The 56,146-nt window shown below is 68.1% G+C and carries 54 protein-coding genes, 1 tRNA gene and 1 pseudogene (2 of these 56 cut by a window edge); 32 read left to right on the top strand and 24 right to left on the bottom strand.

What is annotated here, in order from left to right; genetic code table 11:
* Both ABIE51_RS13430 and cysS read right to left on the bottom strand, forming a co-directional pair.
* On the bottom strand, positions 1-222 hold the start of the coding sequence (locus ABIE51_RS13430; RefSeq protein WP_115844569.1) for a SufE family protein. 231 nt of this gene lie to the left of the window's left edge; only the first 222 of its 453 coding nucleotides appear in the window; the start codon lies at positions 220-222; its stop codon lies off the left edge, out of view.
* A gap of 80 nt (positions 223-302) precedes the next feature.
* Positions 303-1,670 carry a cysteine--tRNA ligase gene (gene cysS / locus ABIE51_RS13425; protein ID WP_192631111.1) on the bottom strand — a complete coding sequence of 456 codons (1,368 nt, stop codon included), beginning with the start codon at positions 1,668-1,670 and terminating at the stop codon, positions 303-305.
* Between the two features lie 201 nt (positions 1,671-1,871).
* Between cysS and ABIE51_RS13420 the strand changes: the two genes are divergently transcribed.
* On the top strand, positions 1,872-2,327 hold the full coding sequence (locus ABIE51_RS13420) for a hypothetical protein (protein ID WP_232338419.1): 456 nt from the start codon (positions 1,872-1,874) through the stop codon (positions 2,325-2,327).
* A gap of 70 nt (positions 2,328-2,397) precedes the next feature.
* On the opposite strand, the gene ABIE51_RS13415 is transcribed toward ABIE51_RS13420, so the two are convergent.
* Positions 2,398-2,601: a hypothetical protein gene (locus ABIE51_RS13415; protein ID WP_157030610.1), complete on the bottom strand. Its 204-nt coding sequence runs from the start codon at positions 2,599-2,601 to the stop codon at positions 2,398-2,400.
* A 13-nt stretch (positions 2,602-2,614) separates the two neighbouring features.
* On the opposite strand from ABIE51_RS13415, the gene ABIE51_RS13410 reads away from it, so the two are divergent.
* The 10 genes from ABIE51_RS13410 to ABIE51_RS13365 all read left to right on the top strand — a co-directional run bounded on the left by ABIE51_RS13410 (position 2,615) and on the right by ABIE51_RS13365 (position 14,094).
* Entirely contained in the window at positions 2,615-3,625 is a 1,011-nt protein-coding gene (locus tag ABIE51_RS13410; RefSeq protein ID WP_192631110.1) for an N-acetylornithine carbamoyltransferase, read from the top strand.
* Positions 3,626-3,652: 27 nt separating this feature from the next.
* Positions 3,653-4,849 carry an argininosuccinate synthase gene (locus ABIE51_RS13405; RefSeq protein WP_192631109.1) on the top strand — a complete coding sequence of 399 codons (1,197 nt, stop codon included), beginning with the start codon at positions 3,653-3,655 and terminating at the stop codon, positions 4,847-4,849.
* 82 nt (positions 4,850-4,931) lie between these two features.
* Entirely contained in the window at positions 4,932-6,020 is a 1,089-nt protein-coding gene (locus ABIE51_RS13400) for an acetylornithine deacetylase (RefSeq protein ID WP_192631108.1), read from the top strand.
* 161 nt (positions 6,021-6,181) lie between these two features.
* Positions 6,182-7,504: an acetylglutamate kinase gene (locus ABIE51_RS13395; RefSeq protein ID WP_192631107.1), complete on the top strand. Its 1,323-nt coding sequence runs from the start codon at positions 6,182-6,184 to the stop codon at positions 7,502-7,504.
* A 7-nt stretch (positions 7,505-7,511) separates the two neighbouring features.
* Complete coding sequence (locus ABIE51_RS13390) at positions 7,512-8,135, top strand: GNAT family N-acetyltransferase (RefSeq protein ID WP_192631106.1); 624 nt, start codon at positions 7,512-7,514, stop codon at positions 8,133-8,135.
* Positions 8,132-9,100, top strand: coding sequence for an N-acetyl-gamma-glutamyl-phosphate reductase (gene argC, locus ABIE51_RS13385; protein ID WP_192631105.1), 969 nt, complete (start codon positions 8,132-8,134; stop codon positions 9,098-9,100). Before ABIE51_RS13390 ends, argC begins: the two co-directional genes overlap by 4 nt.
* A gap of 58 nt (positions 9,101-9,158) precedes the next feature.
* Positions 9,159-10,451 (top strand): argininosuccinate lyase, encoded by a 1,293-nt coding sequence (argH, locus tag ABIE51_RS13380; protein ID WP_192631104.1) that lies wholly within the window; start codon positions 9,159-9,161, stop codon positions 10,449-10,451.
* A 105-nt stretch (positions 10,452-10,556) separates the two neighbouring features.
* A complete protein-coding gene (locus ABIE51_RS13375; protein ID WP_192631103.1) occupies positions 10,557-11,693 on the top strand; it encodes a serine hydrolase domain-containing protein in 1,137 nt (378 codons plus the stop codon).
* Positions 11,690-12,832, top strand: coding sequence for a glutamate 5-kinase (gene proB / locus ABIE51_RS13370; protein ID WP_192631102.1), 1,143 nt, complete (start codon positions 11,690-11,692; stop codon positions 12,830-12,832). The genes ABIE51_RS13375 and proB overlap by 4 nt, the downstream gene beginning before the upstream one ends.
* The gene (locus ABIE51_RS13365) at positions 12,829-14,094 is read left to right on the top strand and encodes a glutamate-5-semialdehyde dehydrogenase (RefSeq protein ID WP_192631101.1); all 1,266 of its coding nucleotides are present in this window, start codon (positions 12,829-12,831) and stop codon (positions 14,092-14,094) included. Before proB ends, ABIE51_RS13365 begins: the two co-directional genes overlap by 4 nt.
* A 3-nt stretch (positions 14,095-14,097) precedes the next feature.
* On the opposite strand, the gene ABIE51_RS13360 is transcribed toward ABIE51_RS13365, so the two are convergent.
* Positions 14,098-14,946 carry a D-hexose-6-phosphate mutarotase gene (locus ABIE51_RS13360; RefSeq protein WP_192631100.1) on the bottom strand — a complete coding sequence of 283 codons (849 nt, stop codon included), beginning with the start codon at positions 14,944-14,946 and terminating at the stop codon, positions 14,098-14,100.
* Positions 14,947-15,081: 135 nt separating this feature from the next.
* A tRNA-Pro gene (locus ABIE51_RS13355) sits at positions 15,082-15,158 on the bottom strand.
* A 183-nt stretch (positions 15,159-15,341) separates the two neighbouring features.
* On the opposite strand from ABIE51_RS13355, the gene hisS reads away from it, so the two are divergent.
* Together hisS and ABIE51_RS13345 are read left to right on the top strand one after the other, a co-directional pair.
* Entirely contained in the window at positions 15,342-16,736 is a 1,395-nt protein-coding gene (gene hisS, locus ABIE51_RS13350) for a histidine--tRNA ligase (protein WP_192631099.1), read from the top strand.
* Positions 16,737-16,791: 55 nt separating this feature from the next.
* Positions 16,792-18,678 carry an HAL/PAL/TAL family ammonia-lyase gene (locus ABIE51_RS13345; protein ID WP_192631098.1) on the top strand — a complete coding sequence of 629 codons (1,887 nt, stop codon included), beginning with the start codon at positions 16,792-16,794 and terminating at the stop codon, positions 18,676-18,678.
* A gap of 54 nt (positions 18,679-18,732) precedes the next feature.
* On the opposite strand, the gene ABIE51_RS13340 is transcribed toward ABIE51_RS13345, so the two are convergent.
* Positions 18,733-20,565: a sensor domain-containing diguanylate cyclase gene (locus tag ABIE51_RS13340; protein WP_192631097.1), complete on the bottom strand. Its 1,833-nt coding sequence runs from the start codon at positions 20,563-20,565 to the stop codon at positions 18,733-18,735.
* Positions 20,566-20,803: 238 nt separating this feature from the next.
* On the opposite strand from ABIE51_RS13340, the gene ABIE51_RS13335 reads away from it, so the two are divergent.
* From ABIE51_RS13335 to ABIE51_RS13285, 11 genes are all read left to right on the top strand, one after another.
* The gene (locus ABIE51_RS13335) at positions 20,804-21,130 is read left to right on the top strand and encodes a YerC/YecD family TrpR-related protein (RefSeq protein ID WP_115844612.1); all 327 of its coding nucleotides are present in this window, start codon (positions 20,804-20,806) and stop codon (positions 21,128-21,130) included.
* Positions 21,131-21,155: 25 nt separating this feature from the next.
* Positions 21,156-22,070, top strand: coding sequence for an ATP phosphoribosyltransferase (hisG, locus tag ABIE51_RS13330; RefSeq protein ID WP_192631096.1), 915 nt, complete (start codon positions 21,156-21,158; stop codon positions 22,068-22,070).
* Between the two features lie 26 nt (positions 22,071-22,096).
* Positions 22,097-23,398 (top strand): histidinol dehydrogenase, encoded by a 1,302-nt coding sequence (gene hisD / locus ABIE51_RS13325; protein ID WP_192631701.1) that lies wholly within the window; start codon positions 22,097-22,099, stop codon positions 23,396-23,398.
* Entirely contained in the window at positions 23,395-24,495 is a 1,101-nt protein-coding gene (gene hisC / locus ABIE51_RS13320) for a histidinol-phosphate transaminase (RefSeq protein WP_354504256.1), read from the top strand. The genes hisD and hisC overlap by 4 nt, the downstream gene beginning before the upstream one ends.
* Entirely contained in the window at positions 24,492-25,568 is a 1,077-nt protein-coding gene (hisB, locus tag ABIE51_RS13315) for a bifunctional histidinol-phosphatase/imidazoleglycerol-phosphate dehydratase HisB (protein WP_192631094.1), read from the top strand. The genes hisC and hisB overlap by 4 nt, the downstream gene beginning before the upstream one ends.
* Positions 25,565-26,167, top strand: coding sequence for an imidazole glycerol phosphate synthase subunit HisH (gene hisH, locus ABIE51_RS13310; protein ID WP_192631093.1), 603 nt, complete (start codon positions 25,565-25,567; stop codon positions 26,165-26,167). The genes hisB and hisH overlap by 4 nt, the downstream gene beginning before the upstream one ends.
* Positions 26,164-26,940, top strand: a complete 777-nt coding sequence (gene hisA / locus ABIE51_RS13305; protein ID WP_192631092.1) for a 1-(5-phosphoribosyl)-5-[(5-phosphoribosylamino)methylideneamino]imidazole-4-carboxamide isomerase — start codon at positions 26,164-26,166, stop codon at positions 26,938-26,940. The genes hisH and hisA overlap by 4 nt, the downstream gene beginning before the upstream one ends.
* On the top strand, positions 26,934-27,710 hold the full coding sequence (hisF, locus tag ABIE51_RS13300; RefSeq protein ID WP_192631091.1) for an imidazole glycerol phosphate synthase subunit HisF: 777 nt from the start codon (positions 26,934-26,936) through the stop codon (positions 27,708-27,710). The genes hisA and hisF overlap by 7 nt, the downstream gene beginning before the upstream one ends.
* Entirely contained in the window at positions 27,700-28,326 is a 627-nt protein-coding gene (gene hisIE / locus ABIE51_RS13295; RefSeq protein WP_192631090.1) for a bifunctional phosphoribosyl-AMP cyclohydrolase/phosphoribosyl-ATP diphosphatase HisIE, read from the top strand. The genes hisF and hisIE overlap by 11 nt, the downstream gene beginning before the upstream one ends.
* 71 nt (positions 28,327-28,397) lie before the next feature.
* The gene (locus ABIE51_RS13290) at positions 28,398-29,984 is read left to right on the top strand and encodes a calcineurin-like phosphoesterase C-terminal domain-containing protein (protein WP_192631089.1); all 1,587 of its coding nucleotides are present in this window, start codon (positions 28,398-28,400) and stop codon (positions 29,982-29,984) included.
* A gap of 5 nt (positions 29,985-29,989) precedes the next feature.
* Positions 29,990-30,574 (top strand): YdeI/OmpD-associated family protein, encoded by a 585-nt coding sequence (locus ABIE51_RS13285; protein WP_192631088.1) that lies wholly within the window; start codon positions 29,990-29,992, stop codon positions 30,572-30,574.
* Positions 30,575-30,709: 135 nt separating this feature from the next.
* Here ABIE51_RS13285 and mtnC read toward each other — a convergent pair whose 3' ends face one another.
* From mtnC to ABIE51_RS13255, 6 genes are all read right to left on the bottom strand, one after another.
* Positions 30,710-31,408, bottom strand: a complete 699-nt coding sequence (gene mtnC, locus ABIE51_RS13280) for an acireductone synthase (RefSeq protein WP_192631087.1) — start codon at positions 31,406-31,408, stop codon at positions 30,710-30,712.
* 103 nt (positions 31,409-31,511) lie between these two features.
* Entirely contained in the window at positions 31,512-32,069 is a 558-nt protein-coding gene (locus ABIE51_RS13275) for a 1,2-dihydroxy-3-keto-5-methylthiopentene dioxygenase (protein WP_192631086.1), read from the bottom strand.
* Positions 32,066-32,704: a methylthioribulose 1-phosphate dehydratase gene (locus ABIE51_RS13270; RefSeq protein WP_157030584.1), complete on the bottom strand. Its 639-nt coding sequence runs from the start codon at positions 32,702-32,704 to the stop codon at positions 32,066-32,068. Before ABIE51_RS13270 ends, ABIE51_RS13275 begins: the two co-directional genes overlap by 4 nt.
* Positions 32,705-32,868: 164 nt before the next feature.
* Entirely contained in the window at positions 32,869-34,296 is a 1,428-nt protein-coding gene (locus ABIE51_RS13265) for an amino acid permease (RefSeq protein ID WP_192631085.1), read from the bottom strand.
* A gap of 100 nt (positions 34,297-34,396) precedes the next feature.
* Positions 34,397-35,869 (bottom strand): amino acid permease, encoded by a 1,473-nt coding sequence (locus ABIE51_RS13260; RefSeq protein WP_192631084.1) that lies wholly within the window; start codon positions 35,867-35,869, stop codon positions 34,397-34,399.
* A gap of 176 nt (positions 35,870-36,045) precedes the next feature.
* Entirely contained in the window at positions 36,046-37,053 is a 1,008-nt protein-coding gene (locus tag ABIE51_RS13255) for a hypothetical protein (RefSeq protein WP_192631083.1), read from the bottom strand.
* 182 nt (positions 37,054-37,235) lie between these two features.
* Here ABIE51_RS13255 and ABIE51_RS13250 point away from each other — a divergent pair, with 182 nt between their 5' ends.
* Positions 37,236-37,802, top strand: a complete 567-nt coding sequence (locus ABIE51_RS13250; protein ID WP_502913299.1) for an NUDIX hydrolase — start codon at positions 37,236-37,238, stop codon at positions 37,800-37,802.
* 191 nt (positions 37,803-37,993) lie between these two features.
* On the opposite strand, the gene serA is transcribed toward ABIE51_RS13250, so the two are convergent.
* Positions 37,994-39,232 (bottom strand): phosphoglycerate dehydrogenase, encoded by a 1,239-nt coding sequence (gene serA / locus ABIE51_RS13245; RefSeq protein ID WP_192631081.1) that lies wholly within the window; start codon positions 39,230-39,232, stop codon positions 37,994-37,996.
* A 134-nt stretch (positions 39,233-39,366) separates the two neighbouring features.
* On the opposite strand from serA, the gene ABIE51_RS13240 reads away from it, so the two are divergent.
* The 4 genes and pseudogenes from ABIE51_RS13240 to ABIE51_RS13230 all read left to right on the top strand — a co-directional run bounded on the left by ABIE51_RS13240 (position 39,367) and on the right by ABIE51_RS13230 (position 43,190).
* Positions 39,367-40,770: a D-2-hydroxyglutarate dehydrogenase gene (locus ABIE51_RS13240; RefSeq protein WP_192631080.1), complete on the top strand. Its 1,404-nt coding sequence runs from the start codon at positions 39,367-39,369 to the stop codon at positions 40,768-40,770.
* Positions 40,771-41,048: 278 nt separating this feature from the next.
* Positions 41,049-41,369, top strand: a complete 321-nt coding sequence (locus tag ABIE51_RS13235) for a DUF2388 domain-containing protein (protein ID WP_192631079.1) — start codon at positions 41,049-41,051, stop codon at positions 41,367-41,369.
* Positions 41,366-41,929 (top strand): annotated as a pseudogene (locus tag ABIE51_RS19360) (DUF7844 domain-containing protein); the annotation flags it as partial. The gene ABIE51_RS13235 and the pseudogene ABIE51_RS19360, both read left to right, overlap by 4 nt.
* 307 nt (positions 41,930-42,236) lie before the next feature.
* On the top strand, positions 42,237-43,190 hold the full coding sequence (locus tag ABIE51_RS13230; RefSeq protein ID WP_502913298.1) for a lipoprotein N-acyltransferase Lnb domain-containing protein: 954 nt from the start codon (positions 42,237-42,239) through the stop codon (positions 43,188-43,190).
* A gap of 14 nt (positions 43,191-43,204) precedes the next feature.
* Here the strand turns inward: ABIE51_RS13230 and ABIE51_RS13225 are convergent, their stop codons facing one another.
* From ABIE51_RS13225 to ABIE51_RS13190, 8 genes are all read right to left on the bottom strand, one after another.
* Positions 43,205-43,651, bottom strand: a complete 447-nt coding sequence (locus tag ABIE51_RS13225; protein ID WP_192631078.1) for a GNAT family N-acetyltransferase — start codon at positions 43,649-43,651, stop codon at positions 43,205-43,207.
* A gap of 49 nt (positions 43,652-43,700) precedes the next feature.
* Positions 43,701-44,267 (bottom strand): elongation factor P-like protein YeiP, encoded by a 567-nt coding sequence (yeiP, locus tag ABIE51_RS13220; protein WP_115841783.1) that lies wholly within the window; start codon positions 44,265-44,267, stop codon positions 43,701-43,703.
* 105 nt (positions 44,268-44,372) lie between these two features.
* Positions 44,373-45,143 (bottom strand): SDR family NAD(P)-dependent oxidoreductase, encoded by a 771-nt coding sequence (locus tag ABIE51_RS13215; RefSeq protein WP_192631077.1) that lies wholly within the window; start codon positions 45,141-45,143, stop codon positions 44,373-44,375.
* 157 nt (positions 45,144-45,300) lie between these two features.
* A complete protein-coding gene (locus ABIE51_RS13210; RefSeq protein WP_192631076.1) occupies positions 45,301-47,868 on the bottom strand; it encodes an EAL domain-containing protein in 2,568 nt (855 codons plus the stop codon).
* Positions 47,869-47,879: 11 nt separating this feature from the next.
* Positions 47,880-48,773, bottom strand: a complete 894-nt coding sequence (locus tag ABIE51_RS13205; RefSeq protein ID WP_157030576.1) for a hydroxymethylglutaryl-CoA lyase — start codon at positions 48,771-48,773, stop codon at positions 47,880-47,882.
* Between the two features lie 7 nt (positions 48,774-48,780).
* Complete coding sequence (locus ABIE51_RS13200; RefSeq protein ID WP_192631075.1) at positions 48,781-50,814, bottom strand: acetyl/propionyl/methylcrotonyl-CoA carboxylase subunit alpha; 2,034 nt, start codon at positions 50,812-50,814, stop codon at positions 48,781-48,783.
* Between the two features lie 4 nt (positions 50,815-50,818).
* Positions 50,819-51,205, bottom strand: coding sequence for a VOC family protein (locus ABIE51_RS13195; RefSeq protein ID WP_115841779.1), 387 nt, complete (start codon positions 51,203-51,205; stop codon positions 50,819-50,821).
* A gap of 20 nt (positions 51,206-51,225) precedes the next feature.
* Entirely contained in the window at positions 51,226-52,008 is a 783-nt protein-coding gene (locus ABIE51_RS13190) for an enoyl-CoA hydratase-related protein (RefSeq protein WP_115841778.1), read from the bottom strand.
* A gap of 158 nt (positions 52,009-52,166) precedes the next feature.
* Between ABIE51_RS13190 and ABIE51_RS13185 the strand changes: the two genes are divergently transcribed.
* The 3 genes from ABIE51_RS13185 to ABIE51_RS13175 are packed head-to-tail and all read left to right on the top strand — an operon-like array spanning position 52,167 to position 54,606.
* A complete protein-coding gene (locus ABIE51_RS13185) occupies positions 52,167-52,433 on the top strand; it encodes a FeoA family protein (protein WP_115841777.1) in 267 nt (88 codons plus the stop codon).
* 26 nt (positions 52,434-52,459) lie between these two features.
* Positions 52,460-54,349 carry a ferrous iron transport protein B gene (feoB, locus tag ABIE51_RS13180; protein ID WP_502913333.1) on the top strand — a complete coding sequence of 630 codons (1,890 nt, stop codon included), beginning with the start codon at positions 52,460-52,462 and terminating at the stop codon, positions 54,347-54,349.
* 2 nt (positions 54,350-54,351) lie between these two features.
* Positions 54,352-54,606 carry a DUF6587 family protein gene (locus tag ABIE51_RS13175; RefSeq protein WP_192631074.1) on the top strand — a complete coding sequence of 85 codons (255 nt, stop codon included), beginning with the start codon at positions 54,352-54,354 and terminating at the stop codon, positions 54,604-54,606.
* Positions 54,607-54,703: 97 nt separating this feature from the next.
* On the opposite strand, the gene ABIE51_RS13170 is transcribed toward ABIE51_RS13175, so the two are convergent.
* From ABIE51_RS13170 to ABIE51_RS13160, 3 genes are all read right to left on the bottom strand, one after another.
* Complete coding sequence (locus ABIE51_RS13170; protein ID WP_115841775.1) at positions 54,704-55,066, bottom strand: hypothetical protein; 363 nt, start codon at positions 55,064-55,066, stop codon at positions 54,704-54,706.
* Positions 55,063-55,665 (bottom strand): bactofilin family protein, encoded by a 603-nt coding sequence (locus ABIE51_RS13165; protein WP_192631073.1) that lies wholly within the window; start codon positions 55,663-55,665, stop codon positions 55,063-55,065. Before ABIE51_RS13165 ends, ABIE51_RS13170 begins: the two co-directional genes overlap by 4 nt.
* A gap of 195 nt (positions 55,666-55,860) precedes the next feature.
* A protein-coding gene (locus ABIE51_RS13160) for a carboxyl transferase domain-containing protein (RefSeq protein WP_192631072.1) crosses the window boundary here: on the bottom strand, positions 55,861-56,146 show its final stretch. Its footprint extends 1,340 nt past the window's final position; 286 of the gene's 1,626 nt are visible here — the last part of the coding sequence; its start codon lies off the right edge, out of view; it ends in the stop codon at positions 55,861-55,863.

Raw genomic sequence — 56,146 nt, 5'->3', positions numbered from 1 at the left:
CTCGGCGACGATCCACACCATCGACTGGCAGCCGTGCAGGCGGTGTTCCTCGGTCTTCCACTCCGGCGGCAGGTCCGGCAGCTTGCGGCCGAGGTCGATCAGGTACTGGTAGCGCTCCGACCAGTCGCCGAAGAAGGCGAACTCATCGCGGATCGCCTGCTGCGCGTCGCGCGCGCTGGCTTCGAGCGGGAAGGGGCTGGTGGGGGCAGCGATGGCGTTCATTGCAGTGGGATTTTACGCGGCGTGCGGCAAGGCACGGTGAGTCGGTCGCCACCCCGGCGGGCCGGGATGGCGACGGTGGATCAGGCGCGCTTCCAGCGCACACCCTGCGGCGTGTCCTCGAGCAGGATGCCTTCGCCGGCGAGCTGGTCGCGGATCGCGTCGGCACGGGCGAAATCGCGCGCCTTCTTCGCGGCGAGGCGCTCGTCGATCAGGGCCTGGATGCGCGCATCGTCGCCTTCCTCTGTGCCGCGCGCGAACCACGCCGCCGGATCCTGCTGCAGCAGGCCGAGTGCGAGGCCGGCACCGAGCAGTTCGGACTTCAGGCGCGCCTTCTCGTCGGCCGATACGGCCTTGCGCGCATCGCCGGCGATGCGGGCGATCTCCGCCATCACCTGCGGCGTGTTGAGGTCGTCGTCCAGCGCGGCTTCGACCGTAGCGGGGATCGCGGGCTCGGCATCGACGTCGGCCAGGTCGCGCAGGGTGCCGTACAGCCGGTCCAGCGTGCGCACACTTTGCTCGATCAGGCCGTCCGACCATTCCAGCGGCTGGCGGTAATGCGCCGACAGCAGCGAGAAGCGCAGCGCCTCCGGCGGGTACTGCTGCACCAGATCGTGCACGCGCTGGATGTTGCCGACCGACTTGGCCATCTTGGCGCCGCCGAAATTCAGCATGCCGTTGTGCAGCCAGTAGCGGGCGAAGATCCTGCCGCCGTGCGCGCACTCGCTCTGCGCGATCTCGTTCTCGTGGTGCGGGAACTGCAGGTCGACGCCGCCGGCGTGGATGTCGATGGTTTCGCCCAGGTGCGCGGCGGCCATCGCCGAGCATTCGATGTGCCAGCCCGGACGGCCGCGACCCCAAGGGGATTCCCAGCCGGGGAGGTCGTCGGTCGAAGGCTTCCACAGCACGAAATCGCCCGCGTCGCGCTTGTACGGCGCCACGTCGATGCGCGCGCCGGCAAGCAGTTCCTCCGGATCGCGGCGCGACAGCTTGCCGTAGCCGGCGAAGGTGCCGACGGCGAACAGCACGTGGCCTTCGGCCTCGTAGGCGTGGCCGGCGTCGATCAGGCGCTGGATCATCTCGATGATCTGCGGCACATGCGCCGTCGCTTCGGGCTGGATGTTCTGCGGCTTCACGCCCAGCGCGGCCATGTCGTCCAGGTACGCGGCGGTGAAGCGGGCGGTGATCTCGCCGATCGGCACGCCGCGCTCACGGGCGGCATTGTTGATCTTGTCGTCGATGTCGGTGATGTTGCGGGCGTAGTCGAGGCTGCCGTAACGGCGACGCAGGACGTCGGCCAGCACGCCGAATACCACCGGCCCGCGGGCATTGCCGACGTGGACGAAGTTGTAGACCGTCGGCCCGCACAGGTACATCGTCGGGCGGTCGGGATTCAGGGGCGCGAACGGCTCGACCCGTCGCGTCAGGCTGTTGAAAAGGTGCAGGCTCATGGGGTTACCGCCGGAAGTGCCGGCCATTCTAGCGGCAGCACCGGGCGCCGCGTCCCGACCCCTCGGGCCGCCGCATGCCGGCAAGCTAAAGGCGAGGTTCAGACCTACGGCGCCGTATCCGCTTACACTTTCTGAACATTTCCCTACCTTGCGAGCGTGATGGCCCGTCCAGTTCCGTCCCTGCCGGCGAAAGCAGCCCCGATGTCCGGGCGCGTCGCCGCGATGGCCGTGGCGGTCCTCTGGGCCGCGGCGGCGCAGGCGCAACAGCAGGCTCCGACGCAGACCACGGTCATCCAGGCGGAGAACGTCCGCTTCGACTACGCGCAGGTGCTGCGCGTGACGCCGGTCTACCAGACGCTGAAGGCCAGCTCGGTCGAGGAACAGTGCGAGGAGGCCAAGGGCGATTCCAAGCTGTCGCGTGCCCTGGGCGCGGTGAAGGAAGCGCTGGGTCGCGAGGAGAAGCAGGACAAGCCCGCCGCCACGCCCGACTGCAAGCCGGTCACCGTCGAACGCGAGTTCCGCCGGCCCATCGCCTACGACGTGGACTACACCTACAAGGGCGCCAAGTACCGCTCGCGCCTGGCAGACGACCCGGGCAACCGGCTGCGGATCCGAGTTTCCGTGACGCCGGTCGTGCAGCCGCCGCGGAGTCGCTGACCTTCCGGGTCACAAATCGGTTGCGCCCGCCCCGGTCGCATGCGAGCATTCGCCCCCTCATGAACGCCCTTTACGCCGACGCCGACGTGCTCACCTCCGCCTGGATGGCGGCGGGGATGACCTCGCGCGCGCGCCGACCGTACACCCGCCAATCCGCTGGGTAGACGGTCGCACGCGCCATTCGCAACAGGCGAAGTGACACACGAAAAGCCCAGCCTACGCGCTGGGCTTTTTGCTTTTCGGCCCAGCGAACCTCCTTCGAGATCTTCTTCACGGGAACGCAGTCGATGACCCCCAAGCACTTCCTCAACACCCAGGACTGGTCGCGCGACGGCCTCGACGCACTGCTCGCGCAGGCGGCGGAGTTCAAGCGCAGCAAGCTGGGCGACCAGCTGAAGGGCAAGTCGATCGCCCTGGTGTTCTTCAATCCGTCGATGCGCACGCGCACCAGCTTCGAACTGGGCGCCTTCCAGCTCGGCGGCCATGCCGTGGTGCTGCAGCCGGGCAAGGACGCGTGGCCGATCGAGTTCAACCTCGGCACCGTCATGGACGGCGACACCGAAGAGCACATCGCCGAAGTCGCGCGGGTGCTGGGCCGTTACGTCGACCTGATCGGCGTGCGCGCGTTCCCGAAGTTCGTCGACTGGCAGTACGACCGCCAGGACATCGTGCTCAACAGCTTCGCGAAGTACTCGCCGGTGCCGGTGATCAACATGGAGACGATCACGCATCCCTGCCAGGAGCTCGCGCACATCCTCGCGCTGCAGGAGCACTTCGGCACGTCCGACCTGCGCGGCAAGAAGTACGTGCTCACCTGGACCTATCACCCCAAGCCGCTCAACACCGCGGTGGCGAACTCCGCGCTGACGATCGCCACGCGCATGGGCATGGACGTCACGCTCCTGTGCCCGACGCCGCAGTACGTGCTCGATGAGCGCTACATCGGCTGGGCCGAACAGAACGTCGCCGAAAGCGGCGGTTCGTTCCGCGTGAGCCACGACATCGAAAGCGCATACCGCGGTGCCGACGTCGTCTACGCCAAGAGCTGGGGCGCGCTGCCGTTCTTCGGCAACTGGGAGCCGGAAAAGCCCATCCGCGACCAGTACAAGCACTTCATCGTCGACGAGCAGAAGATGGCGCTGACCAACAACGGCGTCTTCAGCCACTGCCTGCCGCTGCGCCGCAACGTGAAGGCCACCGACGCGGTGATGGATTCGCCGCAGTGCATCGCCATAGACGAAGCCGAAAACCGCCTGCACGTGCAGAAGGCCATCATGGCCGCGCTCGCCCGCAACTGATTCGAAGAACCCCACAGAGATCCCCACATGAGCAAAGACATCGTCCTCGCCTTCTCCGGCGGCCTCGACACCAGCTTCTGCGTTCCCTACCTGAAGGAGCGCGGCTGGAACGTGCACACCGTGTTCGCCGACACCGGCGGCGTGGATGCGGAGGAACGCGCCTTCATCGAACAGCGCGCCGCCGAGCTGGGCGTCGCCTCGCACGTCACCGTCGATGGCGGTCCGGCTATCTGGGAAGGCTTCGTCAAGCCGTTCGTGTGGGCGGGCGAGGGCTACCAGTCGCAGTACCCGCTGCTGGTGTCGGATCGCTACCTCATCGTCGATGCCGCGCTGAAGCGTTGCGACGAACTGGGCACGAAGGCCATCGCGCACGGCTGCACCGGCATGGGCAACGACCAGGTGCGTTTCGACCTGGCCGTGAAGGCGCTGGGCGATTACGAGATCGTGGCGCCGATCCGCGAGATCCAGAAGGAACACACCGAAGTCCGCGCCTACGAGCAGAAGTACCTGGAAGACCGCGGCTTCGGCGTGCGCGCCAAGCAGAAGGCGTACACGATCAACGAAAACCTGCTCGGCCTGACGATGTCCGGCGGCGAGATCGACCGCTGGCAGGCGCCGGGCGAAGGCGCCGTGGGCTGGTGCAAGCCGCGTAGCGAGTGGCCGGCGCAGGCGCTGCGCGTGAAGATCGGCTTCGTCAACGGCGAAGCGGTGACGCTCGACGGCGAGAAGATCGAAGGCCACACCATGCTGGCCAGGCTCAACGGCCTGTTCGCGCAGTACGGCGTGGGCCGCGGCCTCTACACCGGCGACACGACGATCGGCCTGAAGGGCCGCATCATCTTCGAAGCACCGGGCCTGACCGCGCTGCTCGCCGCGCATCGCGCGCTGGAGGAAGCCGTGCTGAGCAAGCAGCAGAACCGCTTCAAGCCCGAGGTCGCGCGCAAGTGGGTGGAGCTGGTGTACGAAGGCTTCTTCCACGACCCGCTGAAGACCGACCTCGAAGCGTTCCTGCAGTCGAGCCAGTCCACCGTGAACGGCGAAGTCACGCTGGAAACCAACGGCGGCACCGTGACGGCGGTGGCCATCGAGTCGAAGCACATCCTCAACGCCAAGGGCGCGACCTACGCGCAGGCGGCCGACTGGGGCGTGGCCGAGGCCGAAGGCTTCATCAAGCTGTTCGGCATGAGCAGCACGCTGTGGGCCGAGGTCAACCGGAAGGGTTGAGAAGCGGGCAACTGCAGAAGTGAGAAGTGAGCGAAGCGATGCTCACTCCTCACTACTCTCCACTCACTCCGGCGTAAACGACATGCTCGACCAGACCCTCCAACACCTCGAAGCGCTGGTGTCCTTCGATACCCGCAATCCGCCGCGCGACATCGGCACCGGCGGCATCTTCGACTACCTGCGCGGGAAGCTGCACGGCTTCCGCATCGACGTGATCGACCACGGTGCCGGTGCCGTGTCGATGCTCGCCGTGCGCGGCAATCCGACACGCCTGTTCAACGTGCACCTGGACACGGTGCCGTCGTCGGAAGCGTGGAGTGCCGATCCGCACGTGTTGCGCGTTACCGGCGATCGCGCGATCGGCCTGGGCGCATGCGACATCAAAGGCGCGGCCGCGGGACTGGTCACCGCCGCGTCGCGCACGACCGGCGATGCCGCGTTCCTGTTCTCCACCGACGAGGAGGCCAACGACGCGCGCTGCATCGCGGCGTTCCTCGCCAGCGGCCATTCGTTCCAGGACGTCATCGTCGCCGAGCCGACGAAGTGCGAAGCCGTGCTCGCGCATCGCGGCATCAGCTCGGTGCTGATGCGCTTTCGCGGCGTCGCCGGCCATGCGTCGGGGGCGAACGCGATGCAGGCGAGCGCGCTGCACCAGGCGATCCGCTGGGGCGGCCATGCGCTGGATTTCGTCGAAAGCCAGGCGCACCAGCGTTTCGGTGGCCTGACCGGCCTGCGCTTCAACATCGGCCGGGTGGAAGGCGGTATCAAGGCGAACATGATCGCGCCGAGTGCCGAGCTGCGCTTCGGTTTCCGTCCGCTGCCGTCGATGTCGATCGACGCGCTGCACGAACGCTTCGGCACGCTGGTCGAAGCCGGCGCCGTGGAGCGCTACGAGGAAACCTTCCGCGGTCCGTCGCTGCCGTCGGGCGATGTCGCCGATGCGGAGAACCGCCGCCTCGAAGCACGCGACCTCGCCGACGCCCTCGGCCTGCCGATCGGCAACGCGGTGGACTTCTGGACCGAAGCCTCGCTGTTCTCCGCAGCCGGACTCACCGCGATCGTCTACGGCCCCGGCGACATCGCGCAGGCGCACACCGCCGACGAATGGGTCGCGCTGGAGCAGTTGCAGCGCTACACCGAATCGGTAACCCGCATCCTAGAAACTGCATGACGACGCCCTGAGCCCCCGCTTTTTGGAGCCCCCTTGAGTCAAGGGGGCGGCCTCGCCGTGAAGCGGCGCGGCGGGGATGTGGCGCTAGACCCTGAGGGTGTCGCGACGCGACGCCCGTCGGCCCGAAGACCTTGCAAGAACAACACCTGATCCACTCAAAGATGAACGACACCCGCGACATCCAGACGAGACAAACCATCGTGCGCCTGCTTTCGAGCATGGCCAGCGCGAAGGAGATCTCGCAGTACCTCAAGCGCTTCTCGCAGCTGGACGCCAAGCGCTTTGCCGTGGTGAAGGTCGGCGGCGCGGTGCTGCGCGACGATCTCGAAGCACTGACATCCTCGCTCGCGTTCCTGCAGGACGTGGGCCTAACGCCCATCGTCATCCACGGCGCCGGTCCGCAGCTCGATGAAGAGCTGTCGGCCGCCGGCATCGTGAAGCAGACGGTGAACGGCCTTCGCGTCACCTCGCCCGAAGCGCTCGCCATCGTGCGTCGCGTGTTCCAGTCGCAGAACCTGAAACTGGTCGAAGCGCTGCAGGCCTTCGACGCGCGCGCGACGTCGATTGTGTCGGGCGTGTTCGAAGCCGATTACCTGGATCGCGACACGTACGGCCTTGTCGGTGAAGTGAAGCGCGTGAACCTTGCGCCGATCGAAGCCAGCCTGCGCGCCGGTTCCATCCCGGTCATCGCGAGCCTGGGCGAAACCGCCTCCGGCCAGATCCTCAACGTCAATGCCGACTTCGCCGCCAATGAACTGGTACAGAAGCTGCAGCCGTACAAGATCGTGTTCCTCACCGGCACCGGCGGCCTGCTCGATGACAGCGGCAAGGTGATCGACTCGATCAATCTGTCGACCGAGTACGACCACCTCATGTCGCAGCCGTGGATCAACGGCGGCATGCGCGTGAAGATCGAACAGATCAAGGACCTGCTGGACAAGCTGCCGCTGACCTCGTCGGTGTCGATCACCAAGCCGTCGGAGCTGGCGAAGGAACTGTTCACGCACAAGGGTTCGGGCACGCTCGTGCGCCGCGGCGAGCGCGTGCTGCAGGTGTCGCAGTGGAGCGAACTCGATCTGGAACGCCTGCGCGAGCTCATCGAATCGGCGTTCGGCCGCCGCCTGCTGCCCGATTATTTCGAGCGCACGACGCTGCATCGCGCCTACGTCAGCGAGAACTATCGCGCCGCGGTGATCCTCACGAGCGAGGATGCCGGCATCTACCTCGACAAGTTCGCCGTGCTCGACGAAGCGCAGGGCGAAGGTCTCGGTCGCGCGGTGTGGCAGGTGATGCGCGAGCAGAATCCGCGCCTGTTCTGGCGCTCGCGCCACGGCAACCCGGTCAACCCGTTCTACTACGCCGAATCCGATGGCTGCCTGAAACAGGAGAAGTGGAAGGTGTTCTGGTACGGCATGGACAGCTTCGACGAGATCGCGCGCTGCGTCGCGCACAGCGGCGGGCGCACTGCGACGCTGAAGGACTGAGGACGCGATGAGCGCACACGTCGACCCCTGGACCCGCGTGCCGAGCCTTCGCGGCCAGCACGTCGTGCTCGAACCGCTGCGTGCCGACCACGCCGCCGGCCTGCGCCTTGCGCTCGGCGACGGCGAACTGTCGCGCCTGTGGTTCACCAACGTGCCGGCGCCGAACGATGTCGACGGCTACATCGCCGCCGCGCTGGAGATGCAGGCGCAGGGCAAGGCGCTCGTGTTCGCGGTGCACGATGCGAACGGCGAGATCGTCGGCTGCACGCGCTTCTACGACCTCGATCCGGCCGTGCCGCGCGTGCAGATCGGCTACACGTTCTACGCACCGCGCGTGCAGCGCACCGGGCTGAACACCGAAGCGAAGCTGCTGCTGCTCGCGCATGCGTTCGAAACGATGGGCTGCGCGTGCGTGGGCTTCGAAACCAGCTGGTTCAACCACGCGTCCCGCACCGCGATCGCGCGGCTGGGCGCGAAGCAGGACGGCGTGCTTCGCAGCCATCGTCGTCACGCCGACGGCAGCGTGCGCGACACGGTGGCGTTTTCCATCATCGAATCCGAATGGCCGGCCGTGAAGCGCAATCTCCGGCACCGGCTTGAACAACACGAACAAGGGAGCGACCGGACGTGAGCAAGTCCGTTGGCATCGTAGGCGCGCGCGGTTACGTGGGCGCCGAACTCATCCGGCTCATCGCCGGTCATCCGGATCTCGAACTCGCGTTCGTGTCCTCGCGCGAACTGGTCGGGCAGCGTGTTGCCGATCAGTTCGAAGGCGTGGAAGGCATCGATCCCGAACTGCGCTATGTCGCGCCGTCGAACGAGGAACTGCCGGGCCTGGGCGCGGACGCGGTCGTGCTCGCGCTGCCGAACGGCAAGGCCGCCGCGTGCGTCGCCGCGTTCGACAACGCGGGCATGGATCCGGTCATCGTCGATCTTTCCGCCGATTACCGCTTCGACGACACCTGGTACTACGGCCTGCCCGAACTCACGCGCCGCAAGTACGCGGGACAACGCCGCATCAGCAATCCCGGCTGCTATGCCACGGCGATGCAGCTGGCGGTCGCGCCGATGCTCGATGTGCTGGCGGGTCCGGTGCAGTGCTTCGGCGTGTCGGGCTATTCGGGCGCGGGTACGTCGCCGTCGGACAAGAACGATCCGGAAAAACTGCGCGACAACCTGATGCCGTACGCGCTGACCAATCACATTCATGAGCGTGAAGTGACGCGCCAGCTCGGTCACGAAGTACAGTTCCTGCCGCACGTCGCACCGCATTTCCGCGGGCTGACCATCACCGCCAACCTGCCACTGTCGACCGCGTTCGAACGCGACGCCGTCGTGTCGCGCTATCGCGAACGCTACGCCGACGAGCCGATGGTCGACGTGCTCGACGAAGCGCCGTGGGTCAGCCGCATCGCCGGCCAGCATCACGTCGAGCTGGGCGGTTTCACGCTGTCGCCCGATGGCCACCGCCTGGTCGTCGTCGCCACCGAGGACAACCTGCTCAAGGGCGCGGCGACGCAGGCGTTGCAGAACCTCAACCTCGCGTTCGGGTTGGACGAGAACCGCGGCGTCCCGCAGGTTCGCCACGCGGGTTAGTCTGGCGTCGTTCGCATGCGCGGGCGACAGGGAAGCATCACGTAATACCGAGGCCGTCATGTCCGATCTGTTGTGGCAAAAACCCGGCGTCAAGGTCGACGCGCGCATCCAGAAGTTCCTCGCCGGCGAGGACGTGATCCTCGATCGCGAGTTCTTCGTGTTCGACATCGAGGCCAGCCGCGCGCATGCGCAGGGCCTGCAGCAGATCGGCATCCTCGCCGCCGACGAACTCGCCGGGCTGGAGCGCGAGCTTTCCCTCCTCGCCGACGATTTCAATGCGGGCCGCTTCGTCCTCGATGATCAGTACGAAGACGGACATTCGGCGATCGAGGCGCGCCTGGTCGAACGCCTCGGCGATGCCGGCAAGAAGATCCACACCGGCCGCAGCCGCAACGACCAGATCCTCGTCGCCACGCGTCTGTGGCTGAAGGATCGCCTGTCGCGCCTGCTCGCCACGTGCCGCGAGAGCGCGCAGGTCGCGCTCGCCCGCGCGGAGGCCGAGCAGGCCGTGCCACTGCCGGGCTACACGCACCTGCAGCGCGCCGTCGTGTCCTCGCTGGGCATGTGGTGGGCGGCGTGGGCCGAGGGGTTCGTCGACGACGCGCAGCGCGCCGCGGACACGCTCGCATGGGTGGATGCCAATCCGCTCGGCAGCGCTGCCGGTTACGGGGTGAACCTGCCGCTGGCACGCGACCACACCACGCAGGCGCTCGGCTTCGGCCGCATGCAGGTGTCGGCCGCGTATGCGCAGCTTTCGCGCGGCAAGTTCGAGATGGCCGCGATCGAAGCGCTGACCTCCGCGCTGCTCGACCTGCGCCGCCTCGCGTGGGACCTGAGCCTGTTCACCAGCGCCGAATTCGGTTTCGTCGCGTTGCCGTCGCAGTACACGACGGGCAGTTCGATCATGCCGAACAAGCGCAATCCCGACGTCATCGAACTGATGCGCGCCAGCTACTCCGCGGCCGCGGCCGCGCGCACGGAGATCGAACAGCTCCTCTCGCTGCCGTCGGGCTACCACCGTGACCTGCAGTTTTCGAAGGGAGCGATCTTCCACGCGTTCGGCCGCGGGCTCGACGCGCTCGAACTGCTGCCGGACCTGCTGCGCAACCTGGAATGGAAGACCGAGCGCATGCGCGAGGCGCTGGATCCGTCGATGTACGCGACCGATCTGGCCGTCGACATGGCGCGCGAGGGGTTGCCGTTCCGCGAGGCCTACCGGCTTGCCGCCGATCCGGCGCGCTGGGCCGAAGGCGATCCGGACGCGAGCCTGCGTGCACGCGTTTCGCCAGGTGCGTCGGGTGAGCTGCGGCTCGATGCGTTGAAGGAAAGACTGGCTCGTTTGGCGGAGTAACTTCCGGCACATCCTCCCGCGCGCGGGGCGCGGGCAGGCTGGTTCCAATGCAGTGGCAGTCGCGGTTCCGCATCACACGGTACGTCCATGATGAAGGGGAGCTCCATGCGCCGTTGGTTCTTCGCACTGTTCGCGTTCGCGCCGGCCGTCGTGGCGGCGCATGAGATTCCCGCGCCGGCGGCCATCGATGCCGAAGTCGCGCGCGTCATGCGCGACACCGGATCGAAGGGCCTCGCCATCGCCGTCATCGACGATGGCAAGCCGGTGCACGTCGCTGCGCACGGCGTGCGCAACGCGGCAGGCGACCCGCTGCAGGTCGACACGATCATGTACGGCGCATCGCTGACCAAGGCGGTGTTCGCCTACACCGTGATGCGGCAGGTCGATGCCGGCCGCTTCACGCTCGACACGTCGCTCGCCGACATGCTGCCCAGGCCGCTGCCGTCCTATGCATCGGCGGACATCACGAACCGTTTCGCCGACTGGACCGCACTGGACGAGCGCTGGCGCAAGCTGACGCCGCGCATCGTGCTGACGCATTCCACCGGCTTCGCGAACTTCGGTTTCCTTGAGCCGGACGAGAAGCTGCATTTCCACTTCGATCCCGGTTCGCGCTACGCGTACTCCGGCGATGGGCTGAATACGCTCCAGTTCGCGATGGAAATCGGCAAAGGCATCGACGTCGGGACGGAAAGCGCGCGCATCTTCAACGAACTCGGCATGACGAGCACGAGCTTGATCTGGCGCGACGACTTCGCCGGCAACCTCGCCGATGGCTGGGACGAGCAGGGCAAGGTCGAGCCGCACGACGAACGCTCCAAGGTGCGGGCCGCCGGCTCGATGGACACGACCATCGCGGATTTGGCGAAGTTTGCCGCGGCATTCGTGCGCGGCGATGGCCTCAAGCCGAGCAGCCGCGCCGAAATGGTGAAGCCGCAACTGGCGATCACCACGCGTTCGCAGTTCCCGACGTTGCAACCGGAGCTTCCGCCGGAACAGCGCCGGAAGGATCTCGCGGCGGGCATTGGCGTGGTCGTATTCGAGGGCCCGCAGGGTCGCGGCTTCTTCAAGGGTGGGCACAACGACACCACCGGCAACACATGGGTCTGCGTAGAGCAACGCAAGCGCTGCGTGGCGATCCTGTCGAACGACGTGCGCAGCGAGGCGGGTTTCCCGCAGCTCGTGCGCTTCGTGCTGGGCGAGACGGGCGTGCCGTTCGACTGGGAATACGGCACGCAATGAACGGCTCCGATTTCACCGCGCAACCGCTGCCGCCGTGGCGACGGGCCGTGCTGAAGGTCGGCAGCAGCCTGCTGTCGGGCGAAGACGGCCTGGATCCGCGCCATGCGGGCGCCCTCGCGCGCTTCATCGAACATGCGCGGACGCAGCAGCGGGAGATCGTGCTCGTGTCGTCCGGCGCGGTCGCGGCGGGACGGCATCGCATCGCTGCGGGCGGCGAGAACCTCGTGCTGCGTCAGGCATTGGCGTCGCTCGGGCAGGCCGCGCTCGTGACGTTCTGGCAGCAGCTGGTCGATCGTCCCGTCGCGCAGGTGCTGCTCACGCACGATGACCTGCGCAACCGGCGGCGCTACCTCAACGCGCGCGCGACGCTGCGCGAACTGCTGCGCCTGGGCGCGCTGCCGGTGATCAACGAGAACGACACGGTCGCCGTCGACGAACTCAAGCTCGGCGACAACGACAACCTTGCCGCGGCCGTGGCGTCGCTGGTGGATGCGGACCTGCTGTTGATCGCCACCGACATCGGCGGCCTGTACAGCGCGCATCCGCGCGACCCGGCGGCGCAAGCGATCATGCGCGTGGAGACCATCACGCCGGAGCTGCTGCAGGCCGCAAGCGGCGGCGCCGGCACGCTCGGCACAGGCGGCATGCGCACGAAACTCGATGCCGCCGCCAAGGCAGGCGCGGCCGGTATCGCGACCGCGCTGTTCTGCGGCCGTGATGCGGATGTCGTTCGGGCGCTTCACGACGACGTGCTGCACGGCACGCTGGTGCTCGCGCAGGGCGACCGCCTCCGCGCCCGCAAGCAATGGCTGCGGCATGCGCCATCATCCGGCCGCCTGCACGTGGACGCGGGCGCGTTCGCCGCGTTGCACCGTCAAGGCGCGTCGCTGCTGCCGGGCGGAGTGGTGTCGGCCAAAGGGGAGTTCCGCCGCGGCGACGTGGTCGAGATAGGCGTCGAACACGAACCCGCCTTCGCGCGCGGCCTGGCCCAGTACGGCGCCAACGAAGTCCGTCGCATCGCGCGCCGGCACAGCAACGAGATCGAAGCGATCCTCGGATTCCGCTACGGCGAATCGGTGGTGCATCGCGACGACCTGGTGCTGATCGACGCGACGTCGCACAAGGAAACCAGCACGTGAGTGGATACGTCCGCCATCTCGCCGAACGCGCGCGCGAGGCCGCGTCGGTCATCGCGCGGCTCGACGGTGACGCGCGCCGTCGCCTGATCGAACGCATGGCCGATGCGCTTTCGGAGCGTCGCGCCGAGGTGATGGCCGCGAATGCCGAAGACATGGAACGCGGGCGCGCGAACGGGCTCGGCGATGCGGTGCTCGACCGCCTCAAGCTCGACGACACGCGCATCGATTCGATGGCACAGGGCCTGCGCGAAGTCGCGGCGCAGGCCGATCCGCTCGGTGTCGTCACGCGGCGCGACGTACGTCCGAATGGCGTGGTCATCGAACGCCAGCGCATTCCGCTGGGCCTGATCGCCATGATCTACGAGGCACGTCCGAACGTGACCGCCGATGCCGCGGCGCTGTGCCTCAAGGCCGGCAATGCGGTGCTGCTGCGCGGCGGTTCGGAGGCACGCGCGAGCAACGCCGCGATCGCCGCCTGCCTGCATTCGGCGCTGCGTGCCGAGGGCCTGCCGGAAGCGGCGGTCTCGCTGGTGTCCGATCCGGCGCGCGAACACGTGCTCGAACTGCTGCAGCTGTCGGACCTGATCGACCTGGCCATCCCGCGCGGCGGCGAGAGCCTGATCCGCTTTGTCGCCGAACACGCGCGCGTGCCGGTGATCAAGCATTACAAGGGCGTCTGCCATCTGTACGTCGATGCCTCGGCCGATGTCGCGCAGGCGCTGGACCTGCTGATCGACGGCAAGGCCTCGCGGCCAGGCGTCTGCAATGCGCTGGAAACGCTGCTGGTGCATCGCGATGTCGCCGCGACGTTCCTGCCGTGCGCGATGGAACGGCTCTCCGCACGCGGCGTCGAAGTGCGCGGCTGCGAGCGGACGCGGGCGATCGTTCCGCATGCACGCGCAGCCACGGACGACGACTACGCGGCCGAGTACCTGGACTTCGTCATTGCCGTGCGCGTGGTCGACGACCTGGACGCGGCGCTGGCGCACATCGCGCGATACGGCTCGGACCACACCGAGGTGATCGCGACGCAGGATGCGGGGGCGGCGGATGCGTTCGTGCGCGGCACGCGCAGTTCGGCGGTGATGGTGAATGCGTCGTCGCGTTTCAATGACGGCGGGCAGCTGGGCCTGGGCGCGGAGATCGGCATTTCCACCACGCGACTGCACGCGTACGGCCCGATGGGCGCCGAATCGCTCACGATCGAGCGCTTCGTCGTGCGCGGGGAAGGGCAGGTGCGCCACGCGGAGTCGCGCGGCTGACCCTCACTCCCGGAGGCGCTGCACGCCGAGCCAGCGTTCTCCCGGCGCAAGCGGGACGGGTTCCATCACCGTCGACGCTTCCACGCAGATGAAGCGCAGGTGTTCGCCCGCGCCGAGGTCGCCCATCGAGGCCGCCAGCGTGGCGCCGGGATTCCATACGACCGCATCGCGGAAGCCCTCGCTTTCGATGTGCAGCGTCGAGTCACCGTCGCGCAGGCGCAGCGACCGTGGCGCGGCGGCGTAGATGCGGTCGAGTTCGCCTTCGAAACGGATCGGAGCGTTCGACGCCGGCATCGCGGCGCCGTTGCGCGCCGAATCCTCGTAAGGCGTGGACTCCAGGCCGTCGAGTTCCACGGCGGCCAGCTTCGCCACGCGCAGGTAGGTGTGCAGCGCGGCGGTGAAGGCGAACGGTGCGTCGTCGCGGTTGAGCACTTCCAGGCCGACCTGCAGCGCATCCGCACCGAGCGCGACGTGCAGCCGCGCGCCGAAGCGGACGGGCCACAGCGAGCGCGTGTGTTCGTCGTCGTCCAGCTCGAACACGGCCGACTCGCCGAACGGCGTTGCTTCCTGCAAGCCGGCGAAGCGCCATTCCAGCAGCCGCGCGAACCCGTGTTTCAGCAGCGCCCCACGTGCGCCGAACTGCGGAAAGATCACCGGAATGCCGCCGCGGATCGCGGTGCCGGGCGTCAGGCTGGCGTTGGGGCTGAGATACAGGCGCTCGCGGGCGGGGGAGGGCTTCCACGACAGCACGTTCGCGCCGTGCAGGCTGATGTCGGTCGTGGCGCCGCTGGAATGGCGCAGGCGCACGCAGGAACGGCCGCGCTGCTCGAAGGGTTCGATGGACAGGGGCATGGCGGGGCGCCGAAGGGACTGCGCGGCATCATGCCCGACGTCGCGTCGACGCGTACGTGCGTTCGGAACGCCCCAAACGAAAAACGCCGGCATCGGCCGGCGTTTTCTGTTTCAGCAACCGCATCGCTGCGGAATTGGTCGGGGAGACAGGATTTGAACCTGCGACTTCTACGTCCCGAACGTAGCGCTCTACCAGGCTGAGCTACACCCCGACTGCTGAGCCGCAAATTCTAGTCAGTTCGGCGGGGGCGAGGCAAGGGGTCTCATGCAATTTCCTTCAGGTCGGTGGCGCCGCGCTGGGGGAAGGGCGGGCGCAACCGCTAAACTGTGGGGGTTCCCGTCCCCTTCAGCGACGCGCCGCGCAGGCGCCGCCGCCCGATCCACTGGAGTCCCGCTTGATCAAGCCGCGTACCCCGCCCGGGGTCATGGAGCTGCTGCCTCCTGACCAGATCGCTTTCCAGCGCATGCTGGACACGATCCGCCGAAATTTCGAACGCTTCGGCTTCCTCCCGGTGGAAACGCCGGTGATGGAGCTGTCGGAGGTGCTGCTGACCAAGTCCGGCGGCGAGACCGAGCGGCAGGTGTATTTCGTGCAGTCCACCGGCGCGCTCGGCAAGGCCGAAAGCGGGACCGGCGAGGGCATGCCGGAGCTGGCGCTGCGCTTCGACCTGACCGTGCCGCTGGCGCGCTTCGTCGCGGAGCACGAACACGAGCTCGCGTTCCCGTTCCGCCGCTACCAGATGCAGCGCGTGTACCGCGGCGAGCGCGCCCAGCGCGGCCGGTTCCGCGAGTTCTACCAGTGCGACATCGACGTGATCGGCAAGGACGCGCTGAGCGTGCGCTTCGATGCCGAACTGCCGGCGGTGATCCATTCGGTGTTCAGCGAGCTGGACATCGGCGCGTTCACGATCCAGCTCAACAACCGCAAGCTGATGCGCGGCTTCTTCGAGGCGCAGGGCGTCGCCGACGGCGAACTGCAGGCGCTGGTGCTGCGTGAAGTCGACAAGCTCGACAAGCGCGGCGAGGACTACGTGCGCGAAACGCTGACCGGCGAAGGCTTCAACCTGCCGGCCGAGGGCGTCGAGAAGATCCTCGACTTCGTGAAAGTGCGCTCCACCTCGCACGCGGATGCGATGGCGCAGCTGGACGCGCTGGGCGAAGGCAACGATTCGCTGCGCGAAGGCGTGGCCGAGCTGCGCGAAGTGCTGGAACTGGTGCGCGCGCTCGGCGTGCCGGAAACGCACTACGCGCTCAATTTCTCCATCGCGCGCGGCCTGGACTACTACACCGGCACCGTCTACGAGACCACGCTCAACGATTACCCGCAGATTGGTTCGATCTGCTCGGGCGGCCGTTACGAGAACCTTGCCAGCCACTACACCAAGTCGAAGCTGCCGGGCGTCGGCATCTCGATCGGCCTCACGCGTCTGTTCTGGCAGCTGCGCGAAGCCGGCCTGCTCGGCAAGGCGACCGGCAGCACGGTGCAGGCGATGGTCGCGCTGATGGATGCCGATTCGCTGCCCGACGCGCTCGACATCGCGCGTCGCCTGCGCGCGGCCGGCATCAACACCGAGATGCAGATGGAAGCGCGGAAGATCGGCAAGCAGTTCCAGTACGCCTCGCGTGCCGGCATCCGCTTCGTCGTGCTCACCGGCGAGGACGAGCGCGCACGCGGCGTGGTCGCGGTGAAGGACCTGCTGCGCGAGGAACAGTTCGAAGTCGCGCGCGAGGAGCTTGCGAGCACGCTGCGCGTTGAACTCGAGCAGGCCCAGGTACTCGCCGGTCGCTGAGCCCTGATCCTCCCCTGTTCGCAGGGGAGGACGCCGACACCATTACGGAACCTCCATGAAACCGATCCGACTCGACGGCCGTTCCCTCACCCGAGCACAACTGGTCGATGTCGCCTACGGCGCGCACGTCGAGCTGGCGCACGAGCAGCTTCCGACCGTGGCGCGCGCCGCGGCCTTCCTGGCCGAACAGGTGGGCCGGGAAGAGCCGATCTACGGCGTTTCCACCGGTTTCGGCAGCAATGCCGACCGCCTGCTCGGCAACCATCGCCTTCGCGACGAATTGCCCGGCAGCACGCGTTCGAACGAAACGCTGCACGAGGAACTGCAGCGCAATCTCATCGTCACGCACGCGGTGTGCGTGGGCGAGCCGTTCGCGCCGGAGATCGTCCGCGCGATGTTGTGCATCCGCATCAACACGCTGATGCGCGGGCATTCGGGCATCCGCGTCGAAACATTGCAGGCGCTGACCTCGATGCTAAACGCCGGCATCGTGCCGGTCGTGCCGCAGCTGGGTTCGGTGGGCGCGTCGGGCGACCTCGCGCCGTTGTCGCATCTGGCGATCGTGCTGCTCGGCGGTGGCGAAGCGTTCTTCGAAGGCCAGCGGATGCCGGGCGCTGAAGCGCTGCGTCTCGCGGGCCTGTCGCCGATCACGCTGTCGTACAAGGAAGGCCTCGCGCTCAACAACGGCACCGCGCAGATGCTCGCCTGTGGCGTGCTCGCGCTGGACAAACTCGAAGACCTGCTCGATACGGCCGATCTCGCCGCGGCGATGACGATCGACGCCTTCGCAGGGCGCCTGGGCGCGTTCGCCGAGGAAGTGCATGCGCTGCGCCCGCATCCGGGCCAGGTGCACAGCGCGGCGAACCTGCGCATCCTGCTGCAGGGTTCGACGCTGGCCGACATTCCGTACCACCTCGTGCCGAAGTTCCGCGCGTGGCAGCCCGGCAGCTGGGACACCGCGCAGGCGCAGTCGCTGCGGTTCGACATCGGCTGGGATTGGGTGCCGATGGCCCAGCGCCACGGTCGCGAGAAGTTCTATCGCCGTTTCCGCCCGTTCCGCGGCGGCAAGAAGCACCAGCCGCAGGACAGCTACTCGCTGCGCTGCATCCCGCAGGTGCACGGCGCGGTGCGCGACGCGATCGCGCAGGCGGCGCGCGTTCTGGACATCGAACTCAATGCGCTGACCGACAACCCCATCGTGTTCCCCGATGCGAAGGCCGAGTTCGTCGAGCAGCAGGTGATTTCCGCCGGCCATTTCCACGGCATGCCGCTGGCACTGGCGATGAGCTACGTGAAGGCGGCCATTCCCGTGCTGGCGAGCATTTCCGAGCGCCGCCTCAACAAGCTGGTGGATCCGGCCACGAACGACGGCCTGCCGGGTTTCCTCATCGGCAACGAGGATTCCACCGAGTCCGGCCACATGATCGTGCAGTACACGGCGGCGGCGATCGTCAACGACCTGGCGAGCCGTGCGCATCCGGCCTCGGTGTATTCGATCCCGACCAGCGCGAACGCCGAAGACCACGTGTCGATGGGCGCGAACGAAGCACGCCACGTGCTGTCGATGGCGGACGACCTGGGCAAGGTGATCGCGCTGGAGCTGTACACCGCCGCGCAGGCGCTGGACCTGCGTCGCGACATGATCAACGCCGCGCGCGATCTCGCGAACCGTGCCGATGCGACCGCGCTCGCGGCCAAGATCGCCGGCGGCCCGACGCCGGGCACGCTGGAATACGACGCCTTCCTCGACGAGGTCGAAGCGCTGCGCGCCGAGCTCGCGGCCGCGGACGAGTTCCAGCCGGGCCGCGCCGTGGCAGCCGCGCATGCGGCGATCCGCCGTGAGATTCCGTTCCTCGATCGCGATCGCGCCCTCGACGGCGAAGTCGCCACCGCGGTGCGTCTGGTGAAGGACGGCACGATCCTGGGCGCGGCGCGCAGCTGAGCGTTGATTCAAGCCCTTTCCCGCAAAGGGGAGGGTCGGGGTAAGTGCCCGCAGTCATGCCATTTCCCCGTGCGACGTGCGCACGCAATCGCGCCCGTCGGCTTTCGCGCGATACAGCGCCTGGTCGGCCAGCTGCAACAACGGATCGACCCCGCCGAACGCGGGCGATCCGGCGGCGTGCACGCCGATGCTCGCCGTCACCGTGATCTCGTAGGCACCGCTGCGGAACGGCGATTCGCGCAGGTGATGGCGCAGGTCTTCGGCGACCTGCGCCGCGGCGGTGAGGTTCAGGCCGGGCAGCACGACCACGAATTCCTCGCCGCCGAATCGCGCCAGCAGCGCATCCTGGTGCGGGCGCAGCGCATGGCCCAGGGTACGCGCCGCCCAGCGCAGGCATTCGTCGCCGATCAGGTGCCCGTAGCGGTCGTTGATCGACTTGAAGTTGTCCAGGTCGATCATCAGCAACGACAGCGGACGGTGATGCTCGCGCGCCTGCCGGAGCAACGCATCGAAGCGGTCGCGGAAATGCGTGCGGTTGTGCAGTCCGGTCAATGCGTCGCGCTGGCTGGACTCGCGCAGCCGTGCATGCGCATCTTCCAGCTGCACCAGCGCGCTTCGAAGTTCCGTGGTGCGCAGTTCGACCTTGTGCTCCAGCTGCGCCTTCGCGTCGCTGACGATGCGTTCGTTCTCGTTGCGGAACTGGGCATAGCGGTGGCCCAGCGCGATCGACAGCAGCAGCATTTCCAGGGCCGAGCCGATCTGCACCCCGTATTCGGTGAAGAAGGTTTTGGGCGCCAGGCCGAATGCCACGGCGACGAACAATCCCGTCCCCAACAGGAACATCGCCCACGCCAGCAGGAACAGCCGCGCCGGCGCGTAACCGCGACGCACCATCGCCACCGATGCGATCGCGATCCACGCGATGCTCGGCAGCACCGCGGCGCCGGCGACGGGTGTGGCGATGTGGTACGGCAACCACGTCGACGCCACGCCCAGAAGCGCGAAGAACGCGATCAGCAGCAGGCTGACGCGGTCGCCGCGTGGCCACTGTTCGCGCAGGCCGAGGAACACGCGCGCGAACTGCTGCATGCCGATCTGCGCCAGGCACGCCGACAACGGCACCATGCGGTCGTTCATCCAGGTCGAGCCAGGCCACAGGTATTCGAAGCCCAGGCCGTTGAGCGTGAACAGCACCAATCCGAACGCGGACAGGTGCACCAGGTACCAGAAGTAGCTGGCATCGCGCAGGCTCAGCCACAGCGCCATGTTGTAGAAGAACAGCGCCAGCAGGATCCCGTAGTACGCGCCGATGACGAACTGCGCATCGCGCGCGGCCTCGGCGAAGGCCGGCAGCGTGAACAGCGAGAGCGGCACCTGCATCGAGCTTTCGCTCTGCACGCGCACGAATACGTCCACCGGCTCGCCGGGCGGAAGCGTCAGCAGGAAGTTCGGATGCCGGTAGCGGATGCTTCGTGCGGCGAACGGCAGATGGTCGCCGCCTGCCTGCACCGTGATGCGGCCGTCCGCATGACGCGCGTACACGTCGATGCGGTCGCTCAGTGCGTAGTGCTGGACCAGCAGCCACCGCGTCTCGGGGTTGTCGCGGTTGACCACGCGAACATGGAACCAGAACGCGCCGTCGTGGAAACCGAGCGAGGTTCGGCCGCTGGGCAGGGGCTGGAAGCGTCCGTCGTCGAGCCACCCCATCGCCGTGCCGATATCACCGGTCGCGGGTTCGTCGTGGAGGTACTGCATGGCCGGCGCGAGATCGAGCTGGGCCGTCTGCCGCCCCAGTTCGATGGTTGCCGCCGATGCGGACGCCGCCGACCACGCAAGCGCGAGCAGCGCCGCGAGGCAGAGGCGGACCCAGACAGGCGCACGTTCCATGTCGTCCCTTCGGCCGCTGGTCATGCGGTGGCCGATCGTTGAGGCGTTGGCGTGGGACCGGGCAGGGCGGCGAGCCCGCACTGGCGGCCCGGCGGGCGGTCGTGACGCGGCCATCACTATCGCCGCGGACCGTGTGAACGCGGCGTTCAGGCTAGGGCCGGCCTCGGGCTCCTGCCGGTTGACCGCGCCCCGACCAAGATGCTCCAATGTATTAACGCGTTAATACATTGGGTTCGAAATGAAGCGTCGTCCCTTGGAAAACGAGCGCAGCGCCGAGAACCTCGGCTTCCTCGCCGCGGCACTGGCGAGCCTGCAGACCGTCGAGGAGGTCCAGGCCTTCCTGGAAGACCTGTGCACGCCCGCCGAGCTCGAAGCGATGGGCGACCGCTGGCGCGTGGTGCCGCTGCTGCAGGACAACGTCCCGTACCGCGAAATCCACGAGCGCACGCAGGTGAGCGTCACCACCATCGGTCGCGTCGCGCGCACGCTCGAACGCGGCGCCGGCGGCTACGGCGTCGCCGCGGCCCGACTTTCCACGCCTCCCGCCGCGCTCAACGCCGGCTGATCCGCATCGGTTCCCAGAGATCCCCATGAGTCCCTCCCCCAACACGCCGGCGCGCGATCGCCTGCGCATCGCGATCCAGAAGTCCGGCCGGCTGGCCGATCCGGCCCGCGCACTGCTGACCTCCTGCGGCCTGAGCTGGCGCGAAAGCCGCGACCGCCTGTTCTGCTACGGCGAATCGCTGCCGGTCGACCTGCTGCTGGTGCGCGATGACGACATCCCGGGCCTCATCGCCGAAGGCGTCTGCGACCTCGGCATCGTCGGACGCAACGTGCTGCTCGAGCAGGGCTACGACCGCGCGGCGGGCGGCAGCGCGCCGGCCTTCCGCGAATGGCGTGCGCTCGGATTCGGCGGTTGCCGCCTCGCGCTTGCCGTGCCGGACGGCTGGGACTGGCAGGGGCCGGAGCAACTCGCCGGCAAGCGCATCGCCACGAGCTACCCGGCGTCGCTGACGCGCTGGCTGGCCGAGCAGGGCATCGACGCGAAGGTCGTGCTGCTGTCGGGGTCGGTCGAAATCGCACCGCGCCTCGGCCAGGCCGACGCGATCTGCGATCTGGTCTCCAGCGGCGCGACGCTCGCGGCGAACCAGCTCAAGCCGGTGACGACGCTGCTGGAAAGCGAAGCGGTGCTCGCCGGCCCGGCCGAAGCGCTCGACGCCACGCGCGGCGAACTCGCCGAGATGCTGTTGCGCCGCCTCGATGGCGCGCTGCGCATCCGCCACAGCAAGCTGCTGCTGTTCCAGGCGCCGCGCCGCGTGCTGCCCGACCTGCTGCCGCTGCTGCCGGATGCGGAAACGCCCACGGTGATGCGCCTGGACGACGGCGACGACCTCGCGCTGCAGGCCCTCTGCCACGGCGCGGTGACGTGGCAGCGGCTGGAAGAACTCAAGCGTGCCGGCGCGCGCGGCCTGATGGTGTTGCCGGTGGAGGGCATGCTGGCATGAACGCCGTCCCGTCCCCCGACGAGCTGATGCGCCGCGTCGACTGGCGCCTGCTCGACACGCGCACGCAGGCGCAACTGCTGCGTCGCCCCGCGCAGGTGACGTCGAGCACGACGGCGAGCACCGTCGCCTCGATCATCGGCGAGGTGCGCGACAGCGGCGACTCGGCGCTGCGTGCATTCGGCGAACGTTTCGACGGTTTCGCACCCGTCGATTTCGCCGTGGGCAGCGCCGAATTCGCCGAAGCCGAAGCGTCTCTGTCGGTAGAACTTCGTGCCGCCATCGACGAAGCGGCCGAACGCATCGCCGCGTTCCACCGCGCAGGCATGACCGCGCCGTACAGCGTCGACACCGCGCCCGGCGTGCGTTGCGAACGCGTGCTGCGGCCGATCCAGCGCGTGGGCCTGTACGTGCCCGCAGGCTCGGCGCCGCTTCCGTCGACCGCGCTGATGCTCGGCGTCCCCGCGCGCCTGGCCGGCTGCCCCGACATCGTGCTGTGCACGCCGCCGCGTCGCGATGGAACGGCAGACCCCGCCGTGCTCTACGCCGCGAAGCGCTGCGGCATCACGCGCGTGTTCAAGATCGGCGGCGCGCAGGCGATCGCCGCGATGGCCTACGGCACCGCGAGCGTCCCGCGTTGCGACAAGCTATTTGGCCCCGGAAACGCCTACGTCACCGAAGCCAAGCGGCAGGTCGCCATGGACGTCGATGGCGCGGCGATCGACATGCCCGCCGGGCCGTCGGAAGTGCTGGTGATCGCCGACTTCGGCGCGAATCCCGCCTTCGTCGCCGCGGACCTGCTGTCGCAGGCCGAGCACGGTCCGGATTCGCAGGTGATGCTGCTGAGCGACGACGACAGGCTGCTCGACGCGGTGAGCGAACAGCTCGCATCGCAGCTGGAGCAGCTGCCGCGCGCCGACATCGCGCGCCGTGCGTTGCAGTCGTCCAGCGCGATCCGCGTGGAGTCGATCGAACAGGCGCTGGCGATCAGCAACCGTTACGCGCCCGAGCACCTGATCCTCGCGCTCCGCGACGCGCGCGCCGCGTTGCCGCAGGTCACCGCCGCCGGTTCGGTGTTCCTCGGCGACTGGGCGCCCGAGGCGCTGGGCGACTACTGCAGCGGCACCAACCACGTGCTGCCGACCAGCGGCGCGGCGCGCTTTGCGGGTGGCCTGAACGTGGCGAGCTTCCAGGTGGCGATCACCGTGCAGGAAGTGCAGCCGCGCGGCATCGAAGCCATAGGTCCGTGCGCGGTGGAACTCGCGCGCGCGGAAGGCCTGGACGCGCACCTGCAGGCGGTCGCGCTGCGGCTGCAGGCGGTGGCGTCGTGAACGTCGCCATCGAGACGAACCCCGGCACGAGCCCACTCGCGCTGGTGCGCGCGGACCTGCGCGATTTCGGCGGATATCGCTCGGCGCGCAGCGACCGCCTGCAGGGCGAGGTGTGGCTCAACGCCAACGAATCGCCGTGGCCGAACCTTGCCGACCGCGAAGGCTCGCTGCGCCGCTATCCCGATCCGCAGCCGCAGGCGCTGCGTGAGGCGCTCGCCGCCCTCTACGAATGCGCGCCGGAGCAGCTGCTCGCCGGACGCGGCAGCGACGAAGGCATCGACCTGCTCGTACGTGCCCTCTGCCGGCCCGGCAACGACGCGATCGTCGTCAGCACGCCGACCTTCGGCATGTATGCGGTGAGCGCGCGACTGCACGGCGCGCGCGTGATCGACGTGCCGTTGCGCGAAACCGATGGCGAGTGGCGCAGCGATTTCAACGCGCTCGCCGACGCCGCGGTCGCGCAGGACGCACGCATCGTCTTCCTGTGCTCGCCGGGAAATCCGACCGGCGCGCTGCTGCCGATCGGCGAGATCGCCGCGCTCGGCGCGCGCCTTGCCGGGCGCGCGCTCGTGGTCGTCGACGAGGCCTACATCGAGTTCGCCGACGCGCCTTCCGCGATCCGGCTCATCGGCACGCATCGCAACGTGGCGGTGCTTCGCACCTTGTCGAAGGCGCACGCGCTCGCCGCGGCGCGCATCGGCACGGTGATCGCCGACGCCGAACTCATCGACGTGCTGCGTCGCTGCCAGGCGCCGTATCCGCTGCCTTCCGCATGCATCGATGAGGCGCTACGTGCGCTCGGCCGCGATGCTGCATTGCAGACGCGCACGCGCATCGCGACGGTGCGCACCGAGCGCGACGCGCTCGCGCAGCGGCTTGCGAGCGCACCCGGCGTTCGCCGCGTGTACGCCTCGCGCGCGAACTTCGTGCTCGTGCGCTTCGATGACGCTCAATCCGCATTCGAACGCCTGCTCGCCACCGGCGTAGTGGTTCGCGACATGCGCGCCGCGCCCGGCCTGGGCGATGCGCTGCGCATCAGCCTAGGAACGCCACAGCAGAACGCGTCGGTGCTGTCGATCCTGGAGGCGCGCGCATGAGCACGCCGATCCTGTTTGTCGATCGCGACGGCACGCTGATCGAGGAGCCGTCGGACTTCCAGATCGACCGCTTCGACAAGCTGCGCTTCGTGCAGGGCGTGATCCCCGCGATGCTCCGCCTGCGCGATGCGGGCTATCAGTTCGTGATGGTGACCAACCAGGACGGGCTGGGTACCGACGCATTCCCGCAGGCGGATTTTGACGGCCCGCATGGCCTGATGATGCAGATATTCGAAAGCCAGGGCATCGTCTTCCGCGACGTGCTGATCGACACGAGCCTGCCCGCGCAGAACGCCCCGACGCGCAAGCCGGGCATCGCGCTTGCCACGCCGCTGCTGCAGGATCGCGGCATCGACTGGTCGCGCTCGGCGATGGTCGGCGATCGCGAAACCGACAATGCCTTCGCGCGCAACCTCGGCATCCGCGCATTCCAGTTGCGCACGCCGCAGTTCGGCGGCGACTGGGACTGGAGTTCGATCGCGCATGAGCTTGCCGATGCGCCGCGCACCGCGCGCCTGCAGCGCAACACGCGCGAAACCCGCATCGAGGTCGCCATCGATCTGGATCGCACTGCCGAGCCGAAGATCGCGACGGGGCTCGGCTTCTTCGATCACATGCTCGAGCAGATCGGCAAGCACGGCGGCATCGCGCTCGAGCTGCGCTGCGAGGGCGACCTGCACATCGACGAACACCACACGGTGGAGGACAGTGCGCTCGCGCTGGGGCAGGCGCTGCGCGAGGCGCTCGGCGACAAGCGCGGCATCGGGCGTTACGGCTTCACGCTGCCGATGGACGAATCGCTGGCGAGCGCGGCGCTCGATTTTTCCGGCCGACCGTACTTCGTGTTCGACGGTGCGTTCGCGCGCGATCGCGTCGGCGGATTGCCGACCGAACTGGTGCCGCATTTCTTCCGCTCGGTGTGCGACGGCGCCGGGCTCAACCTCAATCTTCGCGTCGAAGGCGACAACGACCACCACAAGGTCGAAGCCTGCTTCAAGGCCTTCGCGCGCGCGTTGCGCCAGGCGGTGAAGCGCGAAGGGCGTGAGCTTCCCAGCACGAAGGGGACGCTGTGACCGACGTCGTCCTCATCGACTGGGGCGGTGGAAACATCGGCTCCGTGCGCTATGCGCTCGACCGTCTCGGCGCGCGTTCCGTGCTCAGCAGCGATGCCGACACCATCGCGAATGCGCCGCGGGTGATCCTGCCCGGCGTCGGCGCGGCGGCGCCCGCGATGCAGCGGCTGCGCGAGCTCGATTTGGTCAATACGATCCGTGCGCTGGAAGCTCCTCTGCTGGGCATCTGCCTCGGCATGCAACTGCTTTATGAATCCTCGGAGGAAGGCGAAGTGGAAGGGCTGGGCGTGCTGAAGGGACGCATCGAACGCATTGCGCCCAGGCCGGGCGTGCGCGTTCCGCACATGGGCTGGAACCGACTTCGACGCGAGCGCTCGTCTGCGCTGCTGGACGGCATCGAAGACGGTGAATGGGCCTACTTCGTGCACGGTTTCGTCGCGCCGCTGAGCGAGGACACGCTGGCCAGCAGCGACTACGGCAGCGGGTTTACCGCCGCCGCCGGGCGCGGGCAGCGCTTCGGTGCGCAGTTCCATCCCGAACGTTCGGCGGCCACGGGCCAGCGCCTGCTCGCGAACTTCCTCGCGATGGAGGCGGCATGAACGCGCTCGCTTCCACGATGCAGCGAAAGGATTTCGACCTCTATCCCGCGATCGACGTGCGCGATGGTCGCGTGGTCCGGCTGCATCAAGGCGACTACGAGCGTGAGACGCGCTATGCGCCGTCGCCGCTGGAGCTCGCGTCGCAGTATGCGGGCAGCGGTGCGCGCTGGCTGCACCTGGTGGATCTCGATGCCGCGCGCGAAGGCGGCTACACGTTGCGTCCGTTCGTGCGCGAGCTGGTCGCGACAACAGGTTTGAACGTACAGACCGGCGGCGGCGTGCGCAGCGAGGACGACGTCGCGCTGATCCTCGACGCCGGCGCGCAACGCGTGGTCGTCGGCTCGCTGGCCGTGCGCGAGCCCGAACGCGTGCTGCGATGGATCGAACGCTTCGGCGCGGACCGCATCACCGTCGCGCTCGATGCCCGCCAGGATGAGTCCGGCGCGTGGCGACTGCCCACGGCGGGCTGGACGCAGGACAGCGGCGTCCAGCTCGAGTCGCTGGTGCGCCGCTTCGCCGATGGCGGACTTGTGCACCTGCTGTGCACCGACATCTCGCGCGATGGCATGCTCGCCGGGCCGAACCTGTCGCTGTATCGGCATCTGTCGACGCTCGCCCCCGCGTTGCGCGTGCAGGCGTCCGGCGGCGTCCGCGACATCGACGACATCGAAGGCGCGCGCGACGCAGGATGCGCGGGCGCGGTGCTCGGCAAGGCGCTGATCGAAGGCCGATTCGCACTCGACGAAGCGCTACAGAGGGCGCGCTCATGCTGAGTCGCCGCATCGTACCCTGCCTGGACGTGCGCGACGGTCGTGTCGTCAAGGGCGTGAAGTTTCGTGATCATGTCGACATGGGCGACATCGTTGAACTCGCACTGCGTTATCGCGACGAAGGGGCCGACGAACTCGTTTTCTACGACATCACCGCCAGCCCGGAAGGGCGCAGCGTCGACCGGCAGTGGGTCGAACGCGTTGCGCGCGTGATCGACATCCCGTTCTGCGTCGCCGGCGGCATCCGCTCGGTGGACGACGCACGCGCCGTGCTGCATGCCGGCGCGGACAAGGTGTCGATCAACACGCCGGCACTGGATCGCCCCGAACTGATTGGCGAGATCGCCGAGGTGTTCGGCGTGCAATGCGTCGTGGTCGGCATCGACAGCCTGCGCGACGAGGACGGGCAGTGGCGCGTGCGCCAGTACACCGGCGATCCGTCGCGGACGCGCGCGCTTGCGAAACGCACGCTGGAGTGGGTCGTCGAAGCGCAGCAACGCGGCGCCGGCGAGATCGTCCTCAATTGCATGGGCAGCGACGGCGTGCGTGAAGGCTACGACCTTGAGCAACTGCAGGCCGTGCGCGAACGTTGCATGGTCCCGCTGGTCGCCTCCGGCGGCGCGGGAACGGCGGCGCACTTCGTGCAGGCTTTCATGGAAGCCGACGTAGATGCGGCGCTGGCGGCGAGCGTGTTCCACTCCGGTGCGGTAAGGATCCCCGAACTCAAACGGCACCTCCGTGCGCAGGGCATCGAGGTACGCGATGTCGCTTGAACGGTCACCCGAGGCCATCGACGCGCTTGCGTGGAACAAGCAGGGCGGCCTGCTGCCCGCCATCGTCCAGGATGCCGACACGTTGCGCGTGCTGATGCTCGGCTACATGGACGCGGCTGCGTTGCGCACGACGCTGGACAGCGGCCACGTGACCTTCTTCAGCCGCAGTCGCAACACGCAGTGGACCAAGGGCGAGACGTCGGGGCACTTCCTCGATGTCGTCGCGATCGACATCGATTGCGACAACGACACGCTGCTGGTGACCGCGCGTCCGCACGGCCCAACGTGCCATCTCGGTCGCGAAAGCTGCTTCTCTGACGCGCCGGCGGCGTCCTCATCGTTCGTGCGCGAGCTCGATGCGCTCATCGCCGCACGCGAGCAGAAACGTCCCGCCGGCAGCTACACCACGAAGCTGTTCGAAGGCGGCATCCGCCGCATCGCGCAGAAAGTGGGCGAGGAGGGCGTCGAGACCGCGCTGGCGGCCGTCGCGCAGTCGGACGAGGAACTGCTCGGCGAGGCCGGCGACCTGCTTTACCACCTGCTGGTGCTGCTGCGTGCGCGCGGGCTCGGGCTCGCCGACGTGGAAGCCGTGCTTCGGACGCGTCACGCCGGCTGAGGCAAGGCGGGCGACTTCCGGCGGGCATCCGCGCGGACGATAATCGCGCGAACCCTCCGCGCGAGTCGTCAATGCCGAACGCCGTTCCTGCCGTCCTCATCGCCCTGCTGGCTGCATCGACCGGCGCGGCGGCGCAATCCACCGTGACCGGCAGCGTGTTCGACGATGCGAACCGCAACGGACAGCGCGATGGTCGCGAGCGCGGCATCGCCGGCGTGAAGGTCTCGAACGGGCGCGAGCTGGCGATCACCGACGCGCAGGGGCGGTACACGCTGCCGATGCGCGCGGAAAGCACGCTGTTCGTCGTGAAGCCGCCGCAGTACGCGACCGCGACCGGTGCGAACGGACTGCCGCTGTTCTGGCATCACTTGTTTCCGGAAGGTTCGCCGGCGCTGCGGTTCGGGGGCATCGCCGCGACCGCGCCGCAGGCGTCGTACGACTTCGCGTTGCATCGCGCGCCCAGGCGCAAGGGCGACCTGGAGATGCTCGTGTTCGGCGATCCGCAGCCGAAGAGCGTGGTGGACGTGGGCTATTACGAGCGCGACATCGTCGAGCCCCTGGCCGGGCATCACGACGCGCAACTCGGCCTGAGCCTCGGCGATATCGTCAACGACGATCTGTCGCTGTATCCGGCGATGAACCGCGTCACGGCGAAGCTCGCGGTGCCGTGGCTTCACGTGGCCGGCAATCACGACCTGGACTTCGACGCCAAGCGCGACGAGGACGCGCTGCTCGGCTTCCGCAACGTGTTCGGCCCCGACACGTACGCGTGGGAAGAGCCGCAGGCGAGCTTCATCGCGCTCGACGACGTGGTGTACATGCCGGGTAAGAAGCCCGCCTACGTCGGCGGGCTGCGCGAAGACCAGCTCGCGTTCCTCGACGCCTACCTGGCGACGTTGCCGAAAGAGCGTCGCGTCGTGATTTCCGTGCACATCCCGTTCTTCGAGCCGGTGCCGGGCGTGGAGACGTTCCGTCGCGCCGATCGCGATCGCTTGTTCGCGATGCTCAAGGACCGTCCGAACGTGCTGTTGCTCAGTGCGCACACGCACAACCAGCGCCACTACTTCCACGACGCGTCCACCGGATGGCATGGTGCGAAGCCGCTGCATGAGTACAACGTCGGCGCGACGTGCGGCGCGTTCTGGTCGGGCGTGAAGGACGCGCAGGGCATTCCGGACACGACGATGAGCGACGGCACGCCCAATGGTTACGCGTGGGCGACGTTCCGGCCGGACGGTTCGTACTCGCTGCGCTACCAGGTCGCGCGCGGCGCGAAGGATGAGGCGATCGGCCTGCATGCGCCGAAGGTGTTGCGCCGCGGTGCGTGGCCGGCGTTCGGCGTGTTCGCGAACGTGTTCATGGGCGATGCGGACAGCCGCGTCGAATACCGCATCGACGCCGGCGACTGGAAGCCGATGAAGCGCGTCGAACAGCCGGATCCGCGGCTCGTCGTCGAGAACGTCGCCGACGACACGGCGACCTCATTGCGCGGCTACGACCGTTCGCCGGAAGCCGATCCGTCCACGCACCTGTGGCGCGGCGCGTTGCCGACCGATCTCGCGCTCGGCGAACATCGCATCGAAGTGCGCGCGTTCGACCGCTGGCGGGGCGAACAGCGCGCACAATCGGCGTACCGCCTGGAAGACGCCACGGAGTAGGAGCGATGACCACGCCGCTACCGACGGATCTGCCGATCAAGCTGTTCAAGACCGAAGCGGCGTGGGAAACGTGGCTCGCCGCGCACGGCGACGCGCCGGGCGTGTGGCTGAAGATCGCGAAGAAGGACACCGGCGCGACGTCGGTGAGCTATTCGCAGGCGCTCGACGTGGCGCTGTGCCACGGCTGGATCGACGGCCTCAAGCGCAGCTGCGATGCGCAGTATTTCCTGCAGCGCTTCACGCCACGCAAGGCGAAGAGCCTCTGGTCCAAGCTCAATATCGCGCGTGTGGAAAAGCTCCTCGACGCCGGGCGCATGCAGCCGGCTGGGCTCCGTGAGGTCGAAGCGGCGAAGGCGGATGGCCGCTGGGATGCGGCGTACCAGTCGGCGAGCGTCATGGACGTCCCGCCTGAATTCGCCGCCGCGCTGGCGAAGAACGCGAAGGCACGCAAGGCGTTCGAAGCGCTGGATCGCACCAACCGCTACGCGTTCTGCTGGCGCGTGCACACGGCGAAGAAGCCGGAAACGAAGGCGGCGCGCGTGGAGAAGTTCGTCGCCATGCTGCTTCGGGGCGAGAAGATCCACGGGTGACTGCATCATCTCCCGTCATTCCAGCGAAAGCTGGAATCCATTTTGATTCCCTTGCAGCCTTCACGCAAAACGGGCGCGTGAACGTCGTTGCATTCCCGCCTTCGGAACGACGGCCACGTGGGAACGGCGAGCGGGTCAGCTCACCGAAACGTCTGCGAACGTCTCCACGCGCGCATGCCCATGCGTAGCGTCGCCCGTGCGGGGCGTCGGGTAATCGTCCAGACGGTCGATGAGCGCGGTCTGCAGTCCGGCCTCACGCGCGGCGTCGAGTTCCTCGACCACGTCGGAGAGGAACAGGATCTCCGGCGCCGGAATGCCGATGGACTCGACGATGTTGCGATAGCTCTGCGCGTCGCGCTTGCCGCCCATCTCGGTGTCGTACCAGCCCGAGAACAGCGGCGTCAGGTCGCCCGCGTCGCTGTGGCCGAAGAACAGGCGCTGCGCCGGCACGCTGCCGGAGGAATACACGTACAGCGGCAGGCCGGCCGAGTGCCACTCCTGTAGCGACGTCGCCGCATCGGGGTAGATGTGCGCGGTGAAATCGACGTTGCGGTAGCCGTCGGCCCAGATCATGCCCTGCAGCGCCTTCAGCGCGGTGTGCTTGCGATCCTCGTCGATCCAGCCCTGCAGCACTTCCACGATCACCTCGTCCTGGCAGATGCCGCCGTTCTCGGCCGCCACCGCGTCGAGCCACTTGCGCACGCCCGGTTCCTTGCCGCGTGCGGCGACGAAGCGGGGCAGGGCGCGGCGCGCGTACGGGAACAGCACGTCCTTCACGAACGAGATGCTGCTGGTGGTGCCTTCGATGTCGGTGAGGATCGCGCGGATGGTCATGAGGCGAGCAGTGAGTGAGGAGAGGTGCGGAGCAAGAACGGCAGGGCAGATGCGGAACGAGCGCGGAGCTCACTCCTCACTCCTCTCCACTCGTTCCTCGGTGTCAGCCCGCTTGGCCTTTCTCGTAACGCGGGAAACGCTGGGCGATGTCGGTACCGGTGAAATGGCCGACCCAGCCGTCCGGTTCGGTGAAGAAGCGGATGGCGACAAAGCTGGGCTCCGGGCCCATGTCGAACCAGTGCTTCGTGCTGTCGGGCACGGCGATGAGGTCGCCCTGCTCGCACTTGACCTCGTACACCTCGCCGTCCACGTGCAGGGTGAACAGGCCGGAGCCCGCGACGAAGAAGCGCACCTCGTCTTCCTTGTGGAAGTGTTCGTCGAGGAACTTGGTGCGCATCGTCTCGCGCTGCGGGTTGTCCGGCGCGATGCTCACCACATCGACGGTCTTGAAGCCGTGCTGTGCGACGAGGCGATCGATGTCGGTCCGATAAGCCTCCATGATCTTCTCGGGCGCATCGCCCGGCGCGACCGGCGCGTTGGCCTGCCACTGTTCGAAGGCGACGCCGATTTTCTTCAGTTCGACCGCCATCTCGGCGTGGTCGGACGTGGACAGGCGCGGGTTGGACGGATCGTTCTCGGCAAAGATGCGCAGGCGGCTCATCGCTGCAGTCTCCTCAGTTCAAGCTCGCAGCCGAGCAGGAATTCGAATGCTTCAAGGTGGCGCCGGGCTTCCGGCATGTCGCGGCCCCAGGCGTACAGGCCGTGGCCGTCGATCAGGTATCCCCACATCGCCCGGCGGTCGAGCAGGCAGTCGACCTGCGCGGCCAGCGTGTTCATGTCCTGGCTGTTGGGCAGTACGGGAAGATCGAGGCTGATTTCGTGGGTGGTGTTGCCGGAGAAGGCTTTCAAGAGTTCATAGCCTTCCAGGTGCACGTGGCCGGGGCCGGCGTACAGCCTGGACGCGACGGTCTGGACCTTCGAATGCGTGTGCAGGACGCAGCCGATCTCCGGGAAGCGCTTGTACAGCTGCGTGTGCAGCAGCGTCTCGGCGGATGACTTCTGGGTGGTCGCGACCGGCACGCCGTCGAGGTCGACCACCATGATGTCGGCTTCGGTGAGCTTGCCCTTGTCGCGGCCGGAGACCGTGATGGCGACGTGCTGCTCGTCCATGCGGCGCGAGAAGTTGCTGCTGGTCGCCGGCGTCCAGCCCAGCGCGGACAGCTCGCGCACGTTCACGATGATTTCCCCGGCGCAGTGCGCCAGGCGCTGGGGATCGTAGGGGAGGGGGGCGTTCATGCCGGCAAGTGTAGCGGACGGGCGGTAAGGGACCGTTCCGGAAGGGGAAATCCGGCGTGCCGCGCACGGAAAGCTGCGGCGGATCCGGCCCCGCGACGAACTTCCGTGCCCGGAAACGACGAAGGCGCCTCATGGGCGCCTTCGTGCGTGCATCCCGTCCTGCGTCAGCCGCGACGCAGGCGGCTGTGCCGGTAGCCGTACAGGAAGTAGATCAGGAAGCCGATGCCGGTCCATACGGCCATCAGGAACCAGTTGTGCGCGGTCATCGTCGACAGCAGCGCCAGGCAGCTGAGGATGCCCGCGCCGCAGATCAGCCACGCCGCCGGGATGCGGAACGGACGCGGCAGGTCCGGCTGGGTGCGGCGCAGGATCAGCACGCCGCCGCAGACCGCGGCGAAGGCGATGAGCGTGCCCATCGACGTCAGCTCGCCGAGCACGTCGAGCGGGAACAGCGCGGCGAGCAGCGCGATGCCGATGCCGGTGATCACCGTGTTGATGTGCGGCGTGCGGTACTCCGGGTGGATCTTCGTGAACACCGGCGGCAGCAGGCCGTCGCGCGCGATGATCATGAAGATGCGCGGCTGGCCGATGATCATCACCAGCACCACCGACGACAGGCCGATCAGCGCGCCGATTTCCACCACCACGCGCAGCCAGCCCAGTTCGGGATGCGCCGCGACGGCGGTGACGACCGGTTCGTCGGTGCCCAGCAGGTTGAACGGCACCAGGCCGGTCATGACCGCAGCCATCGCGATGTACAGCACCGTGCAGATCGCGAGCGAGGCGAGCATGCCGATGGGCAGGTCGCGCTGCGGCTTGTGCGATTCCTGCGCGGCGACGGACACGGCCTCGAAGCCGATGTAGGCGAAGAACACCATCGAGGCGCCGCGCAGCACGCCTTCCCAGCCGTACTTGCCGGGACCTTCGTTCTCGGGAATGAAGGGATGCCAGTAGTCGGGGTTCACGTACTTCCAGCCGACGAAGATCACCAGCAGGATCAGGCCCGTCTTGAGCACCACCATCGCCATGTTCATCGCCGACGACTTGCGGATGCCGACGTAGCAGAGCCATGTCAGCAGCAGCACGATGGCCGCGGCGGGAATATTCGCGATGGAGCCGGTGGGACGCAGTTGTGCGTCGAGCGGCGCACTGACCAGCTCCCTCGGCAAGGTGATGTCGAAATGCTGCAGCAGGCTCAGGAAGTAACCGGTCCAGCTGACCGCAACCGCCGAGGCCGAGACGCCGTATTCGAGTACGAGCATCCATCCGATGAACCACGCGGCCAGTTCGCCCAGCGTCGCGTAGGTGTAGGTGTAGGCGCTGCCGGAGACCGGCACCATCGAGGCGAACTCGGCGTAGGCCAGCGCGCAGAAGGTGCAGCAGATCGCCGCGAGGACGAAGGACAGCATGATCGCCGGGCCGGCGTGGTTCGCCGCGGCCTGGCCGGTGATGACGAAGATGCCGCCGCCGATGACGGCGCCGATGCCCAGCGCGGTCAGGCCCCACGGGCCGAGCGTGCGGTGAAGGCTCAGGCCTTCGGCATCGGAATGAGCGGCGTGGGGATGCTTGGTCGCCCAGAGTTGTCGGAACATCGTGATTCCCGAAGCCGGCACACGCGATGGCCGGCCGAATGTGGAGCCGAAAGGAACGAGGCCGGCGGGAATGCCGCCGGCCTCGTAGTCGCATCAGGGATCAGCGCGCCGCCTGGCGCACCTTGCTGTTGCGGTAGCCGTAGAAGAAGTAGATCAGCAGGCCGATGACGGTCCAGCCGGTCATCAGCGGCCAATGTTCGGAGAACGGCTTCCAGAACAGGTAGAGGCACGCCGCGGCGCCGAGCGGGCAGATGATCGAGGCGGCCGGGACGCGGAACGGACGCGGCAGGTCCGGGCGGCTCTTGCGAAGCACCAGCACGCCGATGGACACCGTGGCGAACGCGAGCAGCGTACCCATCGACACCAGCTCGCCGAGCAGGCCGATCGGCAGGAAGCCGGCCAGCAGGCAGGCGAACACGCCGACGTAGATCGTGCCCATGTACGGCGTCTGGAACTTCGGGTGCACCTTCGCGAAGACCTTCGGCAGCAGGCCGTCCTTCGCCATCGAATAGAAGATGCGCGGCTGGCCCATCAGCATGACCAGGATCACCGAGCTCAGGCCTGCGATCGCGCCGAGTTCGACGACGTGCTTGAGCCAGAGCAGCGACGGATAGGCTTCCAGCGCCGTGGCGACCGGCTTCGGGGTGCTCAGCTGCGGGTAGGGCAGCAGGCCCGTCAGCACCAGCGCCACGATGATGTAGATGATCGTGCAGATGACCAGCGAGCCGAGGATGCCGATGGGCATGTCGCGCTGCGGGTTCTTGGCTTCACCGGCGGCGGTGGAGACCGCGTCGAAGCCGATGTACGCGAAGAACACCACCGACGCGCCGCGGATGATGCCGTCGATGCCGTAGCGACCCGGTCCCTGGTTCTCGGGGACGAAGGGCACCCAGTTGTCCGGGTTGACGTACTGCGCGGCGAACGCGACGAACATCACGATCACGATGACCTTGATGGCCACGATGACCGAGTTGACGATCGCCGATTGCGTGATGCCCACGTAGCACAGGCCGCTGAGCGCCGCGACGATGAACACCGCCGGCAGGTTGATCAGGCCGCCCGTGTAGACGATCGAGCCTTCCACCACGTTGAGCGGTGCCGCGGCCAGTGAGGCCGGCAAGGCCATGTTGAAGGAGCCGAGGAAGCTGTTGAGGTAGCCCGACCAGCCCACCGCGACCGTGGACGCGGCGAACATGTATTCGAGCACCAGGTTCCAGCCGATGAACCAGGCGACGAACTCGCCCAGGGTGGCGTAGGAATAGGAATAGGCACTGCCGGAGACCGGCAGCATCGCCGCGAACTCCGCATAGCACAGGCCCGCGAGGGCGCAGGCGAAGCCGGCGATGATGAAGCTGATCACGATGGCCGGGCCGGCGTGTTCGGCGGCGGCATGGCCGGAGAGGACGAAGATACCCGCGCCGATCACGGCGCCGATGCCCAGCATGACCAGTTGCGTTGCGGTGAGCGAACGTTTGAGGGTCGCCTCGCCCTGGAGGCTGCCTTCTACGGGCTCACCGGCGTCGACGTGCCCGGCAGGCTCGACCGGCTTGGTGAGGAACAGGTTCTTGAACATCGAATTCCCCTGGGAATGGAAGATCTGCGCCCGTTCAGGCGGGCGATGGAGCGTATGGCCGTGGGGGGCGGGCCACCATAACCCACGCGGGAAAGCACCGGCAAGCGCGCGAGGTCACGGTTGGAACCACTTGCGAGGCGCCCTCGCGCCACGGTGTCGCGAGGGCGCCGGGCACATCAGAAGACCATGTTGACGGCCACCTGCGGCGCGAAGATCGCCGCCGAGTTGCGACCATCCAGCGAGACCTGCGCGCCGGCGATGAGGCCGATGCGATCGGTGAAGTTGTATTCAACGGCAGGTGCCACCGACAGACGCCAGGACGACGGCAGTTCGGTGTCGTACGCGGAGCGCTCGCCCGTCGACGAGGTGACCGTGCCGCGCACGTGCGCACCGCGGTCCTGTTCGTAGATGACGTCCGTCGCCACGACCCATTCGGGGTTGAAGCTGTATTCCAGGCCGATGCTGGCCTGCGACGCGGCATGCAGTTCAGCGAGACCGCGGAAGCCGTCCGGCGTCCCATAGGCGCTGTCGCCGTCGAGTGACGCGTGCGCGCCCGGCAGGCGCCAGCCGACATTGAAGCGGCCGCGCAGGTTCCGGTCGGCAAGGAAGTAGGCCTGTCCGCCGAGCGACAGCTGCGTCGTCGGCGCGCCGCTCCCCGTCGCTTCGGCGAGCCCGTGGCGGCCGAGCTGGTCGGACTGGCCCGTGGTGAGGTTCTGCTTGATCGCGGCGGTCAGCGACGAGTTGTTCCGATCGCTGCTGGCGAGCAGGTACGACGCCGACACGCTGGTATCGCCGAACTCCCACGTGCGGCCGCCCGACGGCGTGGACGCGTCGACCACGGAGAACGTGGCGCCGACGCCGACGCGATCGGTCAGGCCGTAGCCCACCGGGACGACGAGCGCCCAGCCATCCGGCACGCCGTCGGCGTGATGACGGTTGCCGTGTTCGTCGTAGAAGCCGTGGACCTGAGTGTTGATGAGGTACGGCTCGACGTTGGCCAGCCCCTTCGGCAGCGGCGGACCGCCGGTGGCGAGCGGGCCGGTGAAGCGCACGTCGGGCTCGGCGGAGACGCCGGTGTCGGCATGCGCATGCGATGCCGCGAACAGGCCCAGCGCCAGACTGGCGGCGGTGGTGAATGCGCGCGCCGACGGCGTGCGGTGCAACTTGGAACGGGATGCTGCCATGTGGCCTTCTTGCGTTGAGGAACGCCACAGACGTTGCCGACCGCCGACGCGCGCTTGCATCGGACGATTCCGAAAATCGTCAGCTGACGGTTGCGTCGACATGCAAGCCCGAATTGGCAGCCGCCGCGAACGCTGCAACGACGTCGAAGTACACTGGCGCGCCCGACGCACAGGCTCCGTCCTTGAACGCATCCGACTCGCCATCGCAGGACGTTTCGCTGCACGACGCGCTCGCGTCCTATGCGCGTCGCTGGCCGGATGAAGCGGAGGTGGCGCGTTCGTTCGCGGCGTTCCTCGACGAGGCGCCGACGGTGTTCGAGCGCATCCACCTGGAAGGTCACTTCACCGCATCGTCGTGGCTCGTCGATCGCGGCGGCACGCGCGTGCTGCTCACGCACCACCGCAAGCTCGAACGCTGGCTGCAGCTGGGCGGCCATGCCGACGGCGACCGCAATCTCGCGAACGTGGCGCTACGTGAAGCGGAAGAAGAGTCGGGTCTGACCGACCTGCGCGTGGAGCCGGAGATCTTCGATCTGGACCGGCACTGGATCCCCGAGCGCGGCGACGTCCCCGGCCACTGGCACTGGGACGTGCGTTACGTGGTGCATGCCGAAGGCAGCGAGGCGTACGTCGTCAGCGAGGAATCGCACGACCTGGCGTGGCGACCGATCGATGCGGTGCTGGCCGATCCGGGCAGCGACGAGTCGATGCGGCGGATGGCGGGGAAGTGGAAGGCGCGGTCGCGTTAGCCACGCAGGCCTGCTCTTGTAGCCGAAGAGAAGCGCTGGGGGAGATCACGGTACGTGAGTTAGGACCGTAGCGTTGAACGACATCGCGAGCCGTCATGTCGTGGCTTCGTTGCCCCTCACCCCAACCCCTCTCCCGCCGGGAGAGGGGCTGAGCCGCTGCAGTCGCTGGCCCTTCCGCAAATGCCTAGCGCTCAATAAAGAACGCGCGTCCGCAGCGTGCCCGGGATGCGCGCCAGTTCCTCGCGCACCTGCGCCGCCTGTTCCTGCGTCGCGGTGACGTCGATGACCACGTAACCGACCTTCGGATGCGTGCGAAGGAACTGGCCGTCGATGTTCACGCCCAGTCGCGAGAACACGTCGTTCACCTGCGACAGCACGCCCGGCACGTTGCGATGGATGTGCAGCAGGCGCGTGCTTCCCGTGTGTTCGGGCAGCGTCACTTCGGGGAAGTTCACCGCCGACAGCGTCGAACCGTTGTCGCTGTAGCGGATCAGCTTGGCCGCCACTTCCAGGCCGATGTTTTCCTGCGCTTCCAGCGTGCTGCCGCCGATGTGCGGCGTCAGGATGACGTTGTCCAGGCCGATCAGCGGCGAGACGAACGGATCGGCGTTGCCCTGCGGTTCGACCGGGAACACGTCGATGGCCGCGCCACCGATCGCGCCGGAGGCCAGCGCGCCGGCGAGTGCGTCGATGTCCACCACCGTGCCGCGCGAGGCGTTGATCAGGTGCGCGCCGGGCTTCATCTTCGCGACCTGCGCCGCGCCGAACATGCCCTGCGTCGCCGGCGTCTCCGGCACGTGCAGCGTGACGATGTCGCTGCGTTCGAGGAGGTCGTCCAGGCCCAGCGCCATGCGCGCGTTGCCGAGTGCGAGCTTGGTTTCGATGTCGTGGAAGATCACCTGCATGCCCAGCGCCTCGGCGATCACGCCGACCTGCGTGCCGATGTGCCCGTAGCCGACGATGCCCAACGTCTTGCCGCGCACTTCATGGCTGCCGGCGGCCGACTTCGACCACCCGCCGCGATGGCACTGCGCGCTCTTCTGCGGGATGCCGCGCATCAGCATGATCGCCTCGGCCACGACGAGTTCGGCGACGCTGCGCGTGTTGGAGTAGGGCGCGTTGAAGACCGGGATGCCGGCCAGCTCGGCTTCGTCCAGGTCGATCTGGTTGGTGCCGATGCAGAACGCGCCGATCGCCATCAGCCGGCGCGCGTGCGACAGCACTTCGGCGGTCAGCTGCGTGCGCGAGCGGATGCCGACGATGTGCGCCTGCGCGATTTCCTGTTGCAGCAGGTCGGCCGGCAGCGATTTGTCGTAGAGTTGGATGTTCGAATAGCCGGCGTTGCGGAAGCTTTCCACGGCGGTCGGCGCGACGCCTTCCAGCAGCAGGACGCGGATGTCGGACTTCGGGAACGAGGTCGTCAGGCTCACGACGGTATCGGGTGTGGGTGGGCCTTGGACTATGTCAGAAATCCGGGCCGGTTGCTGCGCTGCATCACTGGACGCCGGCGCGCGGGCGGTGGCAGGCTGGGGCTCCTGTCCGGCCCGCGTCCCACGCGCCTTCCATGACCGATCCGCAGCCCATCGATGCCCGCCTGGAACGCCTGCGCGCGCAGCTACCCGGCCTTCGCCTGACGACCGATCCCGCCGATGCCGAACACTACGGTCGCGACTGGACGCGTCGCTGGACGCCCGCACCGCTTGCGGTGGCGTTGCCGGCGTCGGTGGATGAGGTCGCCACGATCGTGCGCTGGGCCGTCGACGAAGGCGTCGCGATCGTTCCCTCGGGCGGACGCACCGGGTTGTCGGGCGGCGCGGTCGCCGCGAATGGCGAACTGGTGCTCAGCCTCGAACGCATGAACCGCGTGCTCGATTTCGACGCGGTGGATCGCACGCTCACCGTGCAGGCCGGCATCGCGCTGGAAGCGGTGCACAACGCGGCGCGCGAGCACCGGCTCGTCTATCCGGTCGATTTCGCCGCGCGCGGCTCGTGTTCGATCGGCGGCAACATCGCGACCAACGCGGGCGGCATCCGCGTGATCCGCTACGGCAACACGCGCGAATGGATCGCGGGGCTCAAGGTCGTGACGGGCGAGGGCGAAGTGCTCGAATTCAATCGCGCGCTGATCAAGAACTCCAGCGGCTACGACCTGCGCCAGCTGCTGATAGGTTCGGAAGGCACGCTCGGCATCGTGGTCGAGGCGACGCTGCGACTGACCGATCCGCCGCCGCCGACGAACGTGATGCTTCTCGCGCTGCCGTCGTTCGAGATGCTGATGCAGGTGTTCGCCGCCTTCCGCGAACGACTGACGCTGGAGGCGTTCGAGTTCTTCACCGACCGCGCGCTGCACCACGTGCTGGCGCACGGTGCGCAGAAGCCGTTCGACGAAGTGCATCCGTTCTACGTCGTCACCGAGTTCGCGGTGGGCGACGAGGCAAAGGAAGCCGCCGCGATGGCGGCCTTCGAGTTCTGCCTGGAAAACGGCTTGGTGAACGACGGGGTCATCAGCCAGAGCGACGCGCAGGCGGCGCAGCTGTGGCGACTGCGCGAGGGCATCACCGAGGCCCTGGCGAAGTACAAGCCGTACAAGAACGACGTGTCGGTGCGGATCTCGGCCATGCCCGCGTTCCTCGCCGAAACCCAGGCGCTGCTGGCGCGCGAATACCCGCAGTTCGACGTGGTGTGGTTCGGCCATATCGGCGACGGGAACCTCCACATCAACGTGCTCAAGCCCGACGACGCCGACTACGCGGTGTTCGTGGACCAGTGCGAGCACGTGACGCAGCTGCTGTCCGACGCGCTCGCCCGCCACGGCGGCAGCATCTCGGCCGAGCACGGCATCGGACTGGTCAAGAAGCCTTATCTGCTGGGCACGCGCTCGGCCGCCGAGGTCGAGTTGATGCGCGGCATCAAGCGGGTGCTCGATCCGAAGGGGCTGCTGAATCCGGGGAAGGTCTTCGACGCTTGACCATGCCGGTGTTTTGAGCCCCTCTCCCCACGGGAGGGGTTGGGGGTGAGGGGCGGGGCGCGAGGGCACGCTCGCACTCGCGACATGTGCTTTTGCAGTTAGCAATGGTGCGGTTTCTTCCGAGCAAGCCTGCGGGCACGTTCCCGTCGGGTGAGCAGCTCAAGCATCAGGTGAACGCTCCCACGATGCGCAACGATCGGCACCGATTTTCGGGCCGTAAACCGGTACCCTTCGCGGGCCGGCCGCGACGCGGCCTTCCAACGAACCGGGAAATCCTGATGAAGCGTTCCGTCCTGCTGCTTTCTCTCGCCCTGATGGCCGCCACGCCGGTGGCCTTCGCCTCCAGCTTCGCCGGCACGTCCGCGGGCTCGTCCGCCGGCGGCAGCTCCGCGTCCAGCGGCGCGAGCTCCGATTCGAGCTCCGGCAAGGACGACAAGGTGGTGCAGGCCGCGCGCGAGGATGCCGCGAGCTTCGTCGCCAGCAATGGCGCGATCCGCGGCGCCCAGCTGGAAGCGGCGCTGCGCCACCTGCGCGAGCAGGTTCCGCAGGCGCGCGAGGCCAGCGACCTCGAACTGGCGCAGGCCATCCTCGCGCAGTGAATGCGGTGAACGGCCGCCGCGGACGCATTCGCGGCGGCCATGCCGTGCTGGCCGCGGCCTTGTGCGCGTGGAGCGCCAATGCCGCCGCCCTGAAGCTCGATCCCGCCGGCCTCTCGCCGGACGAACGTCTCGCCACGCAGCGACTGCTCGACGACGCACAGGCACGATTGCCTGAACGTATGCGTACGCTGTCCGATCGCGACATCACTGTGCGCTGGTCGACGTTGGCCGACGACGTGCACGGCCACGCCGGCCGTTCGGAACTCCTGCTCAATCGCGAACTGCTCGCGCCACTGGTCGAAGGGAGCGATGAAGCGCAACACGCGGCGCTGGCGACCGTGCTGCACGAGCTCGCGCATTTCCAGGATCGCGACGAGGGCATCTCCCGCGATCCGCGTTTCCTCGACCTCGCCGGCTGGCAGGTGCGCGCGACGCGCTTCAACACGCGCGTGGCGGGACGCATGCGGGAGAACCGCTTCGTCGACCGCAGCCCGGATCCATACGAGCTCACGCGACCGTCGGAGTATTTCGCCGTCAACGTCGAGCATTACCTGCTCGATCCGCAATACGCCTGCCGGCGGCCGGCAATGCACCGCTATCTCGAACAACGCCTTGGCTCGACGTTGGCGAGCACGCCGTGCACGGACGACCTGGTGTACGTCGATGCGGGCGAAGGCGACGGCGGCGCGGTCGGCACGATCGATCCGTCGCGCGTCTACGCGATCGATTACCTGCTCGCCGAAGGCAACGCGCAGCCGATGAGCCGATGGGGCCACAGCATGCTGCGCTTGGTCGTGTGCGCGCCTGGTCGCGCGCCTGGGCCGGATTGCCGTTTCGATCTCACGCACCATCGCGTGCTCTCGTTCCGTGCCTTCGTCGACGACGTGCAGATTTCCAGCTGGCGGCGGGCTGAGCGGTCGCTATCCGTCGCGTCTGTTCGTGTTGCCGATGCAGCAGGTGATCGACGAATACACGAAGGTCGAACTGCGCGGGCTGCGCTCGGTGCCGCTGCGGTTGTCGCGCGAGGAAATCGCTGCGGTGCTCGAACGCACGTCGCAGCTGCACTGGAGTTACGACGGGCGTTATTACTTCCTTGGCAACAACTGCGCTGCCGAGACATGGAAACTGCTGCACGACAGCGTCTCGCGGCTTGCGGGGCAGGGCATCGGCAGCATCACGCCGACCGGTCTGCTGCGGCGGCTGGGGAACGCCGGTATCGCCGACACGTCCGTCCTCGACGATCCCGCGCGGGCGCTGCGCCTGGGCTACCGCTTCGAATCGCAGGGCGCGTATTACGACGCGTTGTACGCGGGCGCGAAGGCTTCGCTGTCGCTGCCGCCGCGAACCGTCGCGCAGTGGATGGACCTCTCGCCCGAGCAGCGTCGGCCGTGGATCGAGCGGGCCGATCTGCGGACCAGCGCCGCGCTGCTGATCCTCGAACAGGCTGCGCAGCGACGCGCACTGGCGCAGGTGCGCGAGGCGCTGAAGCGGCGCTATCTCGCATCGGACCGTGAGGACGACGCGCCCGACGTCGTGCGTCGTCTCCTGCAGGAAAGCGTGTATCTCGGGCAGCCGTCGCGTCTGCTCGACGGGCGCGGCTACGGCGTGCCGCAGCCCGACGAACGCGCGGCACTGGAAGCGCGCAGCGCGACGTTACGTGGCGAGCTGCAGGCGACCCGTGCGGAACTGGAACAGGGCGCGCGCCAGTGGATGGGCGCGGCGCAACGCGATCGGCTGGATGGCATCACCGCGAACACGGAACTGCTCGGTTCGCGTCTGCGTGCGCTGCATGCAGAGCAGGGCGGATTGCGATTGCCGTGAGGGTTGGCGGGCGATCAGCCCAGCCACTTCGTCATCAGTCGTCGCGGATGCAGCGCGTAGCCGCGACGACGGTAGATCTCGCGCGCGTGGTCGTTGTCGTCGCTCACCTCAAGCCGCACGCAGCGCAGGCCTTCGGCAATGCACAGCCTCTCGACTTCCTCCAGCGCCCGCTTGCCGACGCCGCCACCGCGATGCGCCGGGAGCACGTACAACTCGTCGAGCAGGCCGAAGCGACCACCGAATTCCAGGCTGAAGCAGAAACCGACGACGACGTAGCCCGCCAGTTCGCCGTCGCATTCGATCAGGACGAGCCTTCCGTTGCGGGCATCGCCGATCAGCGCTTCCATCGCCGCGCGCACGCGCACTTCATCCCACGCGATGTGCTCGTCCGCATGGAACTGCCGGATCACCGGCAGCAGCGCGGCGAGATCGGAAGCAGCGCCAGGTCGGAAGGTCGGCATGTCCGCGGTCGACAGGCGATGCGCGATGGCCGCGCATCGCCCGGATGGATCAATCCGCGCGACCGGCGAATTCGCCCGTCGTGGTGTTCACCAGCACGCGCTCGCCGTTGCCGATGTACTCGGGAACCATGATCTCGATGCCGGTCGACAGCTTCGCCGGCTTCGGACGCTTGGTGGCCGTGCCGCCCTTGAGCTCCGGCGGCGTCTCGATCACTTCGATCGCCACGCTCTGCGGCAGCTGCAGCGCGACCGGTGCGTCGTCGATGATCTGCACGTAGCAGCCGGTGAGGTCGGCGACGATGTAGCCGGCCAGGTCGCCCACGACGTCGGCGTCGAGCGTGTACGGCGTGTAGTCCTCGTCGTCGAGGAACACGAACGCGTCGCCGTCCTTGTACGAGAACGTCGCCTGGCGGCGGCTGAGCTCGACTTCCTTCAGTTCGTCCTCGGCGCCCATGCTCACGTCGAGCTTGGTGCCGCCGGGCACGCTGTACATGGTGAAGCGGAACTTGACGTTGCCGCCGCGGCCCTGCGGCGAGCTGCGCTCGATGTCGCGGATCTGGTAAACCGCGTTGTTGTACTCGACAACGTTACCTTTCTTTACGTCGTAGGCTTTCATGGCTTGTTCGTTGGTTGTGATTCGTGATTCGTGATTCGGAACAGCGCGTGGTTGCGAGTGGTGTCGTGCTTTTGAATCACGAATCACCAAACACGAATCACCGCTTCACTTCGGCGCAAGCCGCGTCGCGCCGTCGAGGCGGATCGTCTCGCCGTTGAGGTAGGTGTTGCCGAGGATGTACGCGACCAGGTCGGCGAATTCCTTCGGCTGACCGAGGCGCGACGGGAACGGGATCGACGCGGCCAGCGACTGCTGCACCGAGTCGGGCATGCCGTCGACCATCGGCGTCCAGAACACGCCCGGCGCGATGGTCATCACGCGGATGCCGAAACGCGACAGTTCGCGCGCCATCGGCAGCGTCATGGCGACGACGCCGCCCTTCGATGCGGAATAGGCGGCCTGGCCGATCTGGCCTTCGTACGCGGCCACCGACGCCGTGTTGACGATCACGCCGCGTTCGCCGTCGGTGCCAGCCTCGTTGTGCTGCATCAGGTCCGCGGCGGCCTTGGCGACGTTGAAGCTGCCGACGAGGTTGACCATCACGGTCGACTGGAACTGCGACAGCGGCATCGAGGCTTCGCGGCCGAGGACGCGGCCGGCGCCGAGGATGCCGGCGCAGTTGATGGCGACGTTCAGTCCGCCGAGGAACTCGCGCGCGGCCTTCACGTTTTCGGACACACCCGCTTCGCTGGTGACGTCGGTCTTGAAGTAGCGGGCGTTGGTATCGCCCAGTTCGGCCACGGCGGCCGCGCCCTTTTCGTCGTTCACGTCGAACAGTGCGACCTTGCCGCCGTGGGCGACCAGGTGCTGGGCAACGGCGAGGCCGAGGCCGGAAACGCCGCCGGTGACGATGGCGCGGACGGATTGGAGTTGCATGGGCGTGGGTCCTGACGCGGAAAGGCGGGATTTTAGCTTCTTTCGTCGCGTTTCCCGCGACCGGGCACAAAGCGCGTGGCGTACGCGACCTGTGCCGCATCGCTCGCCCCGGCCCTCACCCCAACCCCTCCTCCCGGCGGGAGAGGGGCTTGAAGCGTCAGGCCATTCCCACCGTCGGATACCGCTCGCGCAGCTCTTCGGGCGTCATGCCGGGCGCGAACAGGAAGCCCTGGCCCACGTGGACGCCCAGCTGCAGCAGGAAATCGCGGTGCTGCCCGGTCTCCACGCCCTCGGCGACGAGCGCCAGCCCGAGGCTGCGCGCGATGCCGGTGACGGCTTGGCAGACGGCCACGTCGGACTGGTTGTCCGGCACGCCCTGCACGAACAGCTGGCTGAGCTTGAGCCCGTGGATCGGCAGCCGGCGCAGGTAGTTCAGCGCGCTGTAGCCCTCGCCGAAATCGTCGATCGTCAGGATCACGCCCAGGTGGCGCAGCGCGGCGAAGGTGCGCAGCGTGTCGGGGGCGTCCTCGATGAGCACGCGTTCGGTGAATTCCAGTTCCAGCGCGTGACCCGGCAGGCCGTACTCGGCGAGCACCGCGGCAACGGTGCTGGCGAGGTCCTCGCCCAGGAACTGCCGGTACGACACGTTCACCGCCACGCGCGGGATGTTGAGCCCGGAGTCCTGCCATTCGCGCATCTGCCGGCAGGCTTCGTTGAGCACCCAGTCGCCGATGCCGACGATGTCGCCGGTGGTCTCGGCGTGGTCGATGAACTTGTCGGGACGGATCTCGCCAAGCGAATGGTTGCGCCAGCGGATCAACGCTTCGGCCGCCACGACGTCGCCGTTGCGCATGTCGATCTGCGGCTGGTAGACGAGGTGGAACTCCTCGTTGTTGACCGCGCGGCGCAGATGCGTTTCCAGCTGCAGGCGATGCAGCTGCTGTTCGGCCAGTTCGGGCGTGAAGGTCTGCCAGCCGTTGCGGCCGCGCCGCTTGCTGTCGTACATCGCCACGTCCGCGCTCTGGATCAGCTGCTGCGAGCGCACGCCGTCCAACGGCGCCTGCGCGATGCCGATGCTCGCGGTGATGCTGAATTCCTCGCCGTCCAGGCGGAAGCTGTCGCCGAAGATCTCCAGGATCGCGTCGGCGAGGCGCTCCGGACGCGACGGGTCGCTGCCGGTGTCGCACAGGATCAGGAACTCGTCGCCACCGAAGCGCGCGATCAGGCCTTCGTTGCCGATGGCGCGCTGGATGCGACGCGCGGCGGACGCCAGCAGGCGATCGCCGGCGGCATGCCCGAGCACGTCGTTGACCACCTTGAAGCGATCCAGGTCGACATACAGCACGGCCAGTTGCGAGCGCAGCGGATCATCGAGTCGGCTTTCGAGTTCGGCCAGCACCGCGTCGCGGTTCAGCAATCCGGTCAGCGGATCGCTGCGCGCCTGCACGCGCAGGGTTTCCTCGTCGTGCTTGCGCTCGGTGACGTCCTGCAGCGTGCCGGTCAGGCGGGAATGCAGCGGATCGCCCGCTTCGGCCTCGCCGATCACGCGGGCCCAGAACGTGCGTCCGTCGGCGCGATGGCCCTGCACTTCGAGGTCGAGGTTGCGGCCGAACGAAATCGCCTGGCCGAGCGCGGCGCGCAGGCGGTCGCGATCGTCCACGCGCAGGCAGTCGAGCATGCCTTCGATGGTGTCCGGCGCCGGCCGATGGCCGAGGATGCGCTGCGCTTCCTCGGTGAGATAAAGCCGATCCGGTGTCACCTCCCATTCCCAGCCGCCGATGTGTGCCATGCTCTGCGCGCGGTCGAACAGCGTGCTGTCGCGCTTGAGCGCGGTGATGTCGGAGAACAGCGACAGCACCTGCTGCGGCTTGTCGCCGCCGGCCGGGAACTGCGGCACGGCCGTGACCGACAGCCACATCAGCTGCTGGCGCTGGCGGTGGTACAGGCCGACGACGGTGCTTTCGATGATGCGGCCACTCTGCAGCGCACGCGCCGACGGGTAGCGATCGGACGCCAGCTGGCGCCCGTGTTCGTCCATTACCAGCCACTGCTCGCCGCGCATCGCGTCGTTGACCAGCTCGTCCTCGCCGACACCGAGGATCTTCATCGCGGCCACGTTGGCGTAGGTGATCTGCAGTTCCGCGTCCTGCACGACGATGCCGCGATCGATCGCCTCCATCAGCTCGCGATAGCGCAGTTCGGCGGTGTGGCGGCTGCTGAGGTCGCGCGCGACGGCGACCATCGCCTTGCGGCCGTCGAAGGTCAGCCCGGCGGTGTGCACTTCGACGGGAAAGCGCGTGCCGTCGCCGCGCATGTTGGTGACTTCGACCACGTAGGTGCCGCCGCGATTGAGCGTTTCCCACACCGGGACCATGTGGTCCTGCGGCAGGTCGGGATTGAGCGTCTCGATCGGCTGGCCGACGATTTCCTCGCGCGCGCGGCGATAGGCGTTCATGCCGGCCTTGTTGAGGTCGAGCACGGTGCCGTCCCACGCGATGATGCTCACCGGATCGGGCACCGCATCGAAGAGCGTGCGATAGCGCGCGCGTTCGGCTTCGCAATCGGCCAGCGACTGCGCCAGCGCCTGGTGCGCCTGCAGCAGCAGCTCGCGCGTCGGCGCGGGCAGGGCGCTGTCGCGCGCCGCGTCCTGCAACGCCGCCAGCGTGGTTTTCGCATCCACCGGAAGGGGCGGGGCGGTGTCCTGCGCGGGCGAGCGTGGCTTCATGAGGAGGCCGGTCAGGTGGTGGCGAGGGCCTTGCCCACCTTGCTGCCGGTCTCGCGCCCGAGTTTCGAGGCGAGCCAGCGGCCGGTGTCGGCGAGTCTGGCAAGGTCGATGCCGGTCTCGATGCCGAGCCCGTGCAGCATGTACACGACGTCCTCGGTCGCCACGTTGCCGCTGGCGCCCTTCGCATAGGGACACCCGCCGGTGCCGGAGACCGCCGCGTCGACGACCGCGACGCCTTCTTCCAGGCAGGCGAGCACGTTTGCCAGTGCCTGGCCGTAGGTGTCGTGGAAATGCACGGCAAGTGCGTTGACCGGCACTTCCGAGGCCACCGCGAGCAGCATCGCGCGCGCCTTGCCGGGCGTGCCGACCCCGATGGTGTCGCCGAGCGAGACCTCGTAGCAGCCCATGTCGTGAAGTGCACGCGCGACGCGCACGACGTCGGACAGCGGCACTTCGCCCTGGTATGGGCAGCCGAGCACGGTCGATACGTAACCGCGCACCGCGACGCCGTCGGCACGGGCGCGTTCCATCACCGGCGCGAAGCGCTGCAGCGATTCGTCGATGGAGGCGTTGATGTTCTTGCGGTTGAACGCTTCCGAGGCCGCGGTGAACACCGCGATTTCCTCCACGCCCACGGCGCGTGCACGTTCGTAACCCTGCTCGTTCGGCACCAGCACCGGATAGCGCACGCCCGGCGCGCGATGGATGCCGGTGAAGACTTCCGCGGCGTCGGCGAGCTGCGGCACCCACTTGGGGCTGACGAAGCTGGTCGCTTCGATGCTGCGCAGGCCGGTGCCGGAAAGCCGGTCGATCAGTTCGATCTTGTCGGCAGTGGCTATCGTCGCCTTTTCGTTCTGCAACCCGTCGCGCGGGCCGACTTCGACGATGCGGACGGAAGACTTCATGCCGGCCTCATTCGTCCTGCGCCAGCGCGACGAGCACGGCATCGGCTTCGACGAAGTCGCCCGCGGCCGCGCGCACCTGCGCGACGGTGCCCGCGCGCGGCGCCTTCAGGCTCAGCTCCATCTTCATCGCTTCGATCACCATCAGCTCCTGTCCGGACTCCACGGCGTCGCCCTCGGCGGCCTTCACCAGCACCACGCGGCCCGGCATCGGCGCGAGCACGTTATGGCCGGCGTTGCCGCCGCCGCTGCGCTCGTGGCGATACATCGGCACCCCCAGCAGGCGCAGGCGGCGTTCGCCGTCGTGCACCACCAGACGCTGGCGGTCGTCGGCCAGCGTATCCAGTTCGAACGTAAATCGGCGTCCATGTCCGCCAATGCGCAGGCTGAGCGCCCCGTCGGCGTCGATTCGCGCCCCTTCGACCGCGTGGGACTGGCCCGCCAGGTCGATCCGGTACGTGCCGCCCGCGCCCTGCGCCTGCAGCTCCACGCGGTTGTCGCCCTGGAGGAACGCCAGGCTGCGATGGCCGCCGTGGCCGAGGCGCCAGCCGTCGGCGATCGCCCAGGGCGAGGTCGGATCGGTCGACGCTGCGGCGCGCCGGCGCGTGTCCTGTTCCTGCGCGAGCAGCACCGCGGTGGCGCCGGCGATCAGGCGCTCGGTGACGTCCTCGTCGGCCGGCGCGAGGAACTCGTCGAGGTGGCGGTCGAGGTACCCGGTATCGATGGTGCCGTCGACCACGGCCGGATGCCGCGCGAGGCGTTCGAGGAATTCGATGTTCGACTTCGGCCCGGCGATGTCGCACGTCGCCAGCGCCGCGCGCAGCCGCGCCAATGCGGCGGGGCGGTCGGCGGCGTGCACGATGAGCTTGGCGATCATCGGATCGTAGAATATCGTGACGGTGTCGCCTTCGACCACGCCCGAATCGATGCGCACGCCTTCACCCGCATGCGGCAGGCGCAGGCGTTCGAGCTTGCCCGAGCCGGGCAGGAAGCCGGCGTCCGGATCCTCGGCGTACAGTCGCACTTCGATCGCGTGGCCGTTCTGCGCGATGGCGTCCTGCGCGAGCGGGAGCGCGTCGCCCGCGGCCACGCGCAGCTGCCATTCGACCAGGTCGAGCCCGGTCACCATCTCGGTGACGGGATGCTCCACCTGCAGACGCGTGTTGATTTCCATGAAGTAGAAACCGCCGTCCTGGCCGACGATGAATTCCACCGTGCCCGCGTTGACGTAGTCGATCGAGCGCGCGGCGAGCACCGCGGCTTCACCCATCGCGGCGCGCAGCTGCGGGGTGAGGAAGGGCGAGGGCGATTCCTCCAGCACCTTCTGGTAGCGGCGCTGCGCGGAGCATTCGCGTTCGTTGAGGTGGATCGCGTGCCCGTGCGTGTCGGCGAAAACCTGGATCTCGATGTGGCGCGGCTTCTCGACGTAACGCTCCAGCAGCACGCGATCGCGACCGAAGGCGTTGGCGGCTTCGCGCTGGCAGCTCTGCAGGTTCGCCGCGAACTCGCCGCTCGCGCGCACGATGCGCATGCCCTTGCCGCCGCCGCCGTGCGCGGCCTTGATCATGAGCGGATAGCCGACGGCGTCGGCCTCGCGCTGCAGGCGTTCGGGCGACTGGTCCTCGCCCGTGTAGCCCGGCACGACCGGCACGCCGGCGGCCTGCATCAGCTCCTTCGCACCGGCCTTGCTGCCCATCTTGCGCATCGACGCCGCCTTCGGGCCGATGAAGGCAATGCCGGCGGCTTCGACGGCATCGGCGAAATCGGCGTTCTCGCTGAGGAAGCCGTACCCCGGATGCACCGCCTGCGCGCCGGACTTCAACGCGACTTCGATGATCGCGTCGCCGCGCAGGTAGCTGTCCTGCGGACGCGGGCCGCCGATGGGCCATGCCTCGTCGGCCTGGCGCACGTGCTGCGCATCGGCGTCGGCTTCGGAATACACCGCGACCGTGCGGATGCCGAGGCGGCGGCAGGTGCGGATGACGCGGCAGGCGATTTCGCCGCGGTTGGCGATCAGGATCTTGTCGAACGGGCGTTGGGGCATGAGGTCACTCGGGACGGTGGCACACGGCTTCGATGTTGTTGCCATCGAAGTCGATCACGAAGGCGCCGTAGTAGTTCGGGTGGTAGTGCGGGCGCAGGCCGGGCGCGCCGTTGTCGCGCGCGCCGTGCTGCAGGGCGATGGCGTGGAACTCGTCGACGGCGGCACGCGATGACGCGACGAACGCGACGTGCAGGCCGGTGCTTGCCGTCTGGCCGGTGCCGATCCAGAACGCGGGCTTGCCGTCGGGGCCGAAGCCGCACCCTTCGTAGCCGCCGGTCTGCTCCTTCGTCACGTCCATGACGATGCCGTAGTCGAGCACGCCGAGCACGCGCTCGTAGAAGGCCCGCGAATGCGCGTAGTCGGACACCGTGATTCCCATATGGTCGAGCATGGTCGGTCCTCCTGGTTCGATTACGGGATCCAGCGCGGCTTGCGCTTGTCGAGGAACGCGGTGAGTCCTTCCTGGCCTTCCTCCGACACGCGCAGGCGCGCGATCAGCGCGGCGTTGTCGTGGTCCAGGCGATCGCGGTCGCGCTCGAACGCCACGCGCCGCACCAGCGTCTTGGCTTCGGCGCTCGCGTGCGGACCGGCCTTGAGGAGCAGGTCGACCTGGCGTTGCACCGCGGCGTCCAGCGCGTCGCCTTCCACAACCTGGTGCAGCAATCCGATCTCCAACGCGGTCGCTGCGTCGAAGATTTCCGCCGTCGCGAACCAGCGTCGTGCCTGACGCGGGCCGATGGCATCGAGCACGTAGGGCGAGATCACCGCCGGCAGTAGCCCGAGCTTGCTCTCGGTCAGGCCGAACTTCGCGTCGGCCGAGGCAATGGCGATGTCGCAGCACGCCACCAGCCCGACGCCGCCGCCGAAGGCCGCGCCCTGGATGCGGGCGACGGTCGGGCGGGGGAGTTCGTCCAGGGTCCGCATCAGGCGGGCGAGGGCGAGCGAGTCGGTGCGGTTGGCCTCCTCGCTGGCGGCGGCCATGCCGCGCATCCAGTTGAGGTCCGCGCCGGCCGAGAAGGAGGCGCCTTCGCCCTCCAGCACCACGACCCGGACGCTGTCGTCGGCGGCCACGGCTTCCAGGGCGCCGGTCAGGGCGGCGATCAGCATCGCGTCGAAGGCGTTGTGCAGCTCCGGACGATTCAGGCGCAGCCGGGCGACGGGCCCTTCGCGCAGGTTCAACAGCGGATTGGTCATCGGCCGGATTGCTTGCTGGAGTCTGGCGAATGATAGCCGCTGCCCTCCGATGGCCATGCTGCAGCCGCGTACGGCGGCGGCCGGGTGCTACAATTGAGAACGATTCCCATCTTGTCGACCCGTCGCCGCCCGCGGCGGGTTCGGCCTAAAGGTGACCCTTGAAGCTGTCCGAACTCCAACGCCGCACCGCCGCCATCGTCGAAGCCGTCGAGGACCAGGCGCCCAACGACGCGATCGCCCGCCGCTTGCGCGAGCTCGGCTTCGTGCGCGGCGAACGCGTGGAAGTCATGGCTGCCGGCCCGGTATCGAAGGAGCCGCTGCTGGTGCAGATCGGCTTCACGCGTTTCGCGCTGCGCCGGACGGAAGCGGCGCGCGTGAGGGTCTCGCTCGAAGGCGCGCAGGCCGCGGCGGGAGCGATCGCGTGAGCGCGGCCGAAGGGACGGTGAAGGGCGTGGCCGCCGTCCAGAGCGCGGCCGCGCAGAGCGTGCGCGTCGCGCTGATCGGCAACCCCAATTGCGGGAAGACGGCGCTGTTCAACCAGCTCACCGGCAGCCGGCAGAAGGTCGCGAACTACGCCGGCGTCACCGTCGAGCGCAAGGAAGGCCGTTTCCATGCACCGTCGGGCCGCCACTACGCGGTGCTCGATCTCCCCGGCGCCTACAGCCTGCACGCGGCTAGCCTGGACGAAGCGGTCGCGCGCGACGTCTGCCGCGGCTTCTATCCGGGCGAACCCGCGCCGGACGTGCTGGTGTGCGTGGTCGATGCGACCAACCTGCGCCTGCACCTTCGCTTCGCGCTGGAAGTGCGCGAACTCGGCCGCCCGATGGTGCTGGCCGTCAACATGATGGACGCCGCCAAGCGCCGCGGCATCGAAGTGGACCTGGCCGCGCTGGAACGCGAACTCGGCGTGCCGGTCGTGCCGACGGTGGCCGTCCGCAACGGCGGCGCGCGCGAACTGGTCGCGATGCTCGATCGCGTCGCCGGCAAGCTGCACGAGCCCAGTGCGCACCTGCCGGCCGACCTCGTCCACGATCCCGACGCGCTGCACGCCGAAACGCGCCGCCTCCTGTCGCTCGCCGTGACGATGCCGCGCCGCACCGCCGAGGTGGACGACGCGCTCGACCGCTGGCTGCTGCATCCGGTGCTCGGACTGGTGTCGCTGGCGGTGGTGATGTTCCTGATCTTCCAGGCCGTGTACGCCTGGGCGACGCCGCTGATGGACCTGATCGAAGCCGGCACCGGCGCGCTCGGCGAGACCGTCGGCAGCGTCATGCCAGACGGTCCGCTGCGCAGCCTGATGCTCGACGGCATCATCGCCGGCCTGGGCGGCGTGATCGTGTTCCTGCCGCAGATCCTGATCCTGTTCGCCTTCATTCTCGCGCTCGAGGAATCGGGCTACCTGCCGCGCGCGGCCTTCCTGCTCGACCGGTTGATGTCGCGGGCGGGCCTGTCGGGGCGGTCGTTCATCCCGCTGCTGTCGAGCTTCGCGTGCGCGGTGCCGGGCATCATGGCGACGCGTTCCATCCAGGATCCGCGCGACCGCCTCGCCACGATCCTCGTTGCGCCGCTGATGACGTGCTCGGCGCGCCTGCCGGTGTATGCGCTGCTGATCGGTGCGTTCATCCCGCAGCGCCAGGTCGCCGGCGGGCTGCTCAACCTGCAGGGCCTGGTGCTGTTCGGGCTGTACGCCGCCGGCATCGCCAGCGCGCTGGCCGTGTCGTGGATCATGAAGAAGTGGCGCCGCGACAAGAGCGAGCACGCGTTGCTGCTCGAACTGCCGTCGTACCGCATCCCGCATCCGCGCGACCTGCTGATCGGGCTGTGGGAACGCGCGTGGATCTTCCTGCGCCGCGTCGGTGGCATCATCCTCGCGTTGACGATCCTGCTGTGGTTCCTGCTGTCGTTCCCGGCGGCGCCGGCGGGCGCGACGGGCCCGGCGATCGACTACAGCTTCGCCGGCCGCATCGGCCACGCGCTGACGGCGGTGTTCGCGCCGATCGGCTTCAACTGGCAGATCTGCATCGCGCTGATCCCGGGCCTGGCGGCGCGCGAAGTCGCGGTGTCCTCGCTGGCGACGGTGTACGCGTTGTCGGCCGCGAGTGATGAAGCCGCGGCGCAGGCGCTTTCGCCGATCATCACCGGATCGTGGTCCCTGGCGACCGCGCTGTCGCTGCTGGTGTGGTTCATCTACGCGCCGCAGTGCATCTCGACCCTGGCGACGATCCGGCGCGAGACCAACTCGTGGAAGCAGGTGGCGATCGCCACGGGCTATCTGTTCGGCCTGGCGTACCTGGCGTCGTTCGCGACGTACCACATCGCCATGGCGCTGGGCGCGGGCTGACGATGGACGCCGGCCTGCTCGCGCAGTACGCAATCATCACCGTGGCGGTGATCGTCAGCGCGTGGTTCGTGGCGAAGCGGCAGTTCCCGAACGCGGTGCGCCGACTGCGCGTCGGCCTCGCCATTCCGCTGGTGCGCGAAGGTCGCGCCGCGTGGATGCAGAAGCTGGGCCGCCGGATCGCGCCGCCATCGGCCTTGAACGATGCGTCCTGCGGTGGCTGCAACAACTGCGGGCCGTCGACGCCGCGGCGTCATTGAAACCGGCGAGTTCCTTTCCCGAGTAGCAAAGCCCCTCTCCCGCGTGCGGGAGAGGGGTTGGGGTGAGGGCAAGCGGACGATTACGCCGGTCGTAGCGTCAGTGCTTCCGCCGCGCCTTGTACCCGCGCACTTCCACCGCTTCGACTTCCAGCGTGAACGAGCGCTCCTCGCCGTTGAACAGCGCGCCCACGCCCATCACCTGACGCTCGATTTCCTCGCCATCCGCGTTACGGATGGTGAGCACCACCGAGTACTCCAGCGCGTTCTCGCCGGGCGGCGGCTTGATCGTGCCCTCCACGCGCAGCGGCACCGACCGCAGCTTCGCGGACTGCGCGGCGTCCGGATCGAAACGCAGGTGGTGCCGGCACGACGGACAGACGTTGGCGCTTTCCAGGATCGTCGTCTTGCAGTGCGGGCACGTCCGCGTCGCGCCGGGCGTACCGGGGCGCGCGAGGCTCATGACGTGGCGGACGCCTCGGACTTCGCTTCGCCCTTGTCGGCCTTCTCGCTCTTGTCGGCCTTGCCGGCGCTGCGCGTATCGCGATCCTCGAATCCGAAGTCGACCTGGCCGCGCATGCGCGAACCCGGCGCGATGCTGACGACGCCGGCCTTGATGTCGCCGACCACCACGCCACCCTCGAGCAGTTCGACGCGCTGCGCCGATTCGACGTTGCCTTCGAGCTCGCCGGCGATCACGACCTTGCGCGCACGCACGCCGCCGTTGACCTTCGCGCCGACTTCCACGGTGAGGTCGCCTTCGACATGCACGTCGCCCTTGAAGCGGCCGGCGATGCGGATGTGGCCGGCGCCGTTGATCTTGCCTTCGATCGACAGGTCGGCGGCGATCACCGACTCCTTGCCTTCGCGTTCGTTCGCACGCGGGCTCGGCGACGCCGCAGGAGAGGGCGCAGGTGCAGCTGCAGCGGCGGGCTTGGGCGCTCCGAAGGAGAACTCGTCGCGTGCCGGTTCCTTCGGCAGCGCCGATTCGGTCGGATTCGTGGGAGCGGGGCCGTTGTCGCGCTTGGGCGTTGCGGGCTGTGGGGAATTGAAGATCGCCATGACGCACTTCCTCGATTGGCAGGGGCGGGGCAATGCACGGGGGTGCAGAGAACGGGGTGCAACCCACCCGAGGCTACGCCCGCAAAACCGCGCTGCGTGTGACTCGCCTCACCCAATCGTTGCCGGCTTTGCACCGTTCATATGCCGATCACCTGCCTGAATCCGCATCAGAGCGCCTCAAGCCTGCGAAGCGCATCACATGCGGAAGACGCCGAAGCGCGTGCTGGCGTCACCCGGCGCGCTCTCGATCGGCGCGTTGAAGCTTGCCGACAGCGCGAGACCGAGCACGCGCCGCGTGTCGGCCGGATCGATGATGCCGTCGTCCCACAGGCGCGCGGTCGCGTAGTAAGGGTTGCCCTGCGATTCGTACTGCTCGCGGATCGGCGCCTTGAACGCGTCTTCCTCTTCGCTCGACCACGACTTGCCGGCCGCTTCGATGCCGTCGCGTTTCACCGTCGCCAGCACGCTCGCGGCCTGTTCG

This window comes from Lysobacter sp. OAE881 (assembly GCF_040546665.1).
Taxonomy (GTDB): Bacteria; Pseudomonadota; Gammaproteobacteria; order Xanthomonadales; family Xanthomonadaceae; genus Lysobacter_J; species Lysobacter_J soli.
The sequence above is the reverse complement of the archived record's forward strand: the minus strand, read 5'-3'. Positions and strand labels throughout refer to the sequence as shown.

Coding starts and splice junctions, on each gene's coding strand:
- argH (WP_192631104.1), top strand. CDS start 9,159: ATGTCCGATCTGTTGTGGCAAAAACCCGGCGTCAAGGTCGACGCGCGC.
- proB (WP_192631102.1), top strand. CDS start 11,690: ATGAACGGCTCCGATTTCACCGCGCAACCGCTGCCGCCGTGGCGACGG.
- ABIE51_RS13345 (WP_192631098.1), top strand. CDS start 16,792: ATGAAACCGATCCGACTCGACGGCCGTTCCCTCACCCGAGCACAACTG.
- ABIE51_RS13205 (WP_157030576.1), bottom strand. CDS start 48,773: ATGAAGTCTTCCGTCCGCATCGTCGAAGTCGGCCCGCGCGACGGGTTG.
- cysS (WP_192631111.1), bottom strand. CDS start 1,670: ATGAGCCTGCACCTTTTCAACAGCCTGACGCGACGGGTCGAGCCGTTC.
- ABIE51_RS13260 (WP_192631084.1), bottom strand. CDS start 35,869: ATGTTCAAGAACCTGTTCCTCACCAAGCCGGTCGAGCCTGCCGGGCAC.
- hisG (WP_192631096.1), top strand. CDS start 21,156: ATGAGTCCCTCCCCCAACACGCCGGCGCGCGATCGCCTGCGCATCGCG.
- ABIE51_RS13170 (WP_115841775.1), bottom strand. CDS start 55,066: ATGAGCCTCGCGCGCCCCGGTACGCCCGGCGCGACGCGGACGTGCCCG.
- ABIE51_RS13235 (WP_192631079.1), top strand. CDS start 41,049: ATGAAGCGTTCCGTCCTGCTGCTTTCTCTCGCCCTGATGGCCGCCACG.
- ABIE51_RS13400 (WP_192631108.1), top strand. CDS start 4,932: ATGCTCGACCAGACCCTCCAACACCTCGAAGCGCTGGTGTCCTTCGAT.
- ABIE51_RS13395 (WP_192631107.1), top strand. CDS start 6,182: ATGAACGACACCCGCGACATCCAGACGAGACAAACCATCGTGCGCCTG.
- ABIE51_RS13290 (WP_192631089.1), top strand. CDS start 28,398: ATGCCGAACGCCGTTCCTGCCGTCCTCATCGCCCTGCTGGCTGCATCG.
- yeiP (WP_115841783.1), bottom strand. CDS start 44,267: ATGAAAGCCTACGACGTAAAGAAAGGTAACGTTGTCGAGTACAACAAC.
- ABIE51_RS13195 (WP_115841779.1), bottom strand. CDS start 51,205: ATGCTCGACCATATGGGAATCACGGTGTCCGACTACGCGCATTCGCGG.
- ABIE51_RS13255 (WP_192631083.1), bottom strand. CDS start 37,053: ATGGCAGCATCCCGTTCCAAGTTGCACCGCACGCCGTCGGCGCGCGCA.
- ABIE51_RS13215 (WP_192631077.1), bottom strand. CDS start 45,143: ATGCAACTCCAATCCGTCCGCGCCATCGTCACCGGCGGCGTTTCCGGC.
- mtnC (WP_192631087.1), bottom strand. CDS start 31,408: ATGACCATCCGCGCGATCCTCACCGACATCGAAGGCACCACCAGCAGC.
- ABIE51_RS13340 (WP_192631097.1), bottom strand. CDS start 20,565: ATGGAACGTGCGCCTGTCTGGGTCCGCCTCTGCCTCGCGGCGCTGCTC.
- ABIE51_RS13265 (WP_192631085.1), bottom strand. CDS start 34,296: ATGTTCCGACAACTCTGGGCGACCAAGCATCCCCACGCCGCTCATTCC.
- ABIE51_RS13240 (WP_192631080.1), top strand. CDS start 39,367: ATGACCGATCCGCAGCCCATCGATGCCCGCCTGGAACGCCTGCGCGCG.
- ABIE51_RS13405 (WP_192631109.1), top strand. CDS start 3,653: ATGAGCAAAGACATCGTCCTCGCCTTCTCCGGCGGCCTCGACACCAGC.
- ABIE51_RS13210 (WP_192631076.1), bottom strand. CDS start 47,868: ATGAAGCCACGCTCGCCCGCGCAGGACACCGCCCCGCCCCTTCCGGTG.
- ABIE51_RS13190 (WP_115841778.1), bottom strand. CDS start 52,008: ATGACCAATCCGCTGTTGAACCTGCGCGAAGGGCCCGTCGCCCGGCTG.
- hisF (WP_192631091.1), top strand. CDS start 26,934: ATGCTGAGTCGCCGCATCGTACCCTGCCTGGACGTGCGCGACGGTCGT.
- ABIE51_RS13390 (WP_192631106.1), top strand. CDS start 7,512: ATGAGCGCACACGTCGACCCCTGGACCCGCGTGCCGAGCCTTCGCGGC.
- ABIE51_RS13360 (WP_192631100.1), bottom strand. CDS start 14,946: ATGCCCCTGTCCATCGAACCCTTCGAGCAGCGCGGCCGTTCCTGCGTG.
- hisD (WP_192631701.1), top strand. CDS start 22,097: ATGCGCCGCGTCGACTGGCGCCTGCTCGACACGCGCACGCAGGCGCAA.
- ABIE51_RS13420 (WP_232338419.1), top strand. CDS start 1,872: ATGTCCGGGCGCGTCGCCGCGATGGCCGTGGCGGTCCTCTGGGCCGCG.
- hisIE (WP_192631090.1), top strand. CDS start 27,700: ATGTCGCTTGAACGGTCACCCGAGGCCATCGACGCGCTTGCGTGGAAC.
- ABIE51_RS13165 (WP_192631073.1), bottom strand. CDS start 55,665: ATGGCGATCTTCAATTCCCCACAGCCCGCAACGCCCAAGCGCGACAAC.
- ABIE51_RS13225 (WP_192631078.1), bottom strand. CDS start 43,651: ATGCCGACCTTCCGACCTGGCGCTGCTTCCGATCTCGCCGCGCTGCTG.
- hisB (WP_192631094.1), top strand. CDS start 24,492: ATGAGCACGCCGATCCTGTTTGTCGATCGCGACGGCACGCTGATCGAG.
- ABIE51_RS13175 (WP_192631074.1), top strand. CDS start 54,352: ATGGACGCCGGCCTGCTCGCGCAGTACGCAATCATCACCGTGGCGGTG.
- ABIE51_RS13275 (WP_192631086.1), bottom strand. CDS start 32,069: ATGAGCCGCCTGCGCATCTTTGCCGAGAACGATCCGTCCAACCCGCGC.
- ABIE51_RS13410 (WP_192631110.1), top strand. CDS start 2,615: ATGACCCCCAAGCACTTCCTCAACACCCAGGACTGGTCGCGCGACGGC.
- ABIE51_RS13200 (WP_192631075.1), bottom strand. CDS start 50,814: ATGCCCCAACGCCCGTTCGACAAGATCCTGATCGCCAACCGCGGCGAA.
- ABIE51_RS13285 (WP_192631088.1), top strand. CDS start 29,990: ATGACCACGCCGCTACCGACGGATCTGCCGATCAAGCTGTTCAAGACC.
- ABIE51_RS13375 (WP_192631103.1), top strand. CDS start 10,557: ATGCGCCGTTGGTTCTTCGCACTGTTCGCGTTCGCGCCGGCCGTCGTG.
- ABIE51_RS13270 (WP_157030584.1), bottom strand. CDS start 32,704: ATGAACGCCCCCCTCCCCTACGATCCCCAGCGCCTGGCGCACTGCGCC.
- ABIE51_RS13335 (WP_115844612.1), top strand. CDS start 20,804: ATGAAGCGTCGTCCCTTGGAAAACGAGCGCAGCGCCGAGAACCTCGGC.
- hisA (WP_192631092.1), top strand. CDS start 26,164: ATGAACGCGCTCGCTTCCACGATGCAGCGAAAGGATTTCGACCTCTAT.